Raw genomic sequence first — 57256 nt, forward strand, 5'->3', positions numbered from 1 at the left:
ACAAGCGGCGCTTTTTTGCTCAAAGCTCAAATTACTTCATTACAGGAATGGCTCCGCTTACTGTTCATATTCGACCCGGACGCCGGCCTTTCGGAACGTCTCCGCCGTCCCGCGATCGAGCCCGCCGTCCGTCAGAATCGCGTTGACCTCCGTCAATCTGGCAAAAGTCCGCAGCGCAACTGTGCCGAATTTATGCCGATCCGCCACCACATAGCGCTCCCTTGCCGATTCGATCAACGCCCGCTTGAAATCGAGAAAATCACCCGTATAAATCGAGAAGCCGTATTCGGCATGCACGCCGGTCGAGGAAAGAAACGCCTTCCGCACGTTGAACGTGCGCACGAGCGCCGCCGCCTCCGGTCCGATCAGCATATTGCGCAAGCGTGCTCCGCCCGGCACCACGAGCCGGATATCGGGCTTGCGGGCAAGCTCGCCGATGATGAAAACATCGTTCGTAATGACGGTCAGCGGACGGTTGTCAAGCTTGCGGGCGATCTCGAACGTCGTCGAGCCGCCGTCCAGCGCGATGATGTCGCCGTCCTCGATATAGCGCATCGCAAGGCCGGCGATCTCGGCCTTCTCCGTATTGTGCCTGGTGAACGGCTCCTTGGCCGGCAGGATCCCGAGCTGCTCGCTCTGCGCCAGCACCGCCCCGCCGTGCACACGCAGAAGAAGCCCTTTCTCCTCGAGCTTCGCGAGGTCCTCGCGAATTGTTTTGCCGGTCACTTGAAGCCGGTCGCTGAGCTCGGCTACGGTGACCTCCTTTTGCGACAGCAGCTGCTCCATAATCGCTTCATATCGCCGTACTGCGTTCATTTGCCCTCATCCGCTTTCGTCTGCTATTTCAAGTCCTTCATCGCAACCATGTCCATGTCGTCGAACGCCTGATTCTCGCCGGCCATGCCCCAGATAAACGTATAGTTGGACGTGCCGACACCGCTGTGGATCGACCAGCTCGGCGAGATGACCGACTGCTCGTTGCGAACGACGACGTGGCGCGTCTCCCGCGGCTCGCCCATCAGGTGGAAAACGACGCCGTCCTCCGGCATGTCGAAGTAGAAATACACCTCGGAGCGGCGGTTGTGCGTGTGGCAGGGCATGGTGTTCCACATGTTGCCGGCTTTCAGCATCGTCAGGCCCATCACGAGCTGGCAGCTTCGGATGCCGTTCTCGTGGATGTATTGGTAGATCGTCCGCTCGTTGGAGTTCGTCAGGCTGCCGAGGTGGCGCGGGTTCGCCTCGCTGATCGCCGCTTTGACGGTTGGATACGTCTGGTGCGCCGGACAGGAATTGAAGTAGAACTTGGCCGGCGATGCCGCATCCGCGCTTGCAAACGCAACCTCTTTGGCGCCGCGTCCGATGTACAGGCAGTCCTTCGTTTCCATGTCGTAGGCCGTGCCGTCCACCGTTACGGTTCCCCTGCCGCCGATATTGATAATGCCGATTTCCCTGCGGTCGAGAAAATGCTCGGCGCCCATTTCCTTCTTGTCGGCCTCAATCCTGATTGCGCCGCCGATCGGCAGAACGCCGCCCACGATAAAGCGGTCCACATGGCTGTAAGTGAGCGTTAGCTCGCCGGGCCGGAACAGCGATTCGATCAGAAATTCGTCGCGCAGCCGGGCGGTGTCGAAACCTTTCACTTCGTTCGGGTGGGAGGCATAGCGGATGTCCATCGTCGATCTCTCCTTTTGATGGGTTCATATTGGTTTGTTAAAAGTTCATTTAAGTTTACTTTACTCCAATATGAACGTTGGTGCAAGAGAAAGCTGCTGTGCGAAGATGGTATTTACATTGTTGGACTATGCTTCATCCGGTGATTGCCGGTCGAACGCTACCGGTGACGTACAGGCTTCCCCATTGCTGGGAGAGCTTGTATACTTATAAGGCTGGGGAAATTCAAACCCATTAAGGAGATCGGTGCCGTGACAACGACCTATCGAAAACCAAACGTCTTTATTGGATGCTCACGCGAAGCGATTGATTATGCGCGAGCGGTAAGTTCTCACCTTGAATGGAAGGCGCAGGTCAATCCCTGGTACGCCGGAACTTTCGGGGCTAATGATTACACGATGGAAGCGCTTGAACGTGAGCTTGACGCTAACGACTTCGGTGTATTCATATTCGCTGCCGAGGACGTGGCTTGGATTCGCAAAAAGCTCGTTTTCATTACCCGCGACAACACCTTGTTCGAAATGGGGTTGTTTTGGGGCAGACTAGGCAGAAGGCGGGTTTTCTGCATCATTCCCCGGGATCTTTCCGACCGCGCCGAAAACAGTGAAGGATTAAACGCCTCGAAATTCCATCTTCCGTCGGACCTGGTTGGCCTCACGCTGCTCGAATACGGACTCCGAGATGACGGAAGTATATTGCGGCGGTGGATGCGGCTTGCGGGGAGATCACTAAAGCGATCGAACGGGAAGGCCTGTTCAAAGACCCTAGAAAGCTCCTTGCTGAACAACGGGCACAGCTTGAACGGAAACAAAGCATCCTGCACTTCTTCTGGGAATATACTAGAAACATGACCGTCTCCGACCCTGCAAAACGATATCCGGCTTACGCCGAGGCCATCCGCAACTCCTTGCTGCCACCGCCCGAATTCAGGATTACCGGGGCGGCTATCTGGAAGAAGATCGATGAGGAGAATATTGGTCAAGTCGGTGGCAATGTCGGTAGGGGAAGAACCTTTCGGTTGGACGAGAATGGGGGCAAAAAGGATGAGGATCAGAAAATCTATGTCGTGGACGCCTTCAAGAGCGGCGGATGGTCCTTTTTCACGCGACAGGAGATTGCCGAGGTATACGTCTTGTGCTATTCTTTAGGTAAGGAACATGTTCTCTCCGTTCACATTTCGGGTAATAAAAGCTTGAGCTTTGAGGAATTGGCAGCAGTGGTTGAGGTAAACGGCGAGCTGCTGGCCACCATAAGACATTTGGTCGGAGGGGATTCGATATGAGCAAACTTCCGAGAAAAGCAGGGGTCCGTGCCTTCGGATCCGTCAAGAACAGCCGTCATGGAGGGCAGGCCGGTGTTCGGTTTGCGCATACCAATAGCAGCGGAAAATGGGTGGAGCGCGATACTAAGACCGGAGTATTTATCGGTCCGTCTGTTGAAGGCGTAGACAAAGAGTATGTAAAAGTCATCAGCGGCAAGGTTACCGACCGGAAGCCTACGTTCGCTCGATAAATACAAACCGCTTCGGCTTATTGGCCGGGCGGTTTTTTTGTTGCTTTGCTTCATTGTCTATTTTTTTCGCTTCTCACATCAATGCAATACGCGACGCGCCCATAGCCAGCGCATGCCGGCCTGTGCTTATTTCTTACCTCTTATCCACTCTGGCATTCAGTTTCTCTAACTCATCACTGACTCTGTGGAGTTCTTGTTTTTGGGCTCAAAATTTTTAAAATATTTGTCGCACCACGAATACAATCGATAAAATGGCCACCACAGTTAATACTTGATTTAAGGCTGTTGTCCAAAACACCATTCGGATTTTTGAATTGTACGTACAAGTGAACGAGTGCTATAATGGCGGTAGCCAACACGGAAGCCTATGCGTACGGGGTGAGCCATGAACCGGAAGGAATTGCCGAAATACAAGCAGTTGAAGGAAGAGATAATGTCGTGGTTCCATACCGGGCGGCTGAAGCCGGATGATCTCATGCCTTCGGAGAACGAAATCGCCGCGCAGTTCGGCCTGAGCCGGCAGACGGTAAGGCAGACGCTGGGCGAGCTGGAGAAGGAAGGTCTGCTGTACCGGAAGCAGGGCAAGGGAACGTTCGTATCCGCGCCGAAGGCGAGACCGGTCAGGGATACGCCGACGATCGGGATGGTTACCACGTATATATCGGATTATATTTTTCCGCACATCGTGCGGGGAGCGGAGGCGGTATTGAGGGAACGGGGATACGGATTGCTGCTTTCCAGTACGGACAACGACAAGAAGAAGGAGAAGGAAGGGCTGCGGTCCATGCTCGGCCATTCGCTCTCCGGGCTCATCATCGAACCGACGAAAAGCGCGCAAGGCAATCCGAACCTGAACGAATACATGACGCTTCAATATCACGGCATCCCCTTCGTCATGATCAACGAGCGCTACCCCGAGCTGGACTGTCCGTGCCTGAAGGTGGATGACGAGGAAGGCGGCTTCCTGGCGGCGGAGCATCTGATCAAGCTGGGCCACCGGCGGATCGCGGGCTTTTTCAAAACGGATGACCTGCAGGGAGCGAACCGGATGAAAGGGTTCATTCGCGCGCATCGCCACTATGAGGTGCCGATGATTCCGGACGCGGTCGCCTACTACTCCTCGGAGGAAAAGCAAACGAAGCCGCATGCCGCCGCGCTCGCTCTGCTGAAGGCGGAGGGACGCCCGACGGCGTTCGTCTGCTACAACGATGAGTTGGCCTTGGCGCTGATGGGGACGGCGAGAGCGGCCGGCATTCGCGTGCCGGAGGACCTGTCGATTGTGGGTTTCGACGACTCGACGCTCGCATCGGCCGCGGACACGAAGCTGACGACATTGACGCATCCGAAAACGGAAATGGGCGCCCAAGCCGCGGAACTCCTGCTCGACCTGATCGCGGGCAAACCCGGAGAAACCGGTGCCGACATCGTGTATAAACCGGAGTTGATCTTACGCGAATCGACCCGGGCAATAAATGTGTAAATGCTTGGTTAAGGGGTGTCGTCGTTGATTTTCCTTAGTGTGATTCTGCTGCTAGCCGGAATATTGATGATGTGGAAGACAACTTTATTTTGGTCACTCACAGAACAATGGACCTCTAAAGACGCAACCGAACCTTCAGATCTGTATATTATGAATACCCGCATCGGTGGGGGGATATGCTTCTTAATTGGTTTGGCGGGAATAATCATTTTTTTGTTTGACTAGCTCGGCGATGAGCTCATTTTGTTCGTGTATCACCTGTTCGAGCCGCTGTATGCTCCGCTCTTGCGTTCGCTCCATTTCGTCCATGCGGGACAGGACATCGGCGAATATAAGCGCGGAGATCCCCTTTTTGAGCGTTCTGCCCGCCTGCTCGATCTTCTCCGAGAGTACGTACAGCACATAGATGATACTTGCGGAAAGGATGAAATAGAAGCCCTGCTTGCTGTGCAAAAAAAGCACGGCGTAGCCTGCGTAAGGAATGGATTTCTTCACCGTACCCGCTACCTGCTCCGGCAGAACGGTAAACGGATCCTCCTCGGGATTATTGTCCCCCTTGATCCGAAAAGTCGGATCCGGCCCCAGCCGGTTCACCTTCACGACACGATGCACGATGGAAGCGGGATAATTGTAGCGGTCCTGCACGATCGCCGGGACATCGACGACGATGATATCTCCGGCTTTGATGTTCATCGGATTGATTTTCTCGACAAGGATCAATGTGCCGACTTGAAACAGCGGCTCCATGCTGCGGCTGGGGATAGCGGCAAAGGGCGGGGTGAAATATTGAAAATACAGCGTTGCCGTTACCAATACGGCCAGTGCCAGAAAGGTAACGATCCTGCCCAAATAATCGACCAACGCTCGCATCATCTTTGCCCGCCCTCCCCTTGTCCAAGCCGTTTCTACACAAAAGCGGCGAAGCAGGCTTTCCCCGCTTTCGCCGCTGCTTCAACGTCTACCGGTTATCGAAACTACCTGACGTCAACATAGAACCGAAGCGAAGTCAGCTGCTGTTGTTGTCCTGGCGGCTGGCCGCCCGGAACGGTAATGCTGGCCAGGATGTACAGCCTGGTTTGGCCGGGAACGGTGGGCTGCAGGATCACATTGCCCCACTGCTCGCTCATCCGTCCCGTGGCGTTCACATCCTTGGACACTTTCGTCACGCCGTCGCTCAGCGTGTAGGCGGAGCTGCTGTCCTCATACCAAACGGCGACGTCGATAAAGGCGTTTTTGTTGTTGAGCGCCTTGCCGATGTCGGTCGGGTTAAGCAAAGACAGGTGGATGGCCGCCTGATCGCTGAAGGTCGGAGAACCCAGGTCAAGCCGGAAAAGCTCGACGCCGTTTACGACCTGCGCTTTGCCTTTCTTTACGGTGAAGCTTCCGGACAACGGGGTCACGGCGGCCATTTTGCCGTCAGGCAGCGTGCTGCCCGGCGTGACGTCGATTTGCAGCGATATGGTAGTGGCTGCCCAGATCATGAGATTGATGGTTAAAAACGTAGCGACGACTGCGGCGAATATATATTTGCGCTTAGTATTCATCGATTAGTGTTATTTATTAACGTAAATCTATGGTGAACTGTGGAGCGAGGTTCGCTGCAACGGATGTGTTCAGAGCATAATAAGAGCCTTCTTTGACGCCGATTCGGTATTTTTGTTGGCCTGTCAATTTCAATGTAACGTAACCGTTCGAAAGGGATAATAATGCGGTGTCGCTGGTGGTAAGCTCCTTCCAGACAGGCGCTAGTGGATCGGTAGTGTCTTCATAATAAACGGCAATTGTCATGTTTAAATAGCTATAGGCTTTTGCCAAGTCATCTGGATTGGTCACATAAAGTGAGGCTATAATTTCGGTTGAAGCATTGCCAGTGGCGTCGATTTGAAAAAGTTCCCCTTGTGTAATCTCTCCGGCCCTGTTAACCGTCGGGCTCCAGGAAGGCCGGTCTGCCGCTACGGTTACTGCGGTTGCATCCATTTTATTCGTGCTGCCGGTAACCGTTACGCTGGTTGTCGTTGAATTGGCGGCAAAGCTGATCGCCGTCGATGCCATAATCGCGATGATTGCCAGAATAAATATTAATCTCTTTTTCTTCATTTCGGGTTCCTCCTCAATATTCCAATCTATGCGTCGATGTTCTCCATGATGCTTCCGTTATGCTTCCGTTATGCGTAATCCCCTCCCCGATATCAGCCCGATTATAAAGCGCGCCAAATACCCCATCGATCGGAGCGATCAGGCGGGTTGCGCTGCCGGCTCCCCATCCTTCAGGCGTCCACATTGCGAAGCGGGTTCCTAGCTTTCCTTATAGGAAAATCGTACTAAAATGTTATTCAAAATGCAAACATAATTTAATTTTTTTAATTCAATCAGACTAAAGTAGCCGTATTATTCAGAAATACGCCACGAATCGACGGCAACATGTAGGGACAACCGAAAGCTTTTTAAATAATTGTTGTTCAGATGTACGTACAAGTGTATAATGGGAGACAGAAGCAGGGAAGCACGCGAAGAAAGGAGAGGGACTTGTTGTTGAAGCAGCTGAAGCAAGAGGTGTTGGAAGCGAATCTGGATCTGCCGAAATATAAAATGGTCACGTTCACGTGGGGAAATGTAAGCGGTATCGACCGTGAGCGCGGGCTCGTCGTCATCAAGCCGAGCGGCGTGCCTTACGAGGAGCTGAAGCGGGACGACCTCGTCGTCGTCGATTTGGAGGGCAACAAGGTGGAGGGCTCGCTGAAGCCTTCGTCGGACACGCCGACGCATCTGGCCTTATATAAAGCTTTTCCCGCGATCGGCGGCATCGTGCACACCCACTCGCCTTGGGCGACCAGCTGGGCGCAGGCGGGTATGGGCATCCCGGCGATGGGCACGACGCACGCGGATTATTTCTACGGCGAGGTGCCGTGCACGCGGCCGATGACGGAAGCCGAAATCAAGGGGGCTTACGAGCTCGAGACCGGCAACGTCATTATCGAAACGTTCCGTTCGCGCGGCATCGATCCGGCGATGGTGCCCGGCGTGCTCGTCTACGCCCATGCGCCGTTCGCCTGGGGCAAGGATGCGCATGAAGCGCTCCACAATGCGGTCGTGCTGGAGGAGGTCGCCAAAATCGGCCACCGTACGGTGCGGCTCAACCAGGAAGTCGGGGCGATGGACCAGACGCTGCTTGACAAGCATTTTCTGCGGAAGCATGGCGCTAACGCTTACTACGGGCAATCGAACCCGGAACAACCATAACCGACAAAGGAGTTGAACCTCGCATGAGCGGCAAAAAATACGCGATCGGCGTCGACTACGGCACCCAATCCGGGCGGGCCGTGCTCGTCGATCTGGCGGACGGTACCGAAGTGGCCGATCACGTCACCCCTTATCCTCACCACGTTATCGACGAGGAGCTGCCGGAATCGCGCATCAAGCTCGAGCATGACTGGGCGCTGCAGCATCCGGCGGATTACATCGAAGTGTTGAAACGCTCGGTGCCTGCGGTGCTGCGGCAATCGGGCATCGATCCGGCGGACGTCATCGGCATCGGCATCGATTTCACGGCCTGCACGATGCTGCCGGTCGACAAGGAAGGCAACCCGCTTTGCCTGCTGTCGGAATACAAGGACAATCCGCACAGCTGGGTGAAGCTGTGGAAGCACCACGCGGCGCAGGACGAGGCGAACCGGATCAACGAGATCGCGGCTGCGCGCGGCGAGAAGTTCCTCCCGCGTTACGGCGGCAAAATCTCATCCGAGTGGATGATCGCCAAGGCATGGCAAATCCTCGACGAGGCGCCGGACCTTTACGAGCAGGCCGATCAGTTTCTGGAGGCGACCGATTGGGTCATTTTCCGGATGACCGGCAACGTCGCCCGCAACAGCTGTACGGCGGGCTACAAGGCGATCTGGCATAAGCGGGACGGCTATCCGTCGAACGACTTTTTCAAGGCGCTGGACCCGAGGCTGGAGAAGCTCGCCGAAACGAAGCTGCGCGGCGATATCGTTCCGCTCGGCACCAACGCGGGCGGACTGACGGCGGAAATGGCGGCGCTGACCGGCTTGAAGCCGGGCATCGCGGTCGCGGTCGGCAACGTCGACGCGCATGCGGCCGTGCCGGCGGTGGGCGTCACCGAACCGGGCAAGCTCGTCATGGCGATGGGCACGTCGATCTGCCATATGCTGCTCGGCAGCGAGGAGAAGGAAGTCGAAGGCATGTGCGGCGTCGTCGAAGACGGCATTATTCCCGGTTACCTCGGCTATGAGGCCGGCCAATCGGCGGTCGGCGACATTTTCGAGTGGTATGTGGAGGAAGCGGTACCGGCCTATGTGAAAGAAGCGGCGCAGCAGGACGGCGTCAGCGTTCACGAGTGGCTGGAAAAGAAAGCTTCCGCCTACAAGCCGGGCCAATCCGGCCTGCTCGCGCTCGATTGGTGGAACGGCAACCGTTCCGTATTGGTGGACACGGACTTGACCGGCTTGCTGCTCGGCTGCACGCTGCTGACCAAGCCGGAGGAGATTTACCGCGCGCTGCTTGAGGCGACCGCTTTCGGCACGCGCAAAATCGTCGACGCGTTCCATGAGAACGGCGTCGAAGTGAACGAGCTGTACGCTTGCGGCGGCCTGCCGCAGAAAAACCGCCTGCTGATGCAAATCTATGCCGACGTCACGAACCGCGAGATCAAGATTGCAGCTTCCAGGCAGACGCCGGCGCTCGGCGCGGCCATGTTCGCCGCGGTTGCGGCGGGCTCGGCAGGCGGCGGCTACGATTCGATCGTCGAAGCGGCGAAGAAGATGGCGCGCGTGCGCGAAGAGACATTCAAGCCGATTCCGGACAATGTCGCCGTGTACGAGAAGCTGTACCAGGAATACTCGAAGCTTCACGATTATTTCGGCCGCGGCGGGAACGACGTCATGAAACGGCTGAAAGCCATTAAAGAGGAGGCATAATCTTATGATGTTGCAAACCAAACCCTATCAATTCTGGTTCGTTACCGGCAGCCAGCATTTGTACGGCCCCGAAACGCTGCAGGAGGTGGAGGCGCACTCCCGCGAGATGGTCGAAGGCCTGAACGGCGATGCCGCCGTTTCTTACGAAATCGTGTTTAAATCGGTGCTGACGACGCCGGACGATATCCGCCGCCTGATGATCGACGCGAACGCGGACGACAACTGCGCGGGGATCATCACGTGGATGCACACCTTTTCGCCTTCGAAAATGTGGATCCGCGGTTTTTCCCAGCTGAAGAAGCCGTATCTTCACTTCGCGACCCAATACAATCGCGATATTCCGTGGGATACGATCGACATGGACTTCATGAACACGAACCAGGCGGCGCACGGCGACCGCGAGCACGGCTTCATCGCCGCCCGCATGGGCATTCCGCGCAAGGTCGTGTTCGGACACTGGGCAAATGCGGACGTCCGCAGGCAGATCGGCGGCTGGCAGCGCACCGCTGCGGCAGTCGCGGAGAGCCGCTCGCTCAAGGTGGCCCGCTTCGGCGACAATATGCGTCAAGTGGCGGTAACCGAAGGCGATAAGGTGGAAGCCGAAATTCAATTCGGCTGGTCGGTGAACGGCTACGGCATCGGCGACCTGGTTGCCCGGATGAATGCCGTGTCGGTAGACGCCGTCAATAAGCTGATGGATGAGTACGCGCAGAAATACGAAATCGTGGCGGAAAGCCAGGAGAAGCGCGATGCGATCGCGTATCAGGCGCGCATCGAGCTCGGTCTTCGCTCGTTCCTCGAAGAGGGCGGCTTCACCGCTTTCACGACGACGTTCGAGGATCTGCACGGCATGAAGCAGCTGCCCGGACTCGCCGTGCAGCGGCTGATGGAGGACGGCTACGGCTTTGCGGGCGAGGGCGACTGGAAAACGGCGGCGCTCGTGCGGCTGATGAAAATCATCGCGGGCAACGAAGGCACGTCGTTCATGGAGGACTACACGTACCACCTCGAGCCGGGCAATGAGCTCGTTCTCGGCTCGCATATGCTGGAGGTGTGCCCGACGATCGCGGCCGGCAAGCCGCGGCTGGAGGTGCATCCGCTCGGCATCGGCGGCAAGGAGGACCCGGCGCGCATGGTATTCAACGGCCGCGGCGGCGCGGCGATCAACGCGTCGATCGTCGATCTCGGCAGCCGCTTCCGCCTGATCATTAACGAGGTGGAGGCGGTGGAAGCGGAGAAGGCGCTGCCTAAACTGCCTGTGGCACGGGTACTGTGGAAGGTGCAGCCGAGCCTGAAGGACGGCGTCGAGTCGTGGATTCACGCCGGAGGCGCGCATCACACCGGCTTCTCGTATGTGGTCACGACCGAGCAGATGGTCGATTTCGCCGAGATGGCCGGCATCGAAGCGGTCGTCATCGACAAGGATACGAAGCCGGCGGCGCTGCGGGGCGAGCTGCGGCTGAACGATATCGCCTGGAAGCTGCTTTAATCGGAAGATGCGGCAGCGAGACCGGCCCCAAGGCAGATCGCTCGTCGGGCTGAGCTGCTAGCTGCGCCGGGAAAACGAATGACATGGATCATACTAACGGCTAGCGAAATTGTTGCGCTAATAGCGCATTCATTTCGCTAGCCGTTTTGCGTTACGCCCGCATCGGGCGGATTAGTGAAGAAGGTTCGCTAAATTGTGAATTTTGTTCTTTATTAGAGAAATTACTTCATTACTCCGCTACCGGAGGAGTCCCTGCCCCGAAACAGCGAACGTAGTTCATTGATAGTGAAGTCTATTCCCTATCCGGTGATGGAGAGGGCGAACCCTTATCCAATTGGACATGCTATATAGGTTACATCGCCTGCAATGCCGCCCGGTTCAATACGTTCCATGGCTTGTTGAAGTGCGGCTGGAAAAAGAAATCGACGAAGCCCAGTTGTTCCACGGTCATGCCGTTCTGGATGCAAACCGACAGCGTATTGATCGACTGCGTCAGATCCGCCTTCGAGAGCACCTGAGCGCCGATCAGGCGGCCGGTCGTTTCGTCGTAGACGATTTTCAGCAGCACCTTCTCGACATGGGGCATGAAGCCGGGACGGTCCTCCTCCTCGATTGTGACTGTTTTCACATGAATGCCCGCGTCAAGCGCCGCCTGCTCGGTCAGCCCCGTCGATGCGATATTCAAGTCGTACAGGCGGATGCCCGACGTGCCTTGCGTCCCCATGTATTGGACGGTCGGGACGAGCAGGTTCCGCGCAACGAGCGTTCCCATCCGCACCGCGTTCGTGGCGAGCGGGATGTAGGCGTGCGTTTGCAGCGGATTATAGTACACCGCACAGCTGTCGCCTGCCGCGAACACGTCGGGGTTGCTCGTGCGCATATACTCGTCCGTCATGATGGCGCCGTTCGGCAGCATATCGACCTGGCCCTTCAGCAGCTCCGTATTAGGCCGGAAACCGATGCACAGAATAACAAGGTCTGTCTCGTAGCTGCCGTCCGTGGTGACGACACTCGCGACTCTGCCGTTTTCTCCTTGGAATCCCGTGACGGTACGGTCAAGCGCCAGCTTCACGCCGCGTTCTGCCAGCTCCGCTTCGACGCGTTCCGTGAAGGCCGGGTCCAAGTATTTGAAAAGCACCCTGTCCGCGTTATCGATTAACGTCACCTGTTTGCCCATTTGCTCGAACGCCTCGACCAGCTCGATGCCGATATAGCCCGCGCCGACAACCGTGACGCGGTTGGCGCGCTCGGCTTTCGCGACGATCGCTTTGGCGTGGCTGTAGTTTTTGCACAGCTGGACATTGTCGAGCTCGATGCCCGGGAGATTGGGAATGATCGGCCACGAGCCTGTCGTAACGACGAGCTTGTCATAGGTGTCGGTCAGCGTGTCGCCTGTGTTCAGGTTGCGCACCCGGACCGTCTTGGCTGCCGTGTCGACCGCAAGCACGTCATGCCGCATCCGGGTGGCGACGCCGAGCTCGGCGAGCTGGGCGGGTGTGGCGTAAAAAAGCTCATCGACGTCCTTGACGACGCCGCCGACATGCAAAGCGATGCCGCACGACAGGAACGACACCGTGTCGTTGCGTTCGTAAACGGTAATCTCGGCATCCGGATAAAGCAACGCCATCTGGGTGACGGCGGCGGTTCCTGCGTGGGTACAGCCGATAACGATGATTTTCATCGAAAATTCCTCCTTGGTGTTTGGCGGGTTGGATGAAGGCGGCTAGATTACGTGAATGGTTTCACATAAAAGTATGCGATAAAGGGCGGCGCATTATACGGAATGCGAACCGAATTTATTTGTGATTAGTTTCACATCCAACCTCTTGCCATCATCTTACCTCCGTTGAAGTCGAAATGCAAGTCTTTTTGTGAAATAAATCACGTTATACCTCCAAGGAACGGATACGGCAAGAAAGGTGCCGGCGTTCCCCCCTTGCCAAAGTTCCCCAGTTCGGTTACGATTATGACCACCAAGCATGGAAAGGGTGACCTTTACTCCGATGTGGGGCTAATCCTGTTTGAACGAAGCATCGCAAGCGACGAGCCGCCTGGGCGGCGGCGTACAGTGTCGAAACAGCCGGCCATTCTGCGCAGCATGCCGCAGGTGATAACGGCCGTTCTATTCGCGATGTTCCGGACAGGATTGCGCGTCTTCGCCATCGGCCTGCAAGGACCTTTTATGCCTGCCCGCCGCCATACGGGCAACGGTCTTTTTCCGCCACGCGAACGCCTTCTTTCCGGAACACGGACAAGGAGGTTTTTTTGTGCTGATTTTGGAAAGTCACCATATTGAACATACAATCGGGGATCGGCTGTTATTTGCGTTCGATAGGCTGAGCGTCGGCAAGCACGATCGAATCGGCGTCGTCGGCCTCAACGGCACCGGGAAAACAACGCTTCTGCGCATATTGGCAGGGCAGCTCGAACCCGACAAAGGCACGGTCACGACAACGGTGACCAGGACGTTCATTCCCCAGCTTAAGCCTGACATCGGCTTTTTGAGCGGCGGGGAAGTGACGGCGAGATATATCGATGAGGCGCTGGCCGCACGGTCGGAGCTGCTGTTCGCCGACGAGCCGACCATGCATTTGGACGTCGAGCGGATCGAAAGATTGGAGGAGCGCTTCCGGCAGTACCAGGGGGCCATTGTCGTCGTTTCCCACGACCGGGCGTTTCTCGACCGGATCTGTTCCCGTATCTGGGCGGTCGAGGATCGGACGGTGCGCGTGTACAAGGGCGGTTACAGCGACTATGAGACGCAGCGGGAGCTGGAGAAGCGGCAGCATCATGAACGTTACGAAGCCTATGTCGATAAGAGGCGCCAACTGGAGGAAGCGGTCGCCCTGAAGAACGGCAAGGCCTCGGGGATGATGAAGCCGCCGAACGGTGTGGGACCTTCGGAAGCCCGGGGGGGCAAGGATTTTCGCGGGTCGACGCAGAAAGGCGTGCACAAATCGATCAAGGCGCTGGAGACGCGAATCGAGAAGCTGGAACGGGTGGAGAAGCCGCGCGAGCTTCCGCGGGTGAAGATGCAATTGCCGAATGAAGCGGCGCTGCACAAGCTGACGGCCATTCGGGTCGAACGGCTGACGGCGAAGGCAGGTGAACGGACATTATGGTCCAACGTATCATTCGCGCTGCAAGCCGGCCGGAAGGCGGCGTTGATCGGGTCGAACGGCTCGGGCAAAACGACGCTGCTCAAACGGATATTGAGCAGGGAGGCCGGCGTATCGATCGCTTCCGCCGTCAAGCCGGGCTATTTCAGTCAGAACCTCGACATACTGAACCCTGCGAAGTCGGTTTTGGCCAATGCCGCGGAAACGGCGGTGCAATCCGACGCCGTCGTCCGCAACGTGCTGGCGAGGCTGCTTTTTACAAGGGACGACGTCTATAAGCCTGTCGGTGTGTTAAGCGGCGGAGAGAGGGTGAAGGCCGCCTTCGCCAAGCTTTTTGTCAGCGACATTAATCTTCTGATCCTGGACGAACCGACCAACTTTCTCGATATTCCTTCAATTGAGGCATTGGAGCAATTGCTCCGTGATTACGAGGGCACGCTGCTGTTCGTTTCGCACGACCGCCGCCTGATCCGCGGAGCGGCGAATCAGATCCTTCATATAACGGATGGAAGGATCGTCAGCTATGACGGCACATACGCCGATTATGAAGACCATCTGCTCCGAGCGGCGCAAGCCGGGGCGCCCGATCTCGAGGAGGAGCTGATGATGACGGAAACGAAGCTCTCGGAGGTTTTGGGCAAGCTGGGCATGCCCGGCCCGGCGGATGATCCGGACATGCTGGATAGATTGTTTCGTCAGCTGGCTAGCCGCCGTAACGAGTTAAAGAAGCTGCTGGGCCGAAAATGACGCTGCGCCTATTTCCCGGGAAATTCGACACTAAAACGCTTTCCTTGGAAAAAAGCGGCTTCATCAGCCTTTCGTTTGATCCTACCTTCCGCGGGTTAAATAAAAAGTGTCTGATTTTTGATCAAAAAGTGAACTTTTTTTGAACAATTGTGGTATACTAATCTCAAGAAAACCCTTACAAAGCGGAAGGGAAGTGATGGCAATGGCAATGAAAATGGAGAATGTCTCGGAAGACCGCCGCCGGCGGGAGGGCAAACGGGTTTTCTCTTTTATGAATATGATGGCGTGGATCGCCCTAGGTGTCGGGGTCGTTATGAGCGTTGCGAATCTGGGCTATCTCAGCGAGGAGAATTTACCCCTGATGCTCGGTATCGGATTTTTGGTAGGAAGCGTGTTCATTTACACGATCGGCACCGCCATCAGCATGGTCGAGCAGCGCAAGCAGGATAACGAGGCCGACGAGAAAATCGAATAACAGATTGGCGGATACGAAGACAAACCTCTCTATGATGCGGTAGGGAGGTTTTTTCATGCGCGCTTTTCACCTTCTTGCGAAGTGATTGGAAGGGGCGGAGCGCGGTTTAATACTTATATAATGCGCAAACCACATGCGGGCAGACGCATGTGGTTTTTTCCATGGCAGGGCCATACAATCGTCGAAAAGGTGAACATTCCTTTACGGAATTAAGGCGTTTCGTTGACGCCTTTGTTAACAGTGCCCCCGTGTGCTCGGGGATGTGTTATTTTTATCACATGTAAACTGAAACGTTTGGAACTTCAATTGGGGGAGTTGAGAAACATGAAAGAGACGCCGGTCTATAAGCGGATTGCTGCGGTTTTTGCGGTGATCGGCCTGGCACTGATCGCATCCGGGTGTTCCAATCTGATCGTGCTTGATCCGAAAGGGCCGATCGGCGAGCAGCAAAAGGACTTGATCTGGTTCACCATCATTATCTCGCTGGCGGTCTTGATTCCCGTGTGGGCATTGACGGTGTTTGTGATCATGCGTTACAGGGACAAGCCGGACAACAAAGCGCGCTATAAGCCGGATTGGGAGCACAGCACGAAGCTGGAGACCATCTGGTGGGGCGTGCCGATCCTGATCATTATCCTGCTGGGAGTCGTAACCGTTCGTTATACGTATGCGCTTGAGCCGTCAAAACCGATCGCGGCGGAGAATGAAACGATGACGATTCAGGTTGCGTCGCTCGATTGGAAATGGCTGTTTATTTATCCCGAGCAAGGAGTCGCGTCGGTCAACTATGTGCGGTTCCCGGTCGACACCGCAGTCAGGTTCGAGATCACGGCGGATGCGCCGACGAACTCGTTCTGGATTCCGCAGCTCGGCGGACAGGTATATGCCATGTCGGGCATGACCATGAAGCTGAACCTGAAAGCGGACGAACCGGGCAAGTACATGGGTTCGGGCGCGAATTTCAGCGGAGAATATTTTGAGCGGATGAGATTTACGGCCGAGGCCGGGTCTCAGGCCGAATTCGACGCCTGGGTCGAGGATGTCAAGGCGTCGTCGAAGCCGCTCACGCTTGCGGGCTACAAGCAATTGGCCGAACCGGGTGTGTCCGACGTGCTGGCGTTCTCGTCGTACCCGGAAGGACTGTTCCGGACGATCGTGGACAAATACTCCGCGGCGAAAAAGAACGAGCTGTATGAGCCGGTCGTTCCGCCGCGCGAGCGGGACGGGCGATGGTCGCAAGAGCAACTGCAAATCCAACAGGAAAGCGAACGTCGGGAGTCTGATGGGACTTCCGCGGGGAACTAACCGAGAAGGGGGGAAATTACCGTGCTAGAAAGGCTTAAAGCTTTCGCGTCCGAATTTTTCGTGACGGGGAGCCCGCTCATCCTCGGCGCCCAGGTCAGCATCGGGCTTACGATGGTAGCGGTTGTCGCTGCGCTGACCTATTTCAAGAAATGGGGCTGGCTGTGGCGTGAGTGGCTGACGACCGTCGATCACAAGCGGATCGGCATCATGTATGTCATCTCCGCCTTGCTTATGCTGTTCCGGGGCGGTGTCGACGCCCTGCTGATGAGAACGCAGCTCGCCGTGCCGGATATGAAATTCCTGACGCCGGAACACTATAACCAGATTTTCACGACGCATGGCGTTATTATGATTCTCTTCATGGCCATGCCGCTGATGTTCGGCTTGTTCAATATCGTCGTGCCGCTGCAAATCGGCGCGCGCGACGTCGCATTTCCTTTCCTCAATGCGTTAAGCTTCTGGCTCTTTTTCTGGGGCGCGATGCTGTTCAACGTGTCGTTCGTCATCGGCGGTTCGCCGGATGCCGGCTGGCTCGCTTATCCGCCGCTTTCGGGGTCGGCCTTCAGCCCCGGCGTCGGTCAGGACTTTTACATTTGGGGTATCCAGATATCCGGTATCGGCTCCTTGATGACCGGCATCAACTTCATCGTCACGATCCTGAAAATGAGAGCGCCGGGCATGAAGCTCATGCAAATGCCGATGTTTACATGGTCGGTGCTTTCGAGCAGCGTCACGATTATTTTCGCGTTTCCGATTCTGACCGTCACACTCGCGCTCCTGGCGCTCGACCGGATGCTCGGCGCGCACTTCTTCACGCTGGACGGCGGCGGCAACCCGTTGATGTATATCAACCTGATCTGGATGTGGGGCCATCCTGAGGTTTACATCGTTATTTTGCCCGCCTTCGGCATTTTCTCGGAGGTTGTGGCGACGTTCTCCAAGAAGAAAATATTCGGCTACAAGTCGATGGTGTTCGCCTTGATGAGCATCAGCGTCGCCTCTTTCTTCACCTGGGCGCACCATTTCTTCACGATGGGCTCAGGCGCCAATGTCAACGCGTTTTTCGCCGTCTCGACAATGATCATCGCGATTCCTACGGGGGTCAAGATTTTCAACTGGCTGTTCACGATGTTCCGCGGACGCATTACGTTCCGGACGCCGATGATGTGGACGATCGGTTTTATCTTTGTCTTCGTCGTGGGCGGATTGACCGGGGTCATGCTCTCGGTTGCGCCCGCCAATTTTCAGCTGCACAACAGCTATTTCCTGATAGCGCACTTCCATCAGGTGCTGATCGGCGGGGTGGCATTCGGCTATTTCGCCGGCCTGTATTACTGGTGGCCGAAGGTGTTCGGCTTCAAGCTGAACGAAAAGCTCGGCATGTGGGCGTTCTGGACCTGGAACATCGGCTTCTATGTGACCTTCATGCCGCAATATTTGGTCGGCCTGGACGGCATGACGCGGCGGATGAGCACGTACGGCTGGGACACGGGCTGGTACGGCTTGAACCTGACGTCGACGATCGGCGCCTTCATGATGGGTCTCGGCTTCCTGTTCCAGGTGTGGCAAATCGCGCACAGCATCAAGTTCATGGAGCGGGATACGACAGGCGATCCCTGGAACGGACGCACCCTCGAGTGGTCGATTCCGTCGCCGGCGCCGCTCTATAACTTCGCGGTCGTTCCGCATGTGTCGGAGCGCGATCCGTGGTGGGAGGAGAAGAAGCGCCGCGAGCAAGGCGCCGCTCCGGCGCCGCAGCCTGCTCTGGAACCGATTCATATGCCGAAAAATTCGTCTATTCCGTTCATTAAATCGTTCTTCTGGTTCGTTGCGGGCTTCGGTTTCGTATGGGATTGGTATTGGATGGCCATCCCGGGGATGATCGGCGTCGCGGCATGCATGCTTGCTCATTCATTTACGTACGATAACGATTACTATATCCCGGTGGATGAGATCAAAAAGACGGAAGCCGCGTTAAGGGGGACGGTATGATGGCACAAGCCAAGGGTCATGCGCCTGCGCATGGACATGAACACGGCCATGACGGCCATCATGACCAGGAAGAGCTGCGCCAGTTCGGTTTCTGGATCTTCCTGATCACGGACGTTATCCTGTTCGGCACGCTGTTCGCAACCTATATCGTGCTGCGGGGCAACACGGACGGAGGCCCCGGTCCGGAGCTGTTCGAGCTGGGCGGGATCATCGCCTCGACTTTCATATTGCTGACAAGCAGCTTCACCAGCGGGCTCGCCGTGCTTGCAATGAATCAAGGCAACAAAAAAGCGCTGATCGGCTGGCTCGCGGTAACCGTGCTGCTCGGCGCGTCCTTCATCTATCTGGAAGTGACGGAATTTGCGAAGCTGGTTGAAGAGGGCGCAAACATCGGTACCAGCGCCTTCTGGTCGGCGTTCTACACGCTGGTCGGCACGCACGGACTTCACGTTTCGGTCGGTCTTGTCTGGATGACGGCGCTCATGATCCAGATCGCCCGCCGCGGCATCACGCCGGTGACGAAGCGCAAGGTGAATATCGTCAGCCTGTATTGGCACTTTCTCGACGTCGTCTGGATCTTCGTCTTCACGATCGTGTATCTGATGGGGGTGATGTAGGATGGCGCACGGCTCGCAAAATACGCACGGTTCGCACGGTCATGGGCACGGGCATCACGGCCCCGAAGGGGCTCACACCCATGGCGCGCTGAAGCAGTATGTCATCGGCTTCGTTCTGTCGATTATTCTGACGATTATCCCGCTCATGGTCGTGATGAACGACCTGCTCGAGGGGACGGCCGCCATTGTCGTCCTGCTCGTCGCGGCGGTGCTGCAATTCGCGGTGCAGCTGCTGTTCTTCATGCATCTTCGCGAAGAAGAGAAGCCGCGATATAATCTGATGACGCTTGTTTTCGGGCTTGTCATATTGATTACCATCGTCGGCGGTTCGATATGGATCATGGCCTACAACGTTGTGGGCAGCTGATCGATAGGAAGTAATAAAGAGTGCTGGCGCTTACGTTGTGAGTAGTGAGAAGGCTGTCGGGTAACCGGCAGTCTTCTTTCTGTTTCTGCAGTTTGCGATATCGGGTGCGGCTGAGAGAACGGCGAATCGGTGCGGAAGGGCAAATTGGATCGTTAGCGGCACACGGTGCCGTTAATCGGCCTGAAAGGCTGGCGGAAGCTCCATTAGCGGCACGGCGTGCCGCTAGCCGGACAATAAACCAAGGTGAGAGGCCGAATTTGTTAGTTAGCGGCATGCGGTGCCGTTAACCTGTCCGAAAATCGGTCGGAAGCTTCGTTAACGGCACGGCGTGCCGCTAGCCGACGAAGAATACGGGCGGGCAGGGGTGTGCGTGTGATATGTTGCGAAAACTAATGATATTAGTTATATTTAAACTAATAGGATTAGTTAAAGGGGAGAGTTACTCATGCGCATAACGAAAAAAGGCTCGGTCATTCAGTTGGCCTTCCTGCCGGCGTTGTTCCCGGTGAATTGTTATCTGGTCGAAGAGGAGGATGGGTTGACGCTCATCGACGCCGCATTGCCTTACAGCGGGAAAGCGATCCTGCGGGCCGTGGGCCGGCTCGGCAAGCCGATCGGCCGGATTGTGCTGACCCATGCGCATGAAGATCACATCGGCGCGTTGGACGCATTGAAAAAAGAGCTGCCTGACGCTCGCGTGTTCATTTCGGCGCGGGATGCGCGGCTGCTTGCGGGTGACCGCTCTCTTGAGAAGAATGAGCCGCAGACGCCGGTTAAAGGCGGCGTGCCGAAGCGGAATTCGGTCACCACCCGCCCTGACGTGCTTCTGAATGACGGCGACCGGATCGGTTCGCTCCTGGCTGTATCGGCGCCGGGGCATACGCCCGGTTCGATGGCTTTTTTCGATACCCGCGACCGTTCGCTTGTCGCAGGGGACGCGTTTCAGACGCGAGGCGGAGTGGCGGTATCCGGGGTAATGAAGCCGTGGTTCCCTTTTCCCGCGCTCGCTACCTGGGATAAGGACAGCGCGCTGGCCAGCGCGCGCAGGCTGCTGGATCTGCGGCCCACGCTGCTGGCGGTCGGCCACGGCCGGATGCTGGAAGCGCCGGAATCCGCGATGAGACAGGCAATTGCGGAGGCGGAGGATGCGTGGGGAGGCCGTTCGATCACGAAGAGAGGGGGCGGGGAGCATGCCTAGAGCGGGATTGGATACGCAGGCTGTGTTGTCCGCGGCCGCCGAGCTGGCGGACCAGGAAGGACTTGACGCGGTTACGCTGGCGGCGCTCGCGCAGAAGCTGGATATCCGTTCGCCTTCCTTGTACAATCATGTCGACGGATTGACCGGGCTGCGCCGCGCATTGGCGGTCCACGCGCTGGAGCGGCTTCAGGCATCGCTTGTACCGGCGGCGGCCGGCCGGTCGGGAGACGAAGCGGTGCGCGCCGTTGGCCAAGCCTATATAGCCTTCGCCCGATCCCATCCGGGGCTGTATGAGGCGGCGCTGCGGGCGCCGGACCCTGCGGAGCAGGAGGTGGCTGGGGCCGGTGAACCGATCGTGCAGCTTATCGTGAGCGTGCTTGACGCCTACGGCCTGGAAGGGGATGCTTCGCTGCATGCGGTGCGCGGCTTGCGCAGCGTCCTTCACGGTTTTGCTTCGCTTGAACGGAAGGGCGGCTTCGGTCTTCCGCTCGATCTCGATGAGACGCTGAAGCTGCTGATCGACACGTTTATCGCCGGCCTGCGGACGATGCGTGTTTAACAGGGGGACGATGAAGCGAAATTTTCGCTTGATGTCGATATTCCTTCAAGGTTGGAGTATTACCGCGCTATTTGGATCAATTCTAAGATAGAGTGTTCATTTCCTAATTGCGCAGCATACAATGTGTTGTTAAATCACGTTTTATATGTGATAATAAGAATAGAGAATGGAAATATTGAGCAGAGGCAGGACACTGGAGTTGACAATAAGGCCGTCCGTATTCGCAAATTTGAACAAGGAGGGAGACACGATGACTCAATCCCGTTCCACTACAGCGGAAATGCTGGCATTCATCAAAAATCAGGTTCTTACCGTCACGGACATTACCCGTTCAACAAAGCTGACCGAAATACTGGATTCATATGCCGCTAAACTTCCAAGTGAGGAAGTTTTTGTGGTCCAGAACACCAGGAACAAAGACGCGCAAGCGGTTATTGCCGACCTGGAATATTTTCAGGAACTATTGATGTATAAAGAAGCCGTGGAGCAAGCCATCGATGAAATCATGTACCGAGTCGCCTCGGAACGGAAGGACAACCCTGCTGAAATCGACTTGGCACATGTCATTGCCGATCAGGATTTGGACATGGAGCGTATCATGAAGCTCGTCGAGGATGGGGATTTTGAATAATGACGCGCGAGGAAATCGAACAGCGATTGAACGCGCTGCTGGCTCCGTATAACGTTGTTATAAAATTTGGCCAGGACGCCGTTGAGGACTTGGCGAGTTGCAAGAAAGAGCAGCGGGAGGAAATCATTGCGTTAATCATCAAACGTGGAATAAAAGGCCCGCTTATCAAGCCGGATGGATTGGGTGAACCATTACACGGAGAGCTCCACGGATTCGCCAAAATCAAGCCCAAAAAGCTTGGGCTGCGTATCATTTATCGTCCCTTGAAAAACGGCATGATTCGGGTAGAAGTTATTGCGATCGGGCCCAGAGACAAAAAGAAAGTGTACTCCATGGCCGCCAGCCGAGTTCTGGAATTCAAAAAGGAAATGTCTAAGACAAGAGAGTAACGCGCAGGTCCCCGATTAAATCAGCCGGTTCAACGGGGAGCGGATGTCGTCATGATCCGGTCGGTGCAGCCATATGACGGCTGGAACGAGCCATTTAAGTCAGGTGTTCGTCGCCTGCCGGGACGGGGCGTTGAACAGCCTCGACGCGCTGTTTATCCGTCATTTTGAGGAGCGGATCAACTCGCGCACGGAGTTCGGCAGGGCGGTGGCGCACGCCTGGTCGGTGGCGGAATGAAAGCGGCGTGGTGCCTTGTCGCCCACCGCCGGATAGGCTGTACACGCGAAAAAGCCGCCTTCCTCTTTTAGGAGGAAGTGCGGCTTTTGACCAATTCGGCCGTGACGATATAGCGGTCGGGAGCGTTGCCGACATAACGGAACGGGTAGCAGGTCGTTAATGTCAGCGTCGCCGTTTTTTTCGGTACGATAATGGTCTTGTCGTCCTTGTCGACGATGCGTATGGACCGGACCTGGTAGGTGAACGAGCCGGCCGCCGACTTGACGACGAGCAAGTCGTTTGTCTTCACTTTCCACAGCTCCCGAAACACGGAGTCCCTGTGACCCGACAGGACGCTGTTGTCGTTCTCGCCGGGAAGCACGCTGTCGGCAAAATGTCCGACGCCCTTGTCAAGCTCTTCGGTATCCGTACCTTCCACAACTCTCAGGCTTTTCCCGATTCTCGGGATGGACAGCACCCCGATCTCCTCGCCCGTGCCGGGACGTTCCGCATACAGCACTTTTCCCGCCGTGCTTATGGTCGGCAGCTTGGGCAGCTCGGGCATCTTGGCTGCCGCGGCCGTCTTATTATCCGCGGCCGCTCGGCCTCCGACGGCAGCTTGGTTGCCGGCCGTTTCAGCGGCGGACAGATCGCCGGCCGATCGCGCTTCCAGCTTCGAGGCATCCGCGGTTGCGGCATCCGTCGGCGAGTCTTCGGCCGGCCGCGAGCCGCCGCGCTGCTCCAGATTTGATCCGATGACAGGAGTTTGCGCCCTTATTTCCGTTTCGATCGTCATCGCTTCCGGATCAATCTCCTGCACGGCCGGTCCGGTCGCCGCGGTCCAGATGCGGAAGGCTGCATAAACAGCAACCGCTCCCCCCGCCGCCAAGGCGGCGAGGGGGAGGCGTTGCCGAATGACGGCGTACCGTCCGGACCGTGTCGCCCGGTTACCCGAGATTGCCATGACCCAGCTTGCGGCGAAGCAGTGCGAATGCGCCTCCCGCGGCGAGCAGGGCGCCTGCCGCCATTACGTTGTACCAGGGTGTGGACGTATCCGGAAGCGTTCCGCCCGTGACCGTAGGCACCGTCACCGAGACCGGGGACAGGGCAACGTCATCGCCGTCATCGGTGGTAAACACCCCGGCGACCGCATAAGTGCCGGGAGCGGCATCCGCAACCGTATAGTCGAAGCTGCCGTCATCTTTCGTCTCGACCTGGTACGTTTTGCCGCCCAGCGTGAAGGTAAGCGTGCCGTCAACCTCGACGTATTCGTCCGGCAGCCAGCCGATGATCCGAATGTCTCCGTTCGCCAGCAAATAAATGGTCAGGCCGTCGACTTTGCCGATGATTTCGGCGCCTGCGACGACTGTCGGCTTAATGCCGCCGTTGCCGTTGCCGTTGCCCCCATTGACATCGACGTCCACATCAACGTTGGCATTGCCGCCGCTTGCGGGCGGTGCCGAAACGCCATTGTCGTCATCGTCCTCATCGTCGTCATTATCCTTGACGTCCGCGTCGACCGCCGCATCCTTCACTTGCAAATCGATCCTGGTCGGGGAAATGACGGTAATCTGATTGCCTTCCACAGGCGTGAACTGGGCATTGAAGTCCCACACGCCGTCGTTGAACGCGCCGATCAGGATGAAAGCGTCGCCTTTCCCCTTAAAGGCACCGACACGGTCGCCCATCTCGAAGTTCCATTCACCGTCGATATCTGCGTACTCCTTCATCGTGAAATGAAGCAGAATGCGGCCGTCAGCCAGCTTGTAAGCCTTCAACCGGTCCGTATTATGGACAAGCTTGCCCTCGCTCATCAGAATCGCCTGATTCGTTACCCCTGCGTCCACTTCGATCTTGAGCGGATCGGCTGCGCAAGGAGGCCCCATAATCTCCGTCATATACACCTCGTTTGTGGACTTGAGTGAAGCAACCGTCTTGACGGGATCGCCCTTGCCCTTTACCGCGAAGGTTTGCGTCAACGTTTGTCCGTCTTTCATCGGGTCGGTGAATTTGATGCCTTTCGTACCGAACACTTTACTTGGGCTGTCCACGTATTCATGCGGTTTGTCCGCGCTCGCCAGCTCGATGTCCGGACATACGTTCAGCACCCAGTAGTTGAGCGGAGGCACTTCGCCCTTGAAATCATCCTTTACTTTAACTTCATAGGAATAAGTCGTTTGATCCAAGGCTCCGTTGTACGCATGTCCCTTGAAATTGATTTCAAAAGGCGATTCGGAGAGCGGATTCGCATCTTCCGCGTTAACCGTCACTTTGCCATCCTTGTTCTCTTCATCGCCGGTTGCGGCAAAGGCGGCTGCAGGAGCAAGCATCAGGGCAATGAGAAGCATGAGAATGCTCACAGATACCGTCGGTTTCCAAGTCTTCATGACAGACCTCCCAGATCGATTCCATAGTACGCTTGAGCCGGCTTCAAGCGGTTCACTGAGGAATTAAACAACGGACAGGGCAAGTGAAACAGATGAGATGAGAAACATGAAAAAAATGAGAAAAGCCGCCGTCGGCGACGGCGGCGGAGCATAAAGCGACGATTTGCGAGGAGATTCGAGGCGCTTTTCGAGTTATTTTTTTTCAGGTTGGGCTGCCTTGTCCTCCGCCGAACGGTCGCCGAATTGGTCGAGCCGGGAAGGGCTCGACGCGGGACCGTTATTTTTCGGCTTGTTATTTCTCCCCGTCATACTCATCACCTCCAATGCTCCTAACATGGACGGCGGCGGTAAATTTCATTCCGGTTTCCGTATGAAATCGAACGTTCCCTCCGGTATGATTAGGAAAAGCTTGGGGGATGATAACCGCATCGTTTCGCGCTTGAAGGGACGGGTAGGACGCGATGCATCTGACGGTTGCACTCATTACGGTATTGGCGGTCTGGATCAGGCGGGATTGGCGGGATTGGACGCGCTATCATACAACTTTGCTCTACATCGCTTTCGGCAATGCGATGTACAATTTCATATGCGCGAATTATTTGCTGTGGGAGCTTCACCCGGATTTTTTTCCGGATCATGCCGTGACGGAATTTGTGTACACGCTCATCACATTTCCGGGCTGCGCCCTGATGTACCTGTCCCGGTATCCGGAGGGCGCAGGCGTGATGCGTCAAATACGTCATATACTGAGCTGGGTTCTGATTTTTGCCGGTGTTGAGTTGTTCTTCGCGCTTACGGGCCGAATATGCTATCAGTACGGCTGGAATCTGGGATGGTCCGTTCTGTTTGACAGCGTCATGTTTCCGATGCTGCTGCTGCATCATCGCCGGCCGCTTGCGGCTTATTTGCTTTCGGTTCCGATCGCCGCCGTGCTGATATGGTATTTTAAAGTGCCGATCGATATCCCGATTGAGGACAGGTGAACTTGCCCTCCCCATTTTGACGGCGAAGGCTTGGATGCGCAACCATGCGGCTGAATTTTAAGGAAGCCGGTTTTTCGTTTATAATACTCGGAAGGAGGAGATCGAGCGATGGCTGAACCGTTGAAGGCGGTCTACGATCCCCCTTTCGCGCGAAATCCGGCACGGCTGCTGCAAGCGGCCTATCCGCCGTTCGACGCCGAAGGGTTCGAGAGACGGATCATGGACGAGATGTGGGGAGAGTTGGAACGGAAGAACGGGGGCGGTTCGGCTTGACGATCGGCGCTCGCGTTCTCAAGACGGGCCTGGCTGTCGCGTTTGCCATGTTTCTCAGCAATTTTTTTGGATTCGATTCGCCGGTCATCGCGGCGGTCGCTTCGATTTTTACGATTCAACCGTCGATTTACCGTTCCTGGCAGCAGGTGCTGGACCAGGTGCAGTCGAATATGCTGGGCGCGGCCGTTGCGCTCGGGGCGGTGCAGCTGATCGGCAGCGGTCCGATTGCGATCGGCATCGTTTGCGTAGCCGTCATCCTGATCAACATCCGGCTTAAGATGGAAGGGGCTATCGGGCTGACGCTCGTCACGGTCGTGGCCGTTATGGAAGCCCATTCGCAGGGTTGGCCATTTGCGCTGGAGCGATTTCTGATGGTGATGACCGGCATGGGCGCGGCCTTTTTCGTGAATGTGCTGCTTTTTCCGCCCCGGCCCAAACGGCAGTTCACGCTGCAGGTGCACGAGGCGCACAGGAAGCTGTCGCTGCTGCTGCGCACGGCGATATCGAACGAGATCAAGGAGCAGGTCTACCGGGAAGAGAAGGACGCCCTTCACGGCACGCTGCGCAAGCTGGATGAGCGTTTCACCCTGTTCGAGGAGGAGCGGGCGGTTCGTCCGCGGAAGAAGCTCGAGCGGGCGCGGCAGCTGCTTGTGTCCAAGCAAATGATCAAGGCGCTGCAGAAGGGCGCCGACCTGCTCGATGTGGTGGAAGAGCATTATTTCTCGGCGCCGGGGGCCGAGGAATGGGCGGGCCGGTTCGACCGGCAGATCGAAGAGCTCACGAAGTACCACGAGCACATTCTCCTGAAGTCGGAGGGGAAAATGAAACCGGGCGTTCAGATCGAGCCGGAGGAAGAGCGGGAGGAACGGTTCGTCAGGCAGTTGACCGATTATCTGGAGGAGGATCCGGCCCTGCACAAGCGGCTGATCTTCGTCGCATCCTCGCTGTTCGAGTATGGCTACCATCTCCGCCGGCTTGAGAAGCTGCTGGACCAGGTAAGAGAGCGGGAGCGGCCGCAAAAAGTGTCCGAGAGCGAGCTGTAAGCGGGTGGAACCGGGAGACGGCCTAGCGCTAGTTGCTGAAGATGAAAAAAGCATGTTACCATATTGCCGATTGGGCATTGAGGTTAATGGGTGTTTTATATGAGGAATTGGATTGGTCATACCTGCACCGAAGGGCGAATGAACTTTACATTCCGAAGGTCGTAGAAAAAATGCAAAGGGATGTTAAAAGATACAAGGACGTATATAAACAAGTGAAGGAAATGGCCGAGAGGGACCAAGCGGATAAGGCTTAACGCCCAAAACCGGCTTTATCGCAGTCCTGTCTGCCCGCGACGACAAAGAACGTCCAAGCGCGACGGTGCGCCCGGACGATTCTTGTTCATGCATCCTCTTGATTTTTCGTATGCTGCAGCGGGGTGGCGATGAACGATCCGGTTTTGCTGCCCTGATCCGCTTTGGGCACGAGCCGCGGGTCGGTCTTGCCGGTGTGGTGGTTGTCGAACCGGAATTCGACGAGTTCCCATTCGGTTGTGCCCAGCATCGGATCGGCGGGGAACACGTCGCCGCGCTTCAGCTCGACTTCTCCGCCCCACTCGTTCTTGTAAATGCCGTCGACTTCGACGGGCTCGCCGGACATCGGCTCCATTTCCTTGTGCTTCTGGCTGTCGTCCATTAACGCGCTTAGCCTCCTTGGGTGCCTGTGACTGACGGCGGATTACAAGCCGTGCTTCGGCACGGCCGCGCGGTCCGCTCGCGACTGCTTGCGGGATGCGCCTTCCTTGCCTTGGCCGGTCCGGTCCGCCGACGATTGCGCCTGTGCCGCTTCCCGCTGGCCGCGGGAAGGCTGTTCGCCCGACATGGCCGATCACTCCTTTCAGGGGTGCCTACCTTGATCAGTTTGCCACGGATGGAAAGAAATTATGATAAAAGCCGAAGTCCGCACGAGGGGCAATTCGCGTCCTCATGCGTGACCGTCTCCCCGCACGCCGGGCATGGCTCGCTGAAACGCTCGCCGGCGGTTGCAGCCGGGCGGCCATCGGCATCCCGCTCAGGCTCCTCCGCCTTCACGCTGCCGCCGCCGGGCCTCAGATGGGCCGGCGTTTCGAACAGCGTCTCCACAAACTGCTTCAAATGGCTATGCTTTCCGGAATCGTCGGCAACCGCGCGGATCACCGCGATCATCGCGCCGACAATGCCGGCCGCTATCAGCAGCACCACAGCCGTCGCCGCCACGTCAACCGTATTTATTGCCGCCACCCCCTTCATTCGATCGGACCCTTCCGCACAGACAGCTTCCCGGCAGCCGCGCGAAACGGCGCGGCGCGGTCAGAGCGCCTGATACCGGGCTTCGAGCCGTTTGCCGCCGAACCACATCACAACGATGACGACCAAAGCGACGACTATCCGCCAAGGCTCGTTCGCCAGATCCGTTATGTTGAAGCTGAGCAGTGCTATCGAGCTTATCATGACCGCTTTGCCGAGCAGGATGGCGATCATGAACGTTCGGAACCGCACGGTGCTCAGTCCCGAAGCCAGATTGATCAGAAAGGACGGCGTGAACGGAAAGCAGGCGAGCAGAAAAATCGGCGTAAACCCTTTGCGTTCGATCCAATGAAAAAATGTCGACGATGCCGGAAAACGCCGCTGCAGCCAGGTTCCGAAGCGGCCGCCGAATTTGCGGGACACCCAAAACACGAGCATCGCCCCCGCCGACACGCCGAGCCAGGAATACAGAAACCCGAGCCAGAAGCCGTAAACGTTCGCATTGACGGCCACGAACAGAAGAAGCGGCAGGAACGGAAAAACAGATTCGATCAGCGGCAGCAGCAGGCCCGGTAGCGGCCCGTATGCGGAATAGCTCTCGATCGTCCGTTGAATTTGCTCCTCGTCCATCTGCCGGAGCTGCTGCAGCCAGTCTTGCCATTCACCCATGCGCACCCACTACTCTCTTGGAATAAATAAGTTTGCCGTCCCCCTTATTCGTGCGAAACCGCCCGGAAAGGAAACAGCAAATACAGGATGGCGATAATTCCGAATAAAACGGCGCTCAGCCACACGACGTCCGCCTGGCTGTAAAATGTGCCGATGACCCCGCCCGCGATCGGGCCGATCATGACGCCGATGCCTTCCACCGTGGAAAAAATGCCCCAGCCGAGCCCTTGCTGCTTCGGCGGGATATAGGAAGCGAGCAGGGCGTTCCAGGCCGGAAGGACGGCGGCGTAGGAGATGCCGAGCAGCGCGGCGAGCGCGATGCTTTCCCAAAGCGTCGGACGTGTGGACAGCAGGCCGAGCGCGACGGCGAACATGGCGAAACCGCCGACCAGAAACCATTTTTTGCCGCCGACGCGGTCCGACAACCGGCCCATCGGCATCAGTCCGACGATGGTGAACAATCCGCCCGCCACCAGGATTAACGAGTATTGCGAGTGGTTAATGCCGAGCTGCTCCTCCGCGAAGCTCGGCAGGATGGGAACCAGCATGGCGGCGCCCATTGTTTGCAGAATCATGCCGGGCAGCAGCAGCTTCATCTGACGCAGCTTGTTTCTCAGAATAACGATCTGCTCGCGCAGCGGTATCGTGGCGACGTCGCGTTCGCGGCGGTTGCTTATGAAAAGCGACAGCAGCCACGAGAGCAAGGACAGGCCGACAAGCAGCCGGTACGTGAACGACGGGCTGACGTCGAGCAGCAGGTTGCTCACAATCGGTCCGGCGCCCATCCCGATAAACCAGATCGTGTACAAATACCCCATTTGGGTGGCCCGGTTCGCTTCGGTCACCTTGGTTAGGCAAACGATCCAGATCGGCGACATGCCAACGCCGTACAGGGCGGCAGCTACAATAAACAGCCAGGGCACGTCGGCGTAAGCGATCAGAAATACGCCCAGCAGCGAAGCGAGCAGCCCGACGTGAACGATACTGCGGACCGAGAACCGGTCAAGCAGCCAGCCGATCGCGATTTTGAGCGCGGTGTCGGTGAGGTAATGGGCGGTGATGGCGATGCCGATTACATCAAGAGAGAGGCCAAGCGTTTTCTCGCCGTAAATGGGCAAGAAGCTGATGACGAACGCGCCCCTTACGAACTCGACGAACAGCAGAATGACGGAGAACAGAACGATTTCGCGTCCGAACGACCGGTTGAGATTGAAGTCCATCGGCTTGCCCCTTTGTGAACGGAATCGGTTTCCGGCCGCCCGAGGGGCGAAGCCGGACCGGGTGATGCTCTACCCTTTTATTATAGGCATGTCGGAAAAGAAGTCCAATCCGTGGAAAAAGCGGCAGCCGACCGGGTGTGGTCTGCTGCCGCCCGGTCGGTCCGAAGGCCCCGGTTCAATCCAATTCCATGCCGGTGTTGCGCAGCTTGTAGCTGTATGTGACCTCGATGTCCGCTTCCGGGAAATCGGACTGCCAATCGACCCGGCGCCAGATGCCGGGATGAAAGGCGCGGATTTGGCCTCCGATTCCGAGGACATCCACCCGGTACCGTTTCTGAAGCTTGTCCAGCAACCGCCGGGTCGTATCGGTTAAATAATCGGCGGCGCCTTTTTCCAGCCTGGCGATCTGCCCGGACTCAAACAGCTTGTCCTTAAACGTTTTTTCCAATAACGCTCCTTCAAGCTGGACATGCAGCCGGGCTTCGACTTTTCCGTTCCTGTATCCGATCCGTCTGGAGCGGCCGACAAATTCGCTAGACAGCGAGACCGTCCGGGACGGATCACCCTCATACGGAAAAATGATCGGCCCGCCGTCCTCGTTGTAACGCAGCCGCAGTATGATCCACGTCTCCTGTACGTTGAGCGAGCCGATCATCTTGTCTTCCCGGAACAAGGCCACGCCCTCATAGGCGATTTCCTCTTTTCGGACGGAGACTTTAAGCATGAACGGCTGATGGTGGCTCGTTGACAGGTCGATGAAGAAGTTGCCCAGGTTCATGTCCGGGATCTGCCCCTGTTTTACGCCGTTCTCGACAAGGGACATGATGTAGACGGTCGGAATTTGCTCCAGTCCGGGGTTGGCCTCCAGCAGCCGCCTGGCTTCGCCCTCGACGACGATCGGCCAAAGGAGCCGCCGGATTTGCGGATTGCGCCTGAACGGATCCAGCACCTCATTAAGCCCCCTTCGGGCGATAGCCTCCCCAATCGCGATGACCCGGGTATGTCCGTAAAAAAGCTGTTGATTCAACCTTGTCTGCAGGGTGCGGATGGCTTCGAGCACGGTGCTTCCATCGGAGGAGAGCACTTTGACGGGCTTGTCGCCGCCTGACGAACCGCCGGTTCCGGTCGATCCGGCGATCTTGAGCGGAATCGGGATTTGCACGGATATGCGCACCCGGTCCGGGCGGCCCGGCACCTCGTCGATTGCGATGGCGACGACGCTTGTCCGTTCCTCGATTTCGCGGCGGTCCCAGCAGCCGGTCAACGCCAGGCACAGAAGGACGGTGAGCACGACGGCGGTATAACGGATGATGCGCCGAACGCATAGCTGCCGGCGCCCAGCATGGCGAAGCATGGTCAGCCCCTTCCTTTCCCGCCGGCATTCGCCGCCGCATCCCGGTTGCGCCGCCGCACCGACGGACGCAGCAGCGCAATCAGCCAAAACAGCAGCGGCATGGCCAGCAAGTACAGTCCGCCGTAATAGCCGGTTAAGCTGTCCCACTTAAAAAGGCTTTCTATATTTTGCGGGAGCAGCGACACCCAATACAACGCGGGCAGCATGGCGAGCGCGATCCAGCGATGGGTGCGAAGCCCCAACATTTCCTTCACCATCATGGTGACTGCGAAATACATGGTACCGACCGTCGTAAAAACCGCCGTCACCCAAACGCCGATAAACAACGATTCGGTCCGTTCGAGGACAAGTCCGGGCATTTGCGTCGTTTTCACGAGCTCCAGCGTCGGCCACACGAGCTGCTTGAGCTCTTCGACGCCGAAGACGGATATGCCGGAAACGACGATCAAGGTGTAGATGAAGCCGGGAATCGCGATGCCGGTTAGATTGGCCCTGACCAATGCCCGCGACGGCTCGGCATGCGACATGAAGAGGGTGAATACCTCGAAGCCGAGATAGGCCGTCGATGACGTGACCGCGCTGCGTAAAATGGCCATCCAATCGACTGCGAACAGCGGGAACAGATTTTCCAGCCGGGCGCTTTGATACGAGGACAGACTGATCAGCAAAATCGGGACGACGATCAGCGGCAGCAAAATTTCGTTCACTCTCGCCACGGCCTCGATATCGTGCATGACGAGGATGAAGGCGGTCAGCAGCATGGTGCCGATAATGACCTCGACCGGGGTCTCCTGCAGGACGGCGGCCGTGACCACTTCGCCGAAGACGCGGGCGACCATGCCGGTGGCGATCGACCAATAAATAAACAACAGAGAGAGAACCGGGAGGATCAGCGTGCTGCCGACCCATAATCTGCGGGCGGGACTGAGCAGCTCGGCGCCCAGGCGGACGATGCTTTTGCCTGGAAACATGCGCGCCAGCAAGGATAACAAGAGCATTGGCACCATGGCGATACAGGCGCCGAGCACGGTGGACAGCCAGCTGCTTTCCCTTGCGAGTTCAGTCGACGTCCGCGGCAGCGTCAACACGCCGACGCCGATAATCGTGCTGGCTATGATCGACGCGGATTGGCGGGGGCTGATAACGAAGCGGGCGGTCGGAGTCGGCCCGCTCGTTCTGCCCGATCCGTCGTTGCCGCCATGGCCCGCTGCCGGCGCTGAAGCTGATTGATCATGTTCGGCCGATTTATTTCCGCTTGGTTGTTCCGGAGCGTTCTTCGTCATGTTTCGCCATCCCCCCTTGCTTCGCCATTCGGTACGGATCCTGCGGCTGCAGGGCAAGCGGCCGTCTGCGCATGAAGATCATCGGCGCCCGGATGACGGAATCCTTTAAATCTCGGAACCGGAACGGCGTGAGCGGGGCCAGGTATGGCACGCCGAACGATTTCAACGAGCAGAGATGGACGAAGATGATGAGGATGAGCAGCATAATGCCGTACAGACCGAACATGCCGGCCACCACCATCATCGGAAAGCGCAGCATCCTGAGCGCAATGGCCGCGCTGTAGCTCGGCGAAGCGAATGAGCCGATCGTTGTGAGCGCCACGATAATGACCATGATCGGACTTACGATACCGGCTTGCACGGCCGCCTGGCCTACGACCAGCGCGCCCACGATCCCGATCGTCGGGCCGATCGGGCCGGGCAGCCGGACGCTCGCTTCCCGCAAAATCTCCATCGTCACCTCCATCAGGAACGCTTCGACGACGGATGGGAACGGTACGGTGGACCGTCCCGCCGCCATCGCAATGACGAGACGGGACGGGATCATTTCCGGATGAAACGAACTGAACGCGATATACAGGGACGGGAGCAGCAACGCCATGACCATGCTGATAATCCGGATGAGCCGGATCATCGTGCTGATCAGAAATCGTTCGTAATAATCTTCAGGGCTTTGATAGAACGCGGTGAACAAGGCGGGGGCGATGAGCGCGAACGGTGAGCCGTCCGTAATGATGACGATGCGCCCCTCCAGCAGATTGGCTACGGCTTTGTCCGGCCGTTCCGTATTCTGGATAAGCGGGAAGGGCGTCCAGTGATTATCTTCGATAAATTGCTCGATATAGCCGCTTTCAAGCGCGGTGTCGATATCGATTTTTTGTATGCGGGAAATCGCCTCGTCGACAATCGGTTTCGGCGCGATATCATCGATGTACACGACGGACACGGACGTTCTGCCGCGTTGGCCGACCGTCAGCGTCCGGATACGAAGGTTTGGGTCCCGCAGCCGCCTCCGGATCAGGCCGTTGTTGACGCGAAGCTGTTCGGTAAAGCCGTCCCGCGGCCCGCGGACGACGGATTCGGTACGAGGTTCCTCAACGGGTCGGCTCGGGTAGGATTTCGTGTTCAGCAGCAGGCAGCGCGCCGCGCCGTCTATGACGAACGCGGTGTCGCCCGACAGCAGGCGGCCGACGACATCGGCGGAATCCTTGCCCTCGGCCGCCTCGTTGACCGGCAGCACGGAATCGCGTATGTGCTCGAACAGCGCATCTCCGGTTTTGACGCCGGCCGCCGATCCGGATAACGGCTTCGCCATCGCCGCGCGCAAAATAAAGTCCTCGACGACGACGGAGTCGGTTAACCCCTCGATGAAAAGAATCGCGGCGGACCTGCCGTTCTCGCCGCCGAGCCGAAACCGGCGCACGATCAGATCGTCGCTTCCGCCGACCCCCGATCGCAGCAGTTCGACCGCGGATTCAACAGAAGCCGGGATCGGCTCGGGATTCAGCTTCTTTATTTGTTGTTCGAAGCGCTGATTGAGTTTGCGCTGTTGGGCCTTTTCACGCCGGCCGCCGACCTTTTTGCCCAATACATAGAATCCGGACTGTTCCCGCATGCTTATCATCACCCATCCATCTTTTTCCCGAAATGCCGGGAATTCATGCACAGAAGGGGAAATGTGCCTTAGAGGCAACCATGAAGCAGGGAGCAGTCCGACGGCGGCCGACAGAGGGCTGGCCGGTCAGATCAAGAAATTGAAGAGGTGCGGATCCTTATTAAGCTCCAGGAACTGGAAGCCTTTGCCCCGCATGCGCGCGATCAGCGGCTCGTAGTCCTCGCGGTTTTTCAGTTCCAGGCCGACGAGCGCGGGTCCGTTGTCCTTGTTGTGCTTTTTCGTATATTCGAACCTGGTTATATCGTCGTTCGGGCCGAGCACATCGTCGAGAAACTCCCTTAGAGCGCCCGCGCGCTGCGGAAAGCTGATCATGAAATAATGCTTCAATCCTTCGAAAATAAGCGACCGTTCCTTAATCTCCTGCATGCGGTCGACGTCATTGTTGCCGCCGCTGATGACGCAGACGACCGTTTTGCCGCCGATGCGGTCGCGGTAATGCTCCAGAGCGGCGATCGGCAGGGCGCCCGCAGGCTCGGCAACGATCGCGCTTTCATTATACAAGCCCAGGATGGCGGAGCACACTTGCCCTTCGGGCACGACGACGATGTCGTCAAGCAGGGTCCGGCACATGCCGAACGTCATATCGCCGACCCGCTTGACCGCGGCGCCGTCCACGAATTTGTCGATCTGGTCGAGCGTTGTTACTTCTCCGCTCTCGAACGCCGTCCGCATGGAGGGCGCGCCTTCCGGCTCCACGCCGACCAGCAGGGTGCCGGGCGAGACGCTTTTCACATAGGCGCCGACACCGGCGGCCAATCCGCCGCCGCCGATCGTCAGAAAGATGTAGTCGGGCGGCGTGTCCGCATCTTCCATCAGCTCCAGGCCGACCGTGCCGTTGCCGGCCACGATCCGCAGGTCGTCGAAGGGATGGATGAACGTCAGGCCGTCCCGCTCGCAGCAGGAGACCGCTTCCGCATAGGCGTCGTCGAATGTGTCCCCCACCAGAATGACCTCCACGTGCGAGCCCCCGAAGAACGATACCTGGCTTACCTTCTGCCGGGGAGTCGTGCTCGGCATGTAAATTTTGCCCGGAGCTCCGAGCGCTTGGCATGAATAGGCGACGCCCTGGGCGTGGTTGCCCGCGCTGGCGCAGACGACTCCCTTGGCCAGCGTCTCCGCGGGCAGCGAGCGCATGACGCGGTAGGCTCCGCGGATTTTGAACGAACGGACCACCTGCAAATCCTCGCGCTTCAACAACACCCGGCAGCCGAAGCGCTCCGACAGCACCCGGCTGTACTGCAGCGGCGTCCTGATGACGACTTCCTTTAATATATGCTGTGCCATCACGATATCTCCGAGTCCGACCCCGCCGGCTTCCATCTTGTCGCTCATCGCTTGCTTCTCCTCTCGCTCTCATCGGAATGACCCCTGTTATACTCCTTGGAAGCCCCGTTGTCAACTGCGCTTTCTAAGAGGCTCGCTTCCGCGTGCGAAACGGATTAGGCGGGGATATCGTATAGGTGGGAAATGTCGACGTGGAGGAGTAAAACGCAAGCGGCATATCCTCAATTGAAGGGCTGTCACGCCTGCTATATAATGGAGAGGGCCGGTTGTGGAAAATAATAGCGGCTATCACGTTTGGAGAAAGGTGGCGTAACGAAGGCGATGCCGCATCTGTGGATTACTTATATTGCCGTGCTCTTCGGCATTGCCGTTGCCGTTGCGGTTGTCGTCGTCTACCTGCGGATGACCAAGGCCGGCAGACCCGGCGCCCGCGTCGACGACCGCGGCGGGAATAACCCGGCGGCCAAGGCGAAGACTCGGTCTAAGCCGCCTTATGCCGGAGATCCGAACAATCCGGAATGAGTGCCGGGACATTCTTGTCTTTCCACCTCAGGCTGAAGCTGGTATAATGAAATAAACTGAATAGATCGAAGGTTTCGACCATGAACATTTGCCGGACGGATTCGATGCCGCCGCAGGGATGTACCTAGGTATCACAGGTATCCGGCATATGCGCCGGGTGCGTTCTCGTACATTGTCAAGGACGACCACTCAATGCTTGGGAGGGGATTTCATGGCGAAAAGAGGCCATAATGAAGTCAAGGAGAGCCTGAAGGAATTAACGAGAATTTTTCAGCCTAAGGATCCGAGAAAATTCGTTCGCGATTACATCCGCAAATACCGGATTACCGGCGGTTACGAAGACGAGCTGACGGTATTGGTCGAACATGAGCTGGGCAAGATGAATTCCTCGGTCGGCTGACCGGATCAACCTTACCATAACGACGTATAAGAGACGCGGACCGCGTCTCTTTTTTGTTCTTCCACAGTCGGGCTATCGCGGCCGATGCGCCCCCGCCTTGATTACTTCGAGCGGGATCGGCATCATCTTGCCTCCGGCGAACTGGTGCCGCACCAAAATGTTAAACGGCTCAAGCCAGGCCGAGAGCGATCGTCCCGCCCAGGCTTCCTTGGCATATTCATTGATCTCGTTCACGAAATCCATGTTCGCCGAAATGTGAACCTCCTGCACGCGGGGGGCCAGATAGCGAACCTTGGCCGCGACGGTCTGCTTCAGTTCTTCCGACAGTTCGGTATGGTCGTTATACGTAAAATAGCCGTTGTAGGGAGAGGCGAGTTTGCGCCCGTCGCCGAAAGGGCTCCCGTTGTCGACGTTGTAGACGCCCTCGTTCATACCGCCGTTGTTCTGATCGTCACGGTCGCCGCGGTCGCCGCGATCCCCGGGGCCCCGGCTTTGCGTGCCCACCGCGGTCCGGTTGAGCATGAGCGCCACGTATGCATTTTTATCGGTCAGCATGACAATCCCGGATGCCACCCCCTTGAGGTTCGACACCTCGTTTGTCAGCGTGCTGCTGTATTCCACGTACCGGTTGTCGTGCTGCCGAGGATTTCCGGTCACGGAGCCGTACAGTTTCGGGCCGAGCATCTTCGGATCGTTGCGCTGCCTCGAGCCGTAATCGTACTGGCTGTCCTGGAGATGGCGCTTATAGTTGCAGCCCGACAGCAGGGTCACGGCGCAAACGATCAATAAGGTTGATCGAAGAAACGGATTCAAGGGCGAAACCTCCATTCGTATAAGGCGCGTTTAGTCTTAGGTTCCGTCGGGGAAAAGGAAATATGCGCGCATGCTTCGAGCCTAAAAAATCCAGCTTTCGTATCTTTCGCGCAAGGATGGTTTAAAGCGGCTTTGCATTGCCATATTAATAGGAAGAAAGCGACATGAAAACGGTTTGGAAAACGGCCTGCCCAAAGCCGACGAAGCCTTATGCAGAGCCGAATTTGACGGTTTTGAGAACAATTTGTGAACTCTCTGTGGAACATTGACAAATATGTGTCACAACTTTATATTTAATTAAGTGATCGAGCCGTGTGATTTATCACATCGCAATAAGGGAAAATACGCAGTATGCCGCCTGCCGCTTCACATTCAGGCGACTGTGAAATCGTAAAAAGCGGGGTTGATTAATGATGAAACGGTGGCATTTTTTAAAGCGCCTTCTCCCTCTTATGGCGGGGGTCGTTTTGCTCCTGTCGGCTTGCGGGCGCGCGGATCTGTCGACGCTGAATCCGCAGGGACCGGTAGCGCAAGAGCAGTTTGATCTGATGAAGTTGTCGATTATCATCATGCTGCTGGTGGTGGCCATCGTGTTTGCGATCGCCATTTATGTTCTGGTCCGTTTTCGCCGCCGTCCCGGAGATGACCGTATTCCGGTTCAGGTGGAAGGCAACCACAAGCTTGAAATCATCTGGACGGTTATTCCGCTGATCCTGCTGGTTATTCTCGGCGTGCCGACGATCCAAAGCGTGTTCGGTCTTGCCCAGGATTACAGCAAAGACCCCGAAGCAGTCGTCGTCAATGTCACTTCTCAACAATATTGGTGGAAATTCGAATACCCGAAGTTGGGTGTCACGACCGCCCAGGAGCTGGTCGTACCGGTCGGCACAAAGATTGCAATCGAAGCCCAATCCGCCGACGTGCTCCACTCCTTCTGGATTCCCGCTCTTGCCGGCAAGATCGATACGAACCCGGGCGGCAACGTCAATCGGATGTTCTTCGAAACGCCGGACAAGGAGGGTATCTTCCTCGGCAAATGCGCCGAGCTGTGCGGTCCGTCTCACGCCTTGATGGATTTTAAAGTGAAAGTGGTTGATCAGGCGTCGTTTGACAATTGGGTGAGAGCGATGAAGGCGCCGGCCGTTCTGCCTGAAGATCCGGCCCTCGCAGCGAAATTTCAGAGCCAATGCTTGTCCTGCCACGCCGTCGGCAATCTGGGCGGTCCCGCGTTCCCTAACCTGACGGGTATCGGAGACAGGGAAACGGTCGGAGGTATTCTGGTGAACACCGATGATCCGAAATACGCCAATGAGGGTTCAACCTACGATAACTTGTACCGCTGGATTAAGGATCCGCAAGCGGTTAAACCCGGCAATCAAATGCCGAAGATCGACCTGACCGAGCAAGAGCTCGAGGGCATTTCCAGATACTTGGCCGACTACAAATTAAACTACGAGTCCGAAGCGCTCGCCCAAAACGATGCTACCGACGATTCGCAGGAATCCCAAGAATAACAAAGACAGAAGGAGGCACCTCACTTGGCTCACGCGCACGAGGTTAAACGGTACAGCGGCCTGATGGATTGGCTGACGACCGTCGACCATAAAAAAATCGGGATCCTGTACCTGATCGCCGGCGGCTTCTTCTTCCTCATCGGGGGCTTGGAAGCGATACTGATTCGAATTCAGCTTTGGAAACCGCTCAACAATTTCGTGAATGCGGACACTTACAACGAACTGCTCACCATGCACGGCACGACCATGATTTTCCTGGCGGCGATGCCGGTCATATTCGCTCTGATGAATGCAATCGTCCCGCTGCAGATCGGCGCGCGCGACGTCGCGTTCCCGTTCGTCAACGCGCTCGGCTTCTGGACGTTCTTCTTCGGCGGCGTGCTGCTGAACGTCAGCTGGTTCGCCGGCGGCGCGCCGGATGCCGGCTGGACGTCTTATGTGCCGCTTGCAAGCACGACATTCAGTGAAGGCCAAGGCGTTGATTATTATGTAATGGGCCTGCAGATCGCCGGTATCGGTACACTGGTCGGCGGCATTAACTTTCTGGTAACCATCATTAACATGCGTGCGCCCGGCATGAGCTTCATGAGAATGCCGATGTTCACCTGGTCGGCATTCATCACCTCCGCTCTGATTCTGTTTGCCTTCCCGGCGCTAACCGTCGGGTTGGTGGCGCTCATGTTCGACCGGATATTCAGCGGCAATTTCTTTAATCCGTCGGCAGGCGGCAATGCCGTCCTGTGGGAGCATATTTTCTGGATATTCGGGCACCCGGAAGTTTACATCCTGATTCTTCCGGCTTTCGGAATCATTTCCGAAATCGTCAGTACTTTTTCCCGCAAGCGCCTGTTCGGTTACAGCTCGATGGTGTTTGCGACCGTGCTGATCGGCTTCCTCGGCTTTATGGTTTGGGCGCATCACATGTTTACCGCCGGTTTGGGACCGGTGGCCAACGCGCTGTTCTCCATTGCCACCATGCTGATCGCGGTGCCTACCGGTATCAAGATTTTCAACTGGCTGTTTACGCTGTGGGGCGGCTCGATCCGGTTCACGACCGCAAATCTGTTCGCCGTCGGCTTTATCCCGACGTTCGTCATGGGCGGTGTGACAGGGGTTATGCTGGCGTCGGCTCCGGCGGACTATCAGTATCAGGATACTTACTTCGTAGTTGCGCACTTTCACTATGTTATTGTGGGCGGCTTGGTACTGGGCTTGTTCGCCGGCCTCCATTATTGGTGGCCGAAAATGTTCGGCCGCATGCTGAGCGAGAAGCTCGGAAAGTGGACGTTCTGGACCTTTTTCATCGGTTTTCATATGACATTCCTTCTCCAGCACTTCTTGGGATTGTTGGGGATGCCGCGTAGAACGTGGACATACCTGGACGGTCTGGGCTTCAATGAGATGAATCTGATCTCCACAATCGGCGCTTTCCTTATGGGTATCGGAACATTGTTTTTCCTTGTGAATATTTGCGTTACACTGGCGAAACCGAAAACGGCCGGCAGCGACCCGTGGGAAGACGGCCGCACGCTGGAGTGGTCGATTCCGTCGCCGGCGCCGGAGTACAATTTCGCGCAGACGCCGCTCGTTCGCGGCTATGATGCACTGTGGAAAGAGAAAACGGAGGGCAACAAAGGGATGACCCCTGCCGAACCGCTCGGACCGATCCATATGCCGTCGCCTTCGATTTTGCCGTTCATAATGGCGCTCGGCTTGTTCATTGCAGGCTTCGGCTTCATGTATGCTGTTTGGATTGCCGCCATTGCAGGCATGGCGATTACGTTAAGCTGCATGTTCCTGCGTTCCGTCAAGGACGATCACGGCTTCCATATCGAACCGGATGAGCTTCACGACAAGGGGGTAAAAGCATGAGCGCGCATTCGCACATAGACGGCGAGCTGCCGCATGAGCCGGAGAGAGCGACACTCGAAGGCCGCAATAAAGTGCTCGGCTTCTGGCTGTTCCTCGGCGGTGAAACGGTACTTTTCGGTACGCTGTTCTCGGTCTATCTGTCGCTGCGGGATCAGGTCCTCGGCGGACCTCCTTCACAGGAATTGTTTAAGCTTTCGATGGTCGCAATTGCGACGTTCCTGCTTCTTACATCGAGCTTGACCAGCGTATTCGCCGTTCAGGCGATGCACCGCAACGATGTCAAATCGATGATCAACTGGCTGGCCGTGACGGTTATCCTCGGTCTCAGCTTCCTGGGACTCGAGATTTACGAATTTTTTCAATATGTGAACGAAGGACACGCGTTTACGACGAGCGCCTTCAGTACCTCATTCTACACGCTTGTCGGCTTTCACGGCGCGCACGTCGCATTCGGCGTCATCTGGATTTCGATGCTGATCGTTCAGGTCAAGCGCAAAGGCTTGAATGTCGTTACGGCGCCGAAGGTTTACGTAGCGAGCATGTACTGGCACTTCATCGACGTCGTGTGGGTATTCATCTTCACGGTCGTCTACTTGATGGGAAAGGTGGGCTAAGTTATGGCCGATCATCATTCGACCGCCAATGAACGGAAACGCCATAGACACGAAGGCCCGCAGAAGCACATCGTTTCCTTTATTTTCTCTCTGGTGCTGACGGTCATTGCTTTTGCGCTCGTCGCATCGGGAGATATGAACAGAGACTTTATTTACATCCTGCTCGTCACGATGGCGATCGGGCAGGTCATCATCCAGATGGCCTTCTGGATGCATATGAAGGATCGGGGACATTTGTACCCGCTTATCGGGATTTTGGCCGGTGTGTTCGTCGTATTCACTCTGGTCGTCACGGCCCTTTACTGGGTTTGGTGGTAAGAAGCAAACTTTTTGAAAGGCAGAGAGGCCGGTCGCGTTCGGGACGGTCTCTCTTTTGCATAGGAGGTTAATCATGATGCGTGGATTGAACGATTTCAGTTTTGCCGAATGGTGGAGTCCGTGGTTTGCGCTCGGCATGGCCGCGGTGATGATCGGCTATTTCTACCTGATCGGACCTTGGCGGAAGAAGCATGCGCCCGGCGAAGCGCGTCCGACTATACTGCAGACTGCGTATGTCGTATCGGCGGCCGCTATGTTCTATCTGACCCAAGGCGGTCCGCTCCAGCTGATGGGGCATTTGAACTTTACGGTCCATATGGTGAATATGTCATTGTCCTACCTGATCGTTCCGCCGCTTCTGCTGCTTGGCGTTCCCGCCTTTGTCTGGCGCTTGGCCTTCCGGTCGCCGCGTTGGCGCAAGCTCGGCTGGCTGATGCATCCGATGCTCACGCTTGTATTGTTCAATATGCTGTTCTCGATCTACCACATGCCGATTGTGTTTGATTATGTTATGGCCAACCCGGTCGCGCATTGGATTTATTATGCGGTTCTGCTCGTGACATCGTGCATGATGTGGTGGCAAATCGTCAGTCCGGTGCCGGATTGGAAGCGTATGGCGGATGTCCGTAAAATGGGATACATTTTCGCGAACGGCCTGCTGCTGACGCCGGCGTGCGCTTTGATTATTTTTGCCTCCGGTCCCATGTATGCCGCCTATGCGGAACACGGACACGGGACCTTTGTGATTTTCGATGCGCTGCAGGATCAGCAGCTGGGCGGCATCATCATGAAGCTGGTGCAAGAGGTGATGTACGGGGCCATATTGGCCTATGTATTTGCACAATGGTACCGGCGCGAGCACAAGGCGGACGATGAGCTTCCGCCGACCCCATCGCCGGCAGGGAACTGATTTAAGCAAGAAGCACCGTCCTTCACACCGAAGGGCGGTGTTTTTTTATGGCAGCACTCTTGGTTATGCAAGTTGTAGTGCCTTTCGGAACAACACGAGGTGAAGGCGGCAACCTTGCCGAAGTTGTCACAATAATCCGATATTTTCAATACGTTTCTTCTGTTGCAGACTGCACTTTGACCAATAAGATGGAGGTGACGACCATTTACGAGGAGGCGTGTTCATGAAGATGAAGAAAGGCATTGCAGCCGCTATGGCGTTGTTGATGCTGGCAATGTTGATGCCGACGAAGGCGACCGCCGCTTATTTTCCGCCGGGAAGCGCTTCGGCCAACGGGATTGAAGACCTTGTACTGATTTACAGCGGCTATTACAATCCTGCCAATTATGGCGGAGAAGACATTTCGGCGTGGCCGCGTGAGCAGTTCAAGCCCTATGCAGCATTTGTCGACCAGTTCGGTCGGCGTCAGGACACATTGTTCCGCGATTATCTGTTTCTCGGTCTGCAGGGGCCGAACGGACGTTCTTACCATCGTGAAACCGATGCGTCCAAGGCAGGCTTGAAGTCGGATTGGATGTGGTTTCTCGACCGGATCTTCACCTCCGATATGGAACAGCTCAATGCCTTAAATGAAGAAACAAAAGCAACTGCGGCTGAACTGGGTCAGACGGAACTTAAAAATGGAGTCGTTATCATGGTTCCGTTTGCCAATGAGAACGTAACGAACTTCGGAGATGTGGACGGAGACGGCCTATCTGAAAATTTGACGGCGCTTGCCGGCCGGGAGAAAGTCACGAGGTGGTATATCGATGAAGTGCTTTACCGCTTCGAGCAGGCAAACTATTCAAATCTGGTGCTGAAGGGTTTCTATTGGCTGAAGGAAGACATGGACACCACGAAACCGGATGAAGTGAACCTCGTTAAAAATACCGCAACCTACATCCATAACCAAGGAGATTATATCTTCGTATGGATCCCTTGGTCACAAGCCTATGCCGCTACCCAATGGGCCTCGTTTAATTTCGACTTTGCGATATTGCAGCCGAATCATTTTGTGAACAGGAACGATACGACATCGCCGGAAACCATCAAAAATTCTTCCGCCAAGTCATTCAATGCGGGCATGGGAGTGGAAATTGAATTTGACGGACAAATTCTTCGATCGGATAAATACCGCGAACGGTTCTATGATTACTTGAACGGGGGCGTGGAGTACGGTTTCATGAATAATTCCGTGCTGGGCTATTATGCGGATGCCAGAGGCGTTTACGACCTGGTCCGCAATGCAGAAGCCGGCTATCCGATTTACGAGGATCTGTATCGTTTTGTGAAAGGAACCTATGTGACGGATAAGCAGGTAACGACGATGCTGAACACGTTTGAAAGCACGCCGTTCGCCACCGGAGCCAGCGCGTCAACCTCCATTACTGCCGATCAGTCTGTGCAGGGGAATAAATCGATGAAGGTTGATTTCGGCAATTATGCGACGAGCTGCAAGGGGCAGGAGGCTCTGCGCAAGAGCCGGGTACCGCCCCGCTTGATGTGGCGGATATCGCCTATGTCAAATTGGTGCAGCGGAATAATGCCAATTATTTATCGCTCCCGCGAACCTATTATTTTGACAACATGCGATTGGTTCAGGATGATGGCGTTCGCTTGAATGACCTGGAATGGCTTACCTTTGGCGGCGGGGCCTCCGTCACGCTGTCGAAGACGGCCACCACCATTCGGGAGCAAAATACGGCCATTCAGGTCCAATATGGTTTGTACAACGTATCGCAAGCATGGATTGAAGCGCCAGCGCACTTCAAGCTTCGGGATTGGAGCGGGCAGGAAGCGTTTAAGGTAGATATTTATAATCCGAACGGGGCTATCATGAATGTGGGACTGAAATTTACGGATGCCAATCTGAAAACCTACTATCGCCGGGCGGCTTTGCAGCCGGGACGGTGGAACACCGTGCAAATACCGGTCGCCGATTTGGCTGCCGGCGCGAATGCCACCGCCGGGGAAGGTGTCTCTTCAGCGCTTTCGGTCGGCTCGATGCAGCGCGTTGATTTTTATCAGCGCAACAACAGCAATTATCTGGCCTTGCCGAATTATTTGTATTTCGATAACGTCCGGCTCGGCGTGATGGAACCGTAAAATCATGGAGGAGGAGGCCCCTCCAGGGGCTTTCTTTTATGAAGGGTCGGTGTGAGAATGTCGGATATTGCATGGATGGAAGAGCTTCATTCGTTCTATGTCGGTCAAATCAACGGACAAATTCTCCCCTTCTGGCAGAAGGCGGTCGATTATGAACGCGGCGGAGTGTTTACGGGATACGATCAGATGGGCGTTACGCTGCTTCACCGGGATAAATTCACCTGGTCTCAGGGGCGGTTTCTCTGGTTGTGGTCGCGGCTGGCGGATAGGAGGCGCAGTGGCCTGCTGCCGCTTGACACCGAAGGCCAAGACGCGGGCACAGCCGAGCTGGTCGAAGCCCGCCGCACTTATCTCTTTCTGCGGGAACATGCCTTTCTGGAGGATGGAAGCTGCGCGTTCCTGCTTACGGAGGAAGGTCGGCAGAAGGAAATGACGTCCGGACAGGGACATGATATCAGCATCTATGCGGATTGCTTCGTGGCGATGGGCTTCGCCGAATACGGACGCGTCGCTGGCGATCCGGAAGCGGTTCGGACTGCCGAACGGATGCTCGCGCATATCGAGCACAGGCTGGAAGCGGGCACGGCGCGCACCGAGCCTTACCCTGTTCCGGACGGCTGCGACGCCCACGGCCTTGCCATGATTATGCTGAATGCGAGCCAGGTGATAGCAGGGGCGCTGGAGTCCATGGGAGGCACCTCATCGGCGCCGAATGAATACCGACGGCTAGCGTGGCGGTATACAAAGCAAATTCTGGATACATTCTGCGACGACCGTGATCGGGTTCGGGAGATCGTCCGTCGCGGACACAACGCGGAAGAGGATGAGGAATTACTGCTGCTGCGCCATTTGAACCCTGGCCATACAGTGGAAAGCATGTGGTTCGTCATGGAGGAGGCGGTCAGGAACGATAGCGCGGAAACGATCGTCAAGGCGGCGCGAATCCTGATCCGCGCGCTCACGACGGGGTGGGACTATGAATATGGAGGGCTGTTCCGCTATGTCGATATGGATGGGGGAGAGCCTTCGGGCAAATCCATGCCGCGGGATGATCCATTCGAGCGGCTGATTCGCCAAACTTGGGATACGAAGCTGTGGTGGCCTCATTCCGAAGCTTTGTACGCTTGCCTGCTGGCTTACAAGCTGACGGGAGACGGCATTCACCGGGAATGGTACCGACGCCTGCACCGATATACGTTCGATGTATTTCCTGCGGCGCAAGGCAAGGAGTGGTTGCAGGTCCGGAACCGGGAAGGACAGCCGATCGAGAAGGTGGTGGCCCTTCCGGTCAAGGATCCCTATCATATTCTCCGCAACATGCTGCTGATCGTTGACCTTATATCAGGCACATGCCCGCAGGACCCGTCACAATAATACCGGAATTGACACGAGATCCATCTGGGTTTCACACGCTTTCAGCTTTACAATGGGGCGAAGAAACATACGGGAGGAAGCGACATGACCAAAGCGGACAGGACGACGGGAGAAGAGGTGAAAAGCGTCATCGCGCCCATGAGCCTGAGGGAACGGGCAGCTCAATTATTTGCGTTCTCGGCATTCGCGGCGGAACTGGATGACGCGACAAGACGGCTCATAACCGAACTTAAAGTAGGCGGAATCTTCCTTGGGACGGACTGTCTGCGGCGTCCTGAACAAGTCCATAAGCTGACATCCGCGATGCAGCGGACTTCGCTCCGGGAGGGCAGCGGCATTCCGCTGTTTATCTCGGCCGATTTCGTGGCGGGCGCGGGCTGCAAGCTGCTTGAAGGAGCGACCCACTTCCCGAAAAACCGTGCGCTCGGCGCGGTTGGGGACGAGAAGCTTGCCTATGAGGCAGGCAAGGTTACGGCGGTCGAATCACTCGCCATGGGCGTCAATTTCAATTACAGCCCGGTCGTCGATATCAACAACAATCCGCGAAATCCGGTCATCGGCACACATTCGTTCGGTGAAGAACCGGGTGGCGTTGCCCGTCTCGGCTGCGCCGTCATCAAAGGGTATCAGGAGCACGGGATGATCGCGACCGCCAAACATTTTCCCGGGCATGGGGATACGCATGTGGACTCGCACGAGGATTTGCCCGTACTTCCGTTCGACCGCGAGCGGCTGGAACGGTTTGAGCTTTATCCCTTCCGGGAAGCAATTGCCGCCGGCGTGGATGCGGTAATGGTCGGCCACATTGCGGTACCGTTGCTGGATCCTTCTCTTATGCCGGCCTCCCTTTCATACCGGGTGACTACGGAGTTGCTGCGGAGGCAACTGAACTTTGAGGGACTGATTGTGACCGACGGCCTGTCGATGAAGGGCATTACGAACCAATATTCGATGGAGGAAGCCTGCGTTCGGGCGATTATAGCCGGAGCCGACATTCTGCTCGGTACGGCAGCCGATTATGAACAGGCGGCCTCGATGTTGGAGGCGGTCGTTGATGCCGTCCGGGAGGGGAGAATTCCGGCTTGCCGGATCGAAGAGTCGTTGGAGCGGATTTTACGGATGAAAAGGAAGTACCGCCTGGAGCGGAAGGCAACTGCGGCGGCTTACCGGCCCGAAACGTTCCGGACGGGTGCCGCGGAGCGGCTTAACGAGGAGCTTGCTTCCAAGGCGGCGACTCCTTTAGGCGGGTTGCGAAAGGGGCTGCTGCTGGAAACGCAGGCCGATGGAAACGGACGCCCGCGCTGGCTGCTGCTTCGTGATCCCCACACGGGCCCATTTGCCGATGAGCTCCGTGCGGTATTGCCCGGGATCGAGGAGCGGACGGCCCGCGGGTGGGACGAGATGCTTGGGCTGCTGGAAACTGTGTCCCCGGAGAACGGAGTCATCGTTGCGGTTTCGCACAATAAGCCGCTTGAACCTGCCTGGCTGGAACGCTTGAAGCGTCGGTTGAACGGATTTGATCGCGCGGTGTGGGTTCACTTCGGGTCGGAATACGATGTGCGCGGCGCAGCGGTACCGTGTCTGCTTCTGTATGACCGGGCGCCTTCCCTGCAGCGCGGCGCGGCGCGCTTTCTGAGTGACGGCAAGCCGTCACAATAGTCCTTGAATTGGCACGGATTTCATCTGCACACGATCCCTCGCTCCGACTACACTTGGAAGAAAAGGGAACGGCAAAATGCCCGTTCGGCTGGGGGGAAACGCATGACTCGGAAAACGGCGGCGGGAATGATGAGAAGGAATGGAATCCTCTACCTTTTCCTTCTGCCGGGCGTCCTTTATTTTATCGTCTTCAAATATTTGCCGATGTACGGGATCCTGATCGCATTCCAGGATTACAGCCCGTTCAAGGGGATCTTGGGAAGCGATTTTGTCGGGTTTAAGCATTTCATCCGATTTTTCGAGGATGACGAGTTTGTTACCGTGTTCCGGAACACGTTATTGATCAGCTTGTATAAGCTGGCCCTCGGTTTCCCCGTCCCGATCGCGCTGGCGCTCCTGTTGAACGAAGTGCGTTTGGCCTGGTTCAGACGAACCGCGCAGACACTGTTTTACATCCCGCATTTTTTCTCCTGGGTCATTTTCGGCGGACTTGTGATTCAAGCGCTTTCGTCCAAGGGAATGATCAATTCGGTCATTGCGATGTTCGGCGGAGAACCGATTCTGTTCCTGACCCAAAAGGAGTATTTCCGGACCATCCTTGTCGTCTCCGAAATCATTAAAGAATCAGGTTGGGCTTCCATCATTTATGTCGCGGCGATTTCCGGCGTGAATCCTTCGCTTTATGAAGCGGCCAGAATGGACGGCGCGAAAAAACGGCATGAAATCATGCACATTACGATCCCGGCGATTTCAACGACGATTGTTATTTTGTTTATTCTACAGCTCGGAAATATTCTTGAATTGGGTGTCCAGCAGGTGTTCATGCTGTACAATCCGCTCGTATACGAGGTGGGCGACATCATCGACACCTATGTGTACCGGGTGGGCCTTACGGAGCAGAAATACAGTTTTGCCACAGCGGTCGGTCTGTTTCAGGCAACGGTCGGATTGATCCTGATCTATGCCGCCAACGGTCTTGCCAAACGTTTCAGCGGAGGAGGGCTATGGTAATGCGGATACGGAAGCTTCGCATCGGAAGCCTGGCAAAATACGCCGTTTTGACCGTTTTCGGATTGATTACCTTATTTCCGTTTCTGCACGTTCTGGCGCAATCGTTCAGCAGTCAAAACGCGATCGTTTCAAACCGGGTAACAATTTTCCCTGTCGATTTTCAATCGCTGTCCTACCGCATGCTGCTGGACGACGAATATTTTTACCGTGCCTTCGGCATTTCGGTGCTGCGGACCGCCGCCGGTGTCATGATCAACATGGTGCTCACGTGCCTGATGGCGTATCCGCTCTCCAAGCGTACGTTGAAGGGCAAGGCGCTGATCATGAACATGGTTGTTTTCACCATGCTGTTCCAGGGAGGGTTGATTCCGTCTTTCCTGCTGCTGAAGGAATTGCAATTGCTGGATACGCTGTGGGCACTGCTCCTTCCGTCGGCAATCAGCGCTTTCAATCTGATTCTGCTGAAAAACTTTTTTCAATCGGTTCCCGACAGCATGGAAGAGTCGGCCATGATCGACGGAGCGGGCCATGGCGCCATTCTGTGGAAAATTTTCGTGCCGCTTTCCCTGCCGGCGATCGCCACCCTGTCGCTGTTCTATGCGGTGATGCATTGGAATTCTTATTTCGATGCGGTCATGTATATCAGCAACACCGAGTTGAATCCGCTGCAAGTATATTTGCGGAATATGATCGTACTGAATGATTCCAATATCGAAGTGACCAACAATACCGGACTGTATCTGATTTCACCGGAATCGCTCAAGGCGGCGACCATTATCGCAAGCGTGCTGCCGATGATCGTCCTCTACCCGTTCATCCAGCGCTACTTCGCGAAAGGAGTGATGCTGGGCGCGTTGAAAGGATAAGGGGCGTGCCGGTAGGCATAGGATGCAAGGTCTCAACGCTCGGCAATTCTATGTTATAGTTGACGAAGGAGAGTGTAGCTGTGAGAAGGATGAGAAGATCGTTAATCGCCTGGCTCGTATTCGTATTATCGTTGACTCTGCTGGCCGCTTGCGGGTCCAACAACGGCCAACCGTCCGGGGAGTCCGGATCCGCGGCAAAGGAGCCGAACAACGGCGCGGCCGAAGCGCCGCCAGCCGAAGGCACCGGCGAAGCGCCGGCTGTCATCAAGGTGTTCATGCCCGGCGGAGCCACCTTTCCCGACGGGGAAGACATCAACAACAACCCATGGGTTCAATTGCTGGAGTCGGAGAACAATGTCGATCTCGACATCGAGTACGGTCCCGCGGCAACCGATGAATATATGAACAAGCTTACGCTGAAATTCGCCTCGAACGAGATCCCCGATTTGTTCGTCATTGCCTCCGCCAATCAGAACTGGCTGATGCAGAACGCCGCATTGGGCGCCCTGATGGAGCTTGACGGCAAGGTGGAGAAGTATGGAAACCTGATGAACGCCGTCTATCCCGATGCGTGGGAAGCGGCCAAATACGAAGGGAAAACGTATGCCGTTCCCGTACTGAACGACGGCAATAAGGCGACGGATAACCTGTACATCCGTCAGGATTGGCTTGACAAGCTTGGCCTCGAAGCGCCGAAGACGCTCGAAGAGTATGTCCAGGTGGCAAGATCGTTCCGCGAAAATGATCCCGACGGCAACGGCAAGGACGATACGTACGGAATCATCGCCTATGAGAACATGCTGGGGTGGTCGCATTTGTTCGGCGCATTCGGCGTCATTCCCGGCTACTGGATCGAGAAGGACGGCAAACTGGTCATGTCGGACGTACAGCCGGAAATGAAAGAAGCGCTGGCTTTCATCAATTCTTTGTACAAAGAGAAGCTGCTCGACAACGAATGGCCGATCACGGATGTTGCCGCATATAACGAGAAAGTAGCGAACAACCAGGTCGGCATGTATGAAGGAAGCTGGGCCGCTCCGCGGAATGAAATCAATACGAGCAAGCAGAACGACCCGGGTGCGGTATGGACGGCGATCGCTCCGCCGACCGGCCCCGGCGGCAAGCAGGGCGTGTTTGGAGGCCCCGAGTACAAATCGTTCGCCGTAGTCAGCAGCACCGCCGCGAACCCGGACGCAATCCTGCGCATGCTGGACTGGCTGGCGGTTTCCGATAATATCGATAAATTTGTTTTCGGGTTCGACAAGCTGGGTGAAGGATTTATGTATGACAGGGTGGACGGAAAATACGCGCTCAATTTCGAGAACCACAACAAGTACGGTTACCGCCAGCAGCTCATGTTCATGCAGCCGAAAGAGCTGAACGAGAAGAAGATGGAGGCGCTGGGGGCGGATTTCAATCTCGTCGGGACGATCAACAATTCCGTCAAGTACGGCATCCCGAACCGTTATGTCGGTGCGCCCACGCCGTCGATGGTAGAGAATTTAAGCGGTCTGGAGAAGCTGAGGGCAGAAACATTCACCAAGATTATCGTCGGCGAGCTGCCCGTCGATGCTTTCGATGACTTCGTGGCTGAGTACAACGCAAATGGCGGAGAAGCGATGGCGGCCGAAGTGCAGGAATGGTATGCCGGCAAATCATGACGGTTGAGGTAAGGGGATAGCCATGAAGAAGATGATGCCGGGACGGAACAAACCGACGATTAAGCACAAGTTAATCGTACTCGTCGCGGGTCATCTTCTTCTTGTTTCCGTTCTCGTCTATGCACTGTTGTTTTGGTTTCAATCGGTGCTGGAGGAGAAAATCAGCGCTTTGGCCCTGCAGACGATGGAGACGGTTGTCGGCAACGTGGAGGTATATATCGACAATACCGTCCGGTTATCCAACACGGTCGCCAGCGACGCCGGCCTGAACAAGCAAATCAGGGATAATCCCGATTTTGCCGATCCGCGCTCGATGTGGTCGCTTGTGCAAATATTGGAGAAGCTGAAAAGCTACTCGATCACGAATCCGTTCAACTATTCCATCGCGGTCTACAATGAAGAATCGGGCAAGGTGCTGTCGACGAGCGACGGCATTTATGCCGCGCCAGTCGAACAGATGGATTGGGCGGAACGGTTAATGCTGGAGGAAGGCAAGCCAATCTTCGTCGGAGCCGGACTGGCCGGGGTCGTGCCGCCGTATGCGCAGGGAAGCAGCCGTTCCATGATCAGCATTGTCCGGCCGCTCCCGGGCAGGGAACGGAAAAACATTCTGATCGTTAATTCCGATAAACAGGTTCTGGATCTGCTCATCGGCGATATCGAGCTGTTCGACGGAACCGGCATCGTCATTGGTAACGGGGAAGGCACGGTCTTTTACCGCAGGGGCAGTTTGCCCTCCGGTTTCGTATCGGACAGCGGGCGTGCGGACGACGCCGGAGCGCTGCCGTTCGCAACGGTCGAATACGACGGCGAAAAATATATTGCGGTGCGCAATTATTCGGACACGACGGCCTGGACGGTCAGCCTTCTTATTCCGTACGACGAAATCATGCGGGATGTCACTCGCATGATGAACGCTTCCCTGTTGATTCTCGGCGGCATCGCGCTCCTGATGGTGCTGCTGTTCGGCCTGCTGTATGTGCAAATCTTCAACCCTATCAAACGGCTGATTAAAGGTATGGTCATGGTCGAAAAAGGGCTCACGTTCCATCCGGTGGAAATCAAACGAATGGATGAGCTCGGCTTTTTGCAGCGGCGGTTTAACGATATGGTGCTCAATGAACAGCAGATGCGTCGGACGTTACTGGAGGAACAGCTTCACAAAAAGGAAATCGAGCTTAAGTTCCTGCAATCCCAGGTAAATCCGCACTTTCTGTATAACACACTCGATTCCATTTACTGGGTGGCGGAGCAAAGCGGCGTCGACGAAATCGGCGACGTCGTGCTGGATTTGTCGAAGTTTTTCCGTATCAGCCTGAGCAAAGGCAAGGATTTCATCTCCATTCGGGAAACGGTACGGCATCTTGAATATTATTTGCGGATCCAGCAATTCCGCCATGCCGGAAAGGTCGAGGTGGTCTGGGACGTGGACGAACGGTTGGCCGAAGTGGAAGTCATGAAGCTGATGCTGCAGCCGGTCGTGGAAAATGCCATTATCCACGGACTGGAGCGGACGGTGGAGGCCTGCCGGCTGACGATTCGGATACGGCGCGAGGAGGAGTGGCTGTCGTGCAGTGTAGAAGATACCGGGATCGGCATGGATGAGGAAAAGCTGAAGCATTTGATCGGGGAAATTATCCAGAATGAGGATCCGTCCGGTTCGACGTACGGCATGCGGAATTTGTACCAGCGTCTGCAGATTATATACGGCGAAGACATGCAGTTTTCCATTTGGAGCCAAATGGAGGAAGGAACGGTCGTAACGATCCGGATCCGGCTAAGCAGACTCGGAGGTGGCCGGCTTGAAGATGAAAGTCATCATCGTGGAGGATGAACCGAGGGTTCGTCAAGGGCTTTCCGAAACGATCGAATGGGAGCGATTCGGATTGGAGCTCGTCGGCTGCGCTTCCAATGGCGTGGAAGGACTCGAGCTGTTCAAAATGCATGGCCCGGCGCTGGTCATTGCGGATATCAGGATGCCGGTGATGGATGGGCTTGTAATGACGGAAGCGATATTGGAGCTGCAGCCCGATACCAGGATCATCATTATCAGCGGCCATGACGAATTCGAATACGCGCAGCGATGTATTGCGCTTGGCGTGACGAATTACCTGTTGAAGCCGATCGGCAAGAAGCAGTTTCAAGCGGAGCTCGAGAAGGTGACCGGCGGTTGGCTGGCAGAAAGGGAGAAACATGAGCACATTGCGCAGCTCGAGCAAAAGCTGAACAGTAATCTGCCGATGCTGCGTAATGCATTTCTGGAGGAATGGCTCGGCGGATTGTCCCCGAAGCCCGAGGATTTGCTGCGCGACAGCTTCGCTTTCCTGCAGATTCCTTTCGATATTGAACAGCCGGCGGCGCTGGCGATATTTGAACTGGATGCGGAAGGAAGCGGCTGGCGTTCCCTTGCCGACCGCAGACTGCTGGAATTCGCGATGCACAACGCGATAGTAGAGATGATCGGGGATAACGGCATAGCGTACCAGCGCGGCAACGGCCAAACCATTGTGCTGTATCAGTCCGTATCGACGGACCCGGCTGAGGATCTTATCGTCTGGGTGGAGCGGGCTAAAGCGAAAATCGGCGCTGCTTTGCGTTTGAAGGTAACCGCAGGTGCAAGCTCACGGGCGTTGCGCGCGACGGAGCTGCACCAATTATTTCAGGAAGTGCAACAGATCATGCGGCTTAGACTATCGCTCGGCACGGATCTCGTTCTCTATGAAGGGATGCTTCGACCGCTTCATGACCAATTGGCCGTCCTGCACGAAGCCGAAGAAGCGCTGCTGGTGCACGCCGTGGAAATGAACGACGAGGATCAGATTACGGCCATAGTAAAGGGATTGTTTGCGGAATGGACCAGGAAAGGGGAACTTTCGTATCCCGACGAGCTTTCGTACCAGTTCATAGGCTTGTTCACAAAGCTTGCCCACCGACTCGGCAGAAGCGTCCACAGCTTTCTGGATCGCGGGCAGTTGGAGCAATGGCGGCATCCGGAGCGATTTCGTTCGAAGGAAGAAGTCAGGACATGGTGGACCGCTCTGTTTGTCAGACTCGGTGAAAGCTATGCCGGCTATCGCTCCGACCGGAGGACGAAAGTGATCCAGCAGGTAATGGACTATATAGACGACCATATTTTCGAAAATATTACCCGGGAGGATGCGGCCAAGCATGTCTATATCAATTCGTCCTATTTAAGCCGGCTGTTCAAGGAGGTTACAGGGGAAGTCTTCTCCGAAACCGTGCTGCGCAAGAAGATGGAGAAAGCAATGCATCTGCTCCAGGCAGACCGCGTCATGGTGTATGAAGTGGCGGAGATGCTCGGCTACAAGGATCCGAGCTATTTCGCCAGGGTGTTTAAAAAATATACGGGCAAAAGCCCTTCCGAATTCCAGTAGCAAAGGGAATAAGGAACGGTCGTTTCGGGAGGGGTATCGACACCGGTGAATCGGGAGATGAAAGCGGATGTGGCCGTCATCGGCGGCAGCGTCGGAGGCAGCGCGGCTGCAATGGCCGCATGTCGTATGGGAAAAAAAGTTATTCTATTTGAAGAATGTGAATGGGTGGGCGGCCAATTAACGTCCCAGGCGGTGCCGCCGGATGAGCATCCGTGGATCGAGCAATACGGATGTACGAGGAGCTACAGGCAGTTTCGGGAGCGCGTGAGGCATTACTATAGAAGTTATTTTCCGTTGACGAAGGATGCGGTAGTTCGTCCCCTGTTGAATCCCGGCAATGCCATCGTCAGCCGGATCAGCCATGAACCGCGGGCTGCCTTGGCGGCACTGCGATCGATGATGGCTCCTTACGAGCACAGCGGCCGACTGACGATCCTTACGGGATACCGGACGGAAGCGTGCGAGCGGGATGGCGACCGGGTGTCGGGCGTGACGCTTCGGTCGCTGAAGGATGGAGAATTACTAACGGTCACGGCGCCGTTCTTCCTGGACGCGACCGAATGCGGAGATCTGCTGCCGCTGGCACGCATCCCCTATGTGACGGGAGCGGAATCGCAGTCGGAAACAGGGGAGCCGCACGCGTTGGACGGTCCTCCCGATGCCAGGGATATGCAGGCGGTAACACACTGCTTTGCGATCGACTACATGGAAGGCGAAGACCATACGATCGAGAAGCCGAAGGATTACGATTTCTGGAAGGAATATCGCGCCGATTTCTGGCCGGACCGGCAGCTCAGCTGGTGTTCACCCCAGCCGAGGACGCTCGCACCGGTAGAATATTCGTTATTTCCGAGAGGCGAGATGTTCTCTTTGTGGCGCTACCGCAGGGTGATTGACGCAGCACTGTTTGAACCCGGCGCGTTCGAAAGCGACATAACCATTGTAAACTGGCCTCAGAACGATTACTGGCTCGGACCGGTAATCGACGTGCCTGAGGAAGAGCGGCAGCGTCATCTGGAAGGGGCAAAGCAATTGAGCCTGTCTCTCCTCTACTGGATGCAGACGGAGGCGCCTCGTCCCGATGGCAAAGCGGGTTATCCCGGGCTCAGGCTGCGTCCGGATGTGGCCGGCACCCGCGACGGGCTGGCCCAACAGGTGTATATAAGGGAATCAAGACGTATTCGCGCAGAGTATACGGTGGTCGAACAGGATTTGAGTCCCGATACGAGAGGGGAGCTGGGATCGGTACGTTATGCGGATTCCATCGGGATCGGATGCTACCATATCGATCTGCATCCGAGCACGTCGGGAAGGAATTACATCGACATCGCCAGCCTTCCCTTTCATATTCCGCTCGGTTGTCTGCTTCCCGAATCGGCTGTGGACAATGTGCTGCCGGCCTGCAAAAATATCGGAACGACGCACATTACGAACGGCTGCTACCGTTTGCATCCGGTTGAATGGAATATCGGGGAAGCAGCGGGGTTGCTGGCCGCATTCAGTTTAGAGCGGGGCTGTTCCCCAAAAAGGGTGCGCAGCGACGGCGGCATCTTGGAAAGCTTTCAACGGCTGCTCTTGCAGGAAGGCATTGAGCTGGCCTGGCCGCGGTAAACGTTTTGGAAACGGGAGGAATTGGAATGAAAATAGCCGTTATCGGCGGGGGGACGATGGGTATGACCTATGCCCGCAACATCGCCAAGATCGAAAACGTCCGGGCAGCGGGAATATGCGATGCCAATCGGGAGCGCGCGGAGCGGGCGGCCCAGGTATGCGGAACGAACGCTTATACCGATGCCGATGAGCTGCTGAGCAGCGAGCGGCCTGATCTCGTTTGTGTGTGTTTGCCGACGCCTCTCCATAAGGAGTTTGTGGGAAAGCTGGCCGGGCAGGGCGTGCATGTCATCTGTGAGAAGCCGATTGCGCTCGACCTCGATGAGGCCGATCAAATGATTGAGGTGTGCGCCCAACATGGAGTCCGTTTGTTTATCGGTCATGTGGTGCGGTTCTTTCCTGCTTATCGGGATGCCGCAGAGAGAGTGAAGGCCGGCGCGATCGGCAGTGCGGGCATCGCGCATTTCAAACGCTTCG

At 56.4% G+C, this 57256-nt stretch carries 58 protein-coding genes (1 of these 58 cut by a window edge); 40 read left to right on the top strand and 18 right to left on the bottom strand.

What is annotated here, in order from left to right; translation table 11 throughout:
• Positions 1-57: 57 nt before the first annotated feature.
• Positions 58-816 carry a DeoR/GlpR family DNA-binding transcription regulator gene (locus RWM61_RS03435; protein WP_313997424.1) on the bottom strand — a complete coding sequence of 253 codons (759 nt, stop codon included), beginning with the start codon at positions 814-816 and terminating at the stop codon, positions 58-60.
• 23 nt (positions 817-839) lie between these two features.
• On the bottom strand, positions 840-1673 hold the full coding sequence (gene kduI / locus RWM61_RS03440) for a 5-dehydro-4-deoxy-D-glucuronate isomerase (protein WP_313997426.1): 834 nt from the start codon (positions 1671-1673) through the stop codon (positions 840-842).
• A gap of 249 nt (positions 1674-1922) precedes the next feature.
• Between kduI and RWM61_RS03445 the strand changes: the two genes are divergently transcribed.
• The 5 genes from RWM61_RS03445 to RWM61_RS20200 all read left to right on the top strand — a co-directional run bounded on the left by RWM61_RS03445 (position 1923) and on the right by RWM61_RS20200 (position 4888).
• A complete protein-coding gene (locus tag RWM61_RS03445) occupies positions 1923-2522 on the top strand; it encodes a TIR domain-containing protein (protein ID WP_313997428.1) in 600 nt (199 codons plus the stop codon).
• Complete coding sequence (locus RWM61_RS03450; RefSeq protein ID WP_313997431.1) at positions 2519-2953, top strand: hypothetical protein; 435 nt, start codon at positions 2519-2521, stop codon at positions 2951-2953. Before RWM61_RS03445 ends, RWM61_RS03450 begins: the two co-directional genes overlap by 4 nt.
• Positions 2950-3183, top strand: coding sequence for a hypothetical protein (locus RWM61_RS03455; RefSeq protein ID WP_313997433.1), 234 nt, complete (start codon positions 2950-2952; stop codon positions 3181-3183). The genes RWM61_RS03450 and RWM61_RS03455 overlap by 4 nt, the downstream gene beginning before the upstream one ends.
• 385 nt (positions 3184-3568) lie before the next feature.
• Complete coding sequence (locus RWM61_RS03460; RefSeq protein ID WP_313997435.1) at positions 3569-4663, top strand: GntR family transcriptional regulator; 1095 nt, start codon at positions 3569-3571, stop codon at positions 4661-4663.
• Between the two features lie 69 nt (positions 4664-4732).
• Positions 4733-4888 carry a DUF6199 family natural product biosynthesis protein gene (locus RWM61_RS20200; protein WP_399537861.1) on the top strand — a complete coding sequence of 52 codons (156 nt, stop codon included), beginning with the start codon at positions 4733-4735 and terminating at the stop codon, positions 4886-4888.
• On the opposite strand, the gene RWM61_RS03465 is transcribed toward RWM61_RS20200, so the two are convergent.
• From RWM61_RS03465 to RWM61_RS03475, 3 genes are all read right to left on the bottom strand, one after another.
• On the bottom strand, positions 4847-5536 hold the full coding sequence (locus tag RWM61_RS03465; RefSeq protein ID WP_313997437.1) for a signal peptidase I: 690 nt from the start codon (positions 5534-5536) through the stop codon (positions 4847-4849). The genes RWM61_RS20200 and RWM61_RS03465 overlap by 42 nt on opposite strands.
• 101 nt (positions 5537-5637) lie before the next feature.
• Entirely contained in the window at positions 5638-6207 is a 570-nt protein-coding gene (locus tag RWM61_RS03470) for a hypothetical protein (RefSeq protein WP_313997439.1), read from the bottom strand.
• A 16-nt stretch (positions 6208-6223) separates the two neighbouring features.
• Positions 6224-6760 (bottom strand): hypothetical protein, encoded by a 537-nt coding sequence (locus tag RWM61_RS03475; protein WP_313997441.1) that lies wholly within the window; start codon positions 6758-6760, stop codon positions 6224-6226.
• A 432-nt stretch (positions 6761-7192) separates the two neighbouring features.
• Here RWM61_RS03475 and araD point away from each other — a divergent pair, with 432 nt between their 5' ends.
• From araD to araA, 3 genes are read left to right on the top strand one after another with little or no spacing between them, the layout of a single operon-like run.
• The gene (gene araD / locus RWM61_RS03480) at positions 7193-7903 is read left to right on the top strand and encodes an L-ribulose-5-phosphate 4-epimerase (RefSeq protein ID WP_313997443.1); all 711 of its coding nucleotides are present in this window, start codon (positions 7193-7195) and stop codon (positions 7901-7903) included.
• Positions 7904-7926: 23 nt separating this feature from the next.
• Positions 7927-9597 (top strand): ribulokinase, encoded by a 1671-nt coding sequence (locus tag RWM61_RS03485; RefSeq protein WP_313997445.1) that lies wholly within the window; start codon positions 7927-7929, stop codon positions 9595-9597.
• Between the two features lie 7 nt (positions 9598-9604).
• Entirely contained in the window at positions 9605-11086 is a 1482-nt protein-coding gene (gene araA / locus RWM61_RS03490) for an L-arabinose isomerase (RefSeq protein WP_313997657.1), read from the top strand.
• Between the two features lie 352 nt (positions 11087-11438).
• Here the strand turns inward: araA and RWM61_RS03495 are convergent, their stop codons facing one another.
• The gene (locus RWM61_RS03495) at positions 11439-12767 is read right to left on the bottom strand and encodes an FAD-dependent oxidoreductase (RefSeq protein WP_313997447.1); all 1329 of its coding nucleotides are present in this window, start codon (positions 12765-12767) and stop codon (positions 11439-11441) included.
• Between the two features lie 586 nt (positions 12768-13353).
• Between RWM61_RS03495 and abc-f the strand changes: the two genes are divergently transcribed.
• The 11 genes from abc-f to RWM61_RS03550 all read left to right on the top strand — a co-directional run bounded on the left by abc-f (position 13354) and on the right by RWM61_RS03550 (position 22720).
• Complete coding sequence (gene abc-f / locus RWM61_RS03500; protein WP_313997449.1) at positions 13354-14952, top strand: ribosomal protection-like ABC-F family protein; 1599 nt, start codon at positions 13354-13356, stop codon at positions 14950-14952.
• A 202-nt stretch (positions 14953-15154) separates the two neighbouring features.
• Positions 15155-15427, top strand: coding sequence for a hypothetical protein (locus RWM61_RS03505; RefSeq protein ID WP_313997451.1), 273 nt, complete (start codon positions 15155-15157; stop codon positions 15425-15427).
• Between the two features lie 324 nt (positions 15428-15751).
• Positions 15752-16732: a ubiquinol oxidase subunit II gene (gene cyoA / locus RWM61_RS03510; protein WP_313997453.1), complete on the top strand. Its 981-nt coding sequence runs from the start codon at positions 15752-15754 to the stop codon at positions 16730-16732.
• Positions 16733-16753: 21 nt separating this feature from the next.
• Positions 16754-18724 (top strand): cbb3-type cytochrome c oxidase subunit I, encoded by a 1971-nt coding sequence (locus tag RWM61_RS03515; RefSeq protein WP_313997455.1) that lies wholly within the window; start codon positions 16754-16756, stop codon positions 18722-18724.
• Positions 18724-19341 carry a cytochrome o ubiquinol oxidase subunit III gene (gene cyoC, locus RWM61_RS03520; protein WP_313997457.1) on the top strand — a complete coding sequence of 206 codons (618 nt, stop codon included), beginning with the start codon at positions 18724-18726 and terminating at the stop codon, positions 19339-19341. The genes RWM61_RS03515 and cyoC overlap by 1 nt, the downstream gene beginning before the upstream one ends.
• A gap of 1 nt (position 19342) precedes the next feature.
• A complete protein-coding gene (gene cyoD / locus RWM61_RS03525) occupies positions 19343-19708 on the top strand; it encodes a cytochrome o ubiquinol oxidase subunit IV (protein WP_313997459.1) in 366 nt (121 codons plus the stop codon).
• A 445-nt stretch (positions 19709-20153) separates the two neighbouring features.
• Complete coding sequence (locus RWM61_RS03530) at positions 20154-20906, top strand: MBL fold metallo-hydrolase (RefSeq protein ID WP_313997461.1); 753 nt, start codon at positions 20154-20156, stop codon at positions 20904-20906.
• Positions 20899-21465: a WHG domain-containing protein gene (locus RWM61_RS03535; protein ID WP_313997463.1), complete on the top strand. Its 567-nt coding sequence runs from the start codon at positions 20899-20901 to the stop codon at positions 21463-21465. Before RWM61_RS03530 ends, RWM61_RS03535 begins: the two co-directional genes overlap by 8 nt.
• Positions 21466-21715: 250 nt before the next feature.
• Positions 21716-22096, top strand: coding sequence for a hypothetical protein (locus RWM61_RS03540; RefSeq protein WP_313997465.1), 381 nt, complete (start codon positions 21716-21718; stop codon positions 22094-22096).
• Positions 22096-22485, top strand: a complete 390-nt coding sequence (locus tag RWM61_RS03545) for a hypothetical protein (RefSeq protein ID WP_313997467.1) — start codon at positions 22096-22098, stop codon at positions 22483-22485. The genes RWM61_RS03540 and RWM61_RS03545 overlap by 1 nt, the downstream gene beginning before the upstream one ends.
• 73 nt (positions 22486-22558) lie before the next feature.
• Positions 22559-22720 (top strand): hypothetical protein, encoded by a 162-nt coding sequence (locus tag RWM61_RS03550; protein WP_313997469.1) that lies wholly within the window; start codon positions 22559-22561, stop codon positions 22718-22720.
• A gap of 67 nt (positions 22721-22787) precedes the next feature.
• Here the strand turns inward: RWM61_RS03550 and RWM61_RS03555 are convergent, their stop codons facing one another.
• Complete coding sequence (locus RWM61_RS03555; protein ID WP_313997471.1) at positions 22788-23663, bottom strand: class D sortase; 876 nt, start codon at positions 23661-23663, stop codon at positions 22788-22790.
• Positions 23647-25086 carry an LPXTG cell wall anchor domain-containing protein gene (locus RWM61_RS03560; protein WP_313997473.1) on the bottom strand — a complete coding sequence of 480 codons (1440 nt, stop codon included), beginning with the start codon at positions 25084-25086 and terminating at the stop codon, positions 23647-23649. The genes RWM61_RS03555 and RWM61_RS03560 overlap by 17 nt, the downstream gene beginning before the upstream one ends.
• A gap of 461 nt (positions 25087-25547) precedes the next feature.
• Between RWM61_RS03560 and RWM61_RS03565 the strand changes: the two genes are divergently transcribed.
• From RWM61_RS03565 to RWM61_RS03575, 3 genes are all read left to right on the top strand, one after another.
• Positions 25548-26069 carry a CBO0543 family protein gene (locus tag RWM61_RS03565; protein ID WP_313997475.1) on the top strand — a complete coding sequence of 174 codons (522 nt, stop codon included), beginning with the start codon at positions 25548-25550 and terminating at the stop codon, positions 26067-26069.
• A 108-nt stretch (positions 26070-26177) separates the two neighbouring features.
• Positions 26178-26342 carry a hypothetical protein gene (locus RWM61_RS03570; protein WP_313997477.1) on the top strand — a complete coding sequence of 55 codons (165 nt, stop codon included), beginning with the start codon at positions 26178-26180 and terminating at the stop codon, positions 26340-26342.
• The gene (locus RWM61_RS03575; protein ID WP_313997479.1) at positions 26339-27385 is read left to right on the top strand and encodes an aromatic acid exporter family protein; all 1047 of its coding nucleotides are present in this window, start codon (positions 26339-26341) and stop codon (positions 27383-27385) included. The genes RWM61_RS03570 and RWM61_RS03575 overlap by 4 nt, the downstream gene beginning before the upstream one ends.
• 340 nt (positions 27386-27725) lie before the next feature.
• Here RWM61_RS03575 and RWM61_RS03580 read toward each other — a convergent pair whose 3' ends face one another.
• The 9 genes from RWM61_RS03580 to ilvA all read right to left on the bottom strand — a co-directional run bounded on the left by RWM61_RS03580 (position 27726) and on the right by ilvA (position 36142).
• The gene (locus RWM61_RS03580; protein WP_313997482.1) at positions 27726-28019 is read right to left on the bottom strand and encodes a transposase; all 294 of its coding nucleotides are present in this window, start codon (positions 28017-28019) and stop codon (positions 27726-27728) included.
• Positions 28020-28061: 42 nt separating this feature from the next.
• Entirely contained in the window at positions 28062-28205 is a 144-nt protein-coding gene (locus tag RWM61_RS03585) for a hypothetical protein (protein ID WP_313997484.1), read from the bottom strand.
• A gap of 59 nt (positions 28206-28264) precedes the next feature.
• A complete protein-coding gene (locus tag RWM61_RS03590) occupies positions 28265-28612 on the bottom strand; it encodes a hypothetical protein (RefSeq protein WP_313997486.1) in 348 nt (115 codons plus the stop codon).
• A 60-nt stretch (positions 28613-28672) separates the two neighbouring features.
• The gene (locus tag RWM61_RS03595) at positions 28673-29278 is read right to left on the bottom strand and encodes a TVP38/TMEM64 family protein (protein ID WP_313997488.1); all 606 of its coding nucleotides are present in this window, start codon (positions 29276-29278) and stop codon (positions 28673-28675) included.
• Between the two features lie 44 nt (positions 29279-29322).
• Positions 29323-30498 carry an MFS transporter gene (locus RWM61_RS03600; protein WP_313997490.1) on the bottom strand — a complete coding sequence of 392 codons (1176 nt, stop codon included), beginning with the start codon at positions 30496-30498 and terminating at the stop codon, positions 29323-29325.
• A gap of 175 nt (positions 30499-30673) precedes the next feature.
• On the bottom strand, positions 30674-31852 hold the full coding sequence (locus RWM61_RS03605; RefSeq protein ID WP_313997492.1) for a Ger(x)C family spore germination protein: 1179 nt from the start codon (positions 31850-31852) through the stop codon (positions 30674-30676).
• Positions 31853-31854: 2 nt separating this feature from the next.
• A complete protein-coding gene (locus RWM61_RS03610) occupies positions 31855-33135 on the bottom strand; it encodes an endospore germination permease (protein ID WP_313997494.1) in 1281 nt (426 codons plus the stop codon).
• Positions 33098-34750 (bottom strand): spore germination protein, encoded by a 1653-nt coding sequence (locus RWM61_RS03615; protein WP_313997497.1) that lies wholly within the window; start codon positions 34748-34750, stop codon positions 33098-33100. The genes RWM61_RS03610 and RWM61_RS03615 overlap by 38 nt, the downstream gene beginning before the upstream one ends.
• Before the next feature lie 126 nt (positions 34751-34876).
• Positions 34877-36142, bottom strand: coding sequence for a threonine ammonia-lyase IlvA (gene ilvA, locus RWM61_RS03620; RefSeq protein ID WP_313997499.1), 1266 nt, complete (start codon positions 36140-36142; stop codon positions 34877-34879).
• Positions 36143-36388: 246 nt separating this feature from the next.
• On the opposite strand from ilvA, the gene RWM61_RS03625 reads away from it, so the two are divergent.
• Both RWM61_RS03625 and RWM61_RS03630 read left to right on the top strand, forming a co-directional pair.
• Positions 36389-36616, top strand: a complete 228-nt coding sequence (locus RWM61_RS03625; RefSeq protein ID WP_313997501.1) for a hypothetical protein — start codon at positions 36389-36391, stop codon at positions 36614-36616.
• 211 nt (positions 36617-36827) lie between these two features.
• On the top strand, positions 36828-37016 hold the full coding sequence (locus RWM61_RS03630) for a hypothetical protein (protein WP_313997504.1): 189 nt from the start codon (positions 36828-36830) through the stop codon (positions 37014-37016).
• A 72-nt stretch (positions 37017-37088) separates the two neighbouring features.
• On the opposite strand, the gene RWM61_RS03635 is transcribed toward RWM61_RS03630, so the two are convergent.
• Entirely contained in the window at positions 37089-37829 is a 741-nt protein-coding gene (locus RWM61_RS03635; RefSeq protein ID WP_313997506.1) for a hypothetical protein, read from the bottom strand.
• A 410-nt stretch (positions 37830-38239) separates the two neighbouring features.
• Between RWM61_RS03635 and coxB the strand changes: the two genes are divergently transcribed.
• The 16 genes from coxB to RWM61_RS03715 form a co-directional block, all read left to right on the top strand.
• The gene (coxB, locus tag RWM61_RS03640; protein WP_313997508.1) at positions 38240-39343 is read left to right on the top strand and encodes a cytochrome c oxidase subunit II; all 1104 of its coding nucleotides are present in this window, start codon (positions 38240-38242) and stop codon (positions 39341-39343) included.
• Positions 39344-39367: 24 nt separating this feature from the next.
• Positions 39368-41215 (top strand): cytochrome c oxidase subunit I, encoded by a 1848-nt coding sequence (gene ctaD, locus RWM61_RS03645; RefSeq protein ID WP_313997510.1) that lies wholly within the window; start codon positions 39368-39370, stop codon positions 41213-41215.
• Positions 41212-41829, top strand: coding sequence for a cytochrome (ubi)quinol oxidase subunit III (locus RWM61_RS03650; RefSeq protein ID WP_313997512.1), 618 nt, complete (start codon positions 41212-41214; stop codon positions 41827-41829). Before ctaD ends, RWM61_RS03650 begins: the two co-directional genes overlap by 4 nt.
• A 3-nt stretch (positions 41830-41832) precedes the next feature.
• Positions 41833-42147: a cytochrome C oxidase subunit IV family protein gene (locus RWM61_RS03655; RefSeq protein ID WP_313997514.1), complete on the top strand. Its 315-nt coding sequence runs from the start codon at positions 41833-41835 to the stop codon at positions 42145-42147.
• 73 nt (positions 42148-42220) lie between these two features.
• The gene (locus RWM61_RS03660) at positions 42221-43057 is read left to right on the top strand and encodes a cytochrome c oxidase assembly protein (RefSeq protein ID WP_313997517.1); all 837 of its coding nucleotides are present in this window, start codon (positions 42221-42223) and stop codon (positions 43055-43057) included.
• 223 nt (positions 43058-43280) lie between these two features.
• Complete coding sequence (locus tag RWM61_RS03665) at positions 43281-44717, top strand: DUF4855 domain-containing protein (protein WP_313997519.1); 1437 nt, start codon at positions 43281-43283, stop codon at positions 44715-44717.
• The gene (locus RWM61_RS03670) at positions 44714-45202 is read left to right on the top strand and encodes a carbohydrate binding domain-containing protein (RefSeq protein ID WP_313997521.1); all 489 of its coding nucleotides are present in this window, start codon (positions 44714-44716) and stop codon (positions 45200-45202) included. The genes RWM61_RS03665 and RWM61_RS03670 overlap by 4 nt, the downstream gene beginning before the upstream one ends.
• Before the next feature lie 57 nt (positions 45203-45259).
• Positions 45260-46576 (top strand): AGE family epimerase/isomerase, encoded by a 1317-nt coding sequence (locus RWM61_RS03675; protein WP_313997659.1) that lies wholly within the window; start codon positions 45260-45262, stop codon positions 46574-46576.
• Between the two features lie 84 nt (positions 46577-46660).
• Entirely contained in the window at positions 46661-48235 is a 1575-nt protein-coding gene (locus RWM61_RS03680) for a glycoside hydrolase family 3 N-terminal domain-containing protein (protein WP_313997523.1), read from the top strand.
• A gap of 102 nt (positions 48236-48337) precedes the next feature.
• Complete coding sequence (locus tag RWM61_RS03685) at positions 48338-49246, top strand: ABC transporter permease subunit (protein WP_313997524.1); 909 nt, start codon at positions 48338-48340, stop codon at positions 49244-49246.
• A complete protein-coding gene (locus RWM61_RS03690; RefSeq protein WP_313997526.1) occupies positions 49246-50112 on the top strand; it encodes a carbohydrate ABC transporter permease in 867 nt (288 codons plus the stop codon). The genes RWM61_RS03685 and RWM61_RS03690 overlap by 1 nt, the downstream gene beginning before the upstream one ends.
• A gap of 89 nt (positions 50113-50201) precedes the next feature.
• A complete protein-coding gene (locus tag RWM61_RS03695; RefSeq protein ID WP_313997661.1) occupies positions 50202-51773 on the top strand; it encodes an extracellular solute-binding protein in 1572 nt (523 codons plus the stop codon).
• Positions 51774-51795: 22 nt separating this feature from the next.
• Positions 51796-53607 carry a sensor histidine kinase gene (locus RWM61_RS03700; RefSeq protein ID WP_313997528.1) on the top strand — a complete coding sequence of 604 codons (1812 nt, stop codon included), beginning with the start codon at positions 51796-51798 and terminating at the stop codon, positions 53605-53607.
• Positions 53582-55168 (top strand): response regulator, encoded by a 1587-nt coding sequence (locus RWM61_RS03705; RefSeq protein ID WP_313997663.1) that lies wholly within the window; start codon positions 53582-53584, stop codon positions 55166-55168. The genes RWM61_RS03700 and RWM61_RS03705 overlap by 26 nt, the downstream gene beginning before the upstream one ends.
• A 45-nt stretch (positions 55169-55213) precedes the next feature.
• Positions 55214-56779 carry an FAD-dependent oxidoreductase gene (locus RWM61_RS03710; protein WP_313997530.1) on the top strand — a complete coding sequence of 522 codons (1566 nt, stop codon included), beginning with the start codon at positions 55214-55216 and terminating at the stop codon, positions 56777-56779.
• 26 nt (positions 56780-56805) lie between these two features.
• Positions 56806-57256 carry the 5' portion of a Gfo/Idh/MocA family oxidoreductase gene (locus tag RWM61_RS03715; protein ID WP_313997532.1) on the top strand. The gene runs 545 nt beyond the window's last position, so 451 of the gene's 996 nt are visible here — the first part of the coding sequence; its start codon is at positions 56806-56808; its stop codon lies beyond the right edge, outside the window.

This window comes from uncultured Paenibacillus sp. (assembly GCF_963515335.1).
Taxonomy (GTDB): domain Bacteria; phylum Bacillota; class Bacilli; order Paenibacillales; family Paenibacillaceae; genus Paenibacillus_I.

Bases quoted from the DNA above. Each gene is read 5' to 3' on its own strand.
- RWM61_RS03435 (WP_313997424.1), bottom strand. From the start codon at position 816: ATGAACGCAGTACGGCGATATGAAGCGATTATGGAGCAGCTGCTGTCG.
- kduI (WP_313997426.1), bottom strand. From the start codon at position 1,673: ATGGACATCCGCTATGCCTCCCACCCGAACGAAGTGAAAGGTTTCGAC.
- RWM61_RS03450 (WP_313997431.1), top strand. From the start codon at position 2,519: ATGACCGTCTCCGACCCTGCAAAACGATATCCGGCTTACGCCGAGGCC.
- RWM61_RS03455 (WP_313997433.1), top strand. From the start codon at position 2,950: ATGAGCAAACTTCCGAGAAAAGCAGGGGTCCGTGCCTTCGGATCCGTC.
- RWM61_RS03460 (WP_313997435.1), top strand. From the start codon at position 3,569: ATGAACCGGAAGGAATTGCCGAAATACAAGCAGTTGAAGGAAGAGATA.
- RWM61_RS20200 (WP_399537861.1), top strand. From the start codon at position 4,733: ATGTGGAAGACAACTTTATTTTGGTCACTCACAGAACAATGGACCTCT.
- RWM61_RS03465 (WP_313997437.1), bottom strand. From the start codon at position 5,536: ATGATGCGAGCGTTGGTCGATTATTTGGGCAGGATCGTTACCTTTCTG.
- RWM61_RS03470 (WP_313997439.1), bottom strand. From the start codon at position 6,207: ATGAATACTAAGCGCAAATATATATTCGCCGCAGTCGTCGCTACGTTT.
- RWM61_RS03475 (WP_313997441.1), bottom strand. From the start codon at position 6,760: ATGAAGAAAAAGAGATTAATATTTATTCTGGCAATCATCGCGATTATG.
- RWM61_RS03485 (WP_313997445.1), top strand. From the start codon at position 7,927: ATGAGCGGCAAAAAATACGCGATCGGCGTCGACTACGGCACCCAATCC.
- araA (WP_313997657.1), top strand. From the start codon at position 9,605: ATGTTGCAAACCAAACCCTATCAATTCTGGTTCGTTACCGGCAGCCAG.
- RWM61_RS03495 (WP_313997447.1), bottom strand. From the start codon at position 12,767: ATGAAAATCATCGTTATCGGCTGTACCCACGCAGGAACCGCCGCCGTC.
- RWM61_RS03505 (WP_313997451.1), top strand. From the start codon at position 15,155: ATGGCAATGAAAATGGAGAATGTCTCGGAAGACCGCCGCCGGCGGGAG.
- cyoA (WP_313997453.1), top strand. From the start codon at position 15,752: ATGAAAGAGACGCCGGTCTATAAGCGGATTGCTGCGGTTTTTGCGGTG.
- cyoC (WP_313997457.1), top strand. From the start codon at position 18,724: ATGGCACAAGCCAAGGGTCATGCGCCTGCGCATGGACATGAACACGGC.
- cyoD (WP_313997459.1), top strand. From the start codon at position 19,343: ATGGCGCACGGCTCGCAAAATACGCACGGTTCGCACGGTCATGGGCAC.
- RWM61_RS03530 (WP_313997461.1), top strand. From the start codon at position 20,154: ATGCGCATAACGAAAAAAGGCTCGGTCATTCAGTTGGCCTTCCTGCCG.
- RWM61_RS03535 (WP_313997463.1), top strand. From the start codon at position 20,899: ATGCCTAGAGCGGGATTGGATACGCAGGCTGTGTTGTCCGCGGCCGCC.
- RWM61_RS03540 (WP_313997465.1), top strand. From the start codon at position 21,716: ATGACTCAATCCCGTTCCACTACAGCGGAAATGCTGGCATTCATCAAA.
- RWM61_RS03545 (WP_313997467.1), top strand. From the start codon at position 22,096: ATGACGCGCGAGGAAATCGAACAGCGATTGAACGCGCTGCTGGCTCCG.
- RWM61_RS03550 (WP_313997469.1), top strand. From the start codon at position 22,559: ATGACGGCTGGAACGAGCCATTTAAGTCAGGTGTTCGTCGCCTGCCGG.
- RWM61_RS03555 (WP_313997471.1), bottom strand. From the start codon at position 23,663: ATGGCAATCTCGGGTAACCGGGCGACACGGTCCGGACGGTACGCCGTC.
- RWM61_RS03560 (WP_313997473.1), bottom strand. From the start codon at position 25,086: ATGAAGACTTGGAAACCGACGGTATCTGTGAGCATTCTCATGCTTCTC.
- RWM61_RS03565 (WP_313997475.1), top strand. From the start codon at position 25,548: ATGCATCTGACGGTTGCACTCATTACGGTATTGGCGGTCTGGATCAGG.
- RWM61_RS03570 (WP_313997477.1), top strand. From the start codon at position 26,178: ATGGCTGAACCGTTGAAGGCGGTCTACGATCCCCCTTTCGCGCGAAAT.
- RWM61_RS03580 (WP_313997482.1), bottom strand. From the start codon at position 28,019: ATGGACGACAGCCAGAAGCACAAGGAAATGGAGCCGATGTCCGGCGAG.
- RWM61_RS03585 (WP_313997484.1), bottom strand. From the start codon at position 28,205: ATGTCGGGCGAACAGCCTTCCCGCGGCCAGCGGGAAGCGGCACAGGCG.
- RWM61_RS03590 (WP_313997486.1), bottom strand. From the start codon at position 28,612: ATGAAGGGGGTGGCGGCAATAAATACGGTTGACGTGGCGGCGACGGCT.
- RWM61_RS03595 (WP_313997488.1), bottom strand. From the start codon at position 29,278: ATGGGTGAATGGCAAGACTGGCTGCAGCAGCTCCGGCAGATGGACGAG.
- RWM61_RS03600 (WP_313997490.1), bottom strand. From the start codon at position 30,498: ATGGACTTCAATCTCAACCGGTCGTTCGGACGCGAAATCGTTCTGTTC.
- RWM61_RS03605 (WP_313997492.1), bottom strand. From the start codon at position 31,852: ATGCTTCGCCATGCTGGGCGCCGGCAGCTATGCGTTCGGCGCATCATC.
- RWM61_RS03610 (WP_313997494.1), bottom strand. From the start codon at position 33,135: ATGACGAAGAACGCTCCGGAACAACCAAGCGGAAATAAATCGGCCGAA.
- RWM61_RS03615 (WP_313997497.1), bottom strand. From the start codon at position 34,750: ATGCGGGAACAGTCCGGATTCTATGTATTGGGCAAAAAGGTCGGCGGC.
- ilvA (WP_313997499.1), bottom strand. From the start codon at position 36,142: ATGAGCGACAAGATGGAAGCCGGCGGGGTCGGACTCGGAGATATCGTG.
- RWM61_RS03630 (WP_313997504.1), top strand. From the start codon at position 36,828: ATGGCGAAAAGAGGCCATAATGAAGTCAAGGAGAGCCTGAAGGAATTA.
- coxB (WP_313997508.1), top strand. From the start codon at position 38,240: ATGATGAAACGGTGGCATTTTTTAAAGCGCCTTCTCCCTCTTATGGCG.
- RWM61_RS03650 (WP_313997512.1), top strand. From the start codon at position 41,212: ATGAGCGCGCATTCGCACATAGACGGCGAGCTGCCGCATGAGCCGGAG.
- RWM61_RS03655 (WP_313997514.1), top strand. From the start codon at position 41,833: ATGGCCGATCATCATTCGACCGCCAATGAACGGAAACGCCATAGACAC.
- RWM61_RS03660 (WP_313997517.1), top strand. From the start codon at position 42,221: ATGATGCGTGGATTGAACGATTTCAGTTTTGCCGAATGGTGGAGTCCG.
- RWM61_RS03665 (WP_313997519.1), top strand. From the start codon at position 43,281: ATGAAGATGAAGAAAGGCATTGCAGCCGCTATGGCGTTGTTGATGCTG.
- RWM61_RS03675 (WP_313997659.1), top strand. From the start codon at position 45,260: ATGTCGGATATTGCATGGATGGAAGAGCTTCATTCGTTCTATGTCGGT.
- RWM61_RS03680 (WP_313997523.1), top strand. From the start codon at position 46,661: ATGACCAAAGCGGACAGGACGACGGGAGAAGAGGTGAAAAGCGTCATC.
- RWM61_RS03685 (WP_313997524.1), top strand. From the start codon at position 48,338: ATGACTCGGAAAACGGCGGCGGGAATGATGAGAAGGAATGGAATCCTC.
- RWM61_RS03690 (WP_313997526.1), top strand. From the start codon at position 49,246: ATGCGGATACGGAAGCTTCGCATCGGAAGCCTGGCAAAATACGCCGTT.
- RWM61_RS03695 (WP_313997661.1), top strand. From the start codon at position 50,202: ATGAGAAGATCGTTAATCGCCTGGCTCGTATTCGTATTATCGTTGACT.
- RWM61_RS03700 (WP_313997528.1), top strand. From the start codon at position 51,796: ATGAAGAAGATGATGCCGGGACGGAACAAACCGACGATTAAGCACAAG.
- RWM61_RS03705 (WP_313997663.1), top strand. From the start codon at position 53,582: ATGAAAGTCATCATCGTGGAGGATGAACCGAGGGTTCGTCAAGGGCTT.